At 67.3% G+C, this 57671-nt stretch carries 47 protein-coding genes and 3 pseudogenes (2 of these 50 cut by a window edge); 24 read left to right on the top strand and 26 right to left on the bottom strand.

Going from position 1 to position 57671, the window contains the following annotated elements; all coding sequences use genetic code 11:
- Positions 1-216, top strand: partial view of a hypothetical protein gene (locus AC1DN0_RS05030; protein WP_441626548.1) — the 3' portion only. The gene continues 105 nt to the left of window position 1, outside the view; 216 of the gene's 321 nt are visible here — the last part of the coding sequence; its start codon lies off the left edge, out of view; its stop codon occupies positions 214-216.
- 132 nt (positions 217-348) lie between these two features.
- Entirely contained in the window at positions 349-693 is a 345-nt protein-coding gene (gene fdxA, locus AC1DN0_RS05025; protein ID WP_441626546.1) for a ferredoxin FdxA, read from the top strand.
- On the opposite strand, the pseudogene AC1DN0_RS05020 reads toward fdxA, so the two are convergent.
- A pseudogene (locus AC1DN0_RS05020) lies at positions 690-1706 on the bottom strand (substrate-binding domain-containing protein); the annotation flags it as partial. The gene fdxA and the pseudogene AC1DN0_RS05020 overlap by 4 nt on opposite strands.
- Before the next feature lie 243 nt (positions 1707-1949).
- Between AC1DN0_RS05020 and AC1DN0_RS05015 the strand changes: the two are divergent.
- The 5 genes from AC1DN0_RS05015 to AC1DN0_RS04995 all read left to right on the top strand — a co-directional run bounded on the left by AC1DN0_RS05015 (position 1950) and on the right by AC1DN0_RS04995 (position 8043).
- Positions 1950-2459, top strand: coding sequence for a formate dehydrogenase subunit gamma (locus AC1DN0_RS05015; RefSeq protein ID WP_045236679.1), 510 nt, complete (start codon positions 1950-1952; stop codon positions 2457-2459).
- Entirely contained in the window at positions 2456-4009 is a 1554-nt protein-coding gene (locus AC1DN0_RS05010) for a formate dehydrogenase beta subunit (protein WP_441626542.1), read from the top strand. Before AC1DN0_RS05015 ends, AC1DN0_RS05010 begins: the two co-directional genes overlap by 4 nt.
- 88 nt (positions 4010-4097) lie before the next feature.
- Positions 4098-6953 carry a formate dehydrogenase subunit alpha gene (gene fdhF, locus AC1DN0_RS05005; RefSeq protein WP_477145578.1) on the top strand — a complete coding sequence of 952 codons (2856 nt, stop codon included), beginning with the start codon at positions 4098-4100 and terminating at the stop codon, positions 6951-6953.
- A complete protein-coding gene (fdhD, locus tag AC1DN0_RS05000; RefSeq protein ID WP_441626538.1) occupies positions 6950-7822 on the top strand; it encodes a formate dehydrogenase accessory sulfurtransferase FdhD in 873 nt (290 codons plus the stop codon). The genes fdhF and fdhD overlap by 4 nt, the downstream gene beginning before the upstream one ends.
- Complete coding sequence (locus tag AC1DN0_RS04995) at positions 7819-8043, top strand: formate dehydrogenase subunit delta (RefSeq protein WP_441626536.1); 225 nt, start codon at positions 7819-7821, stop codon at positions 8041-8043. Before fdhD ends, AC1DN0_RS04995 begins: the two co-directional genes overlap by 4 nt.
- Before the next feature lie 446 nt (positions 8044-8489).
- Here AC1DN0_RS04995 and AC1DN0_RS04990 read toward each other — a convergent pair.
- The 4 genes and pseudogenes from AC1DN0_RS04990 to AC1DN0_RS04975 all read right to left on the bottom strand — a co-directional run bounded on the left by AC1DN0_RS04990 (position 8490) and on the right by AC1DN0_RS04975 (position 13857).
- Positions 8490-9563 (bottom strand): annotated as a pseudogene (locus AC1DN0_RS04990) (IS110 family RNA-guided transposase).
- 958 nt (positions 9564-10521) lie between these two features.
- Complete coding sequence (locus tag AC1DN0_RS04985; RefSeq protein ID WP_477145577.1) at positions 10522-11217, bottom strand: transglycosylase domain-containing protein; 696 nt, start codon at positions 11215-11217, stop codon at positions 10522-10524.
- A gap of 47 nt (positions 11218-11264) precedes the next feature.
- Positions 11265-12317: an Ldh family oxidoreductase gene (locus AC1DN0_RS04980; RefSeq protein ID WP_035869668.1), complete on the bottom strand. Its 1053-nt coding sequence runs from the start codon at positions 12315-12317 to the stop codon at positions 11265-11267.
- 13 nt (positions 12318-12330) lie between these two features.
- Positions 12331-13857 (bottom strand): DASS family sodium-coupled anion symporter, encoded by a 1527-nt coding sequence (locus tag AC1DN0_RS04975; protein WP_035869618.1) that lies wholly within the window; start codon positions 13855-13857, stop codon positions 12331-12333.
- A gap of 379 nt (positions 13858-14236) precedes the next feature.
- Here AC1DN0_RS04975 and AC1DN0_RS04970 point away from each other — a divergent pair, with 379 nt between their 5' ends.
- Together AC1DN0_RS04970 and AC1DN0_RS04965 are read left to right on the top strand one after the other, a co-directional pair.
- Complete coding sequence (locus tag AC1DN0_RS04970; RefSeq protein ID WP_441626579.1) at positions 14237-14491, top strand: RNA-binding protein; 255 nt, start codon at positions 14237-14239, stop codon at positions 14489-14491.
- 34 nt (positions 14492-14525) lie between these two features.
- Positions 14526-15341, top strand: a complete 816-nt coding sequence (locus AC1DN0_RS04965) for a tyrosine-protein phosphatase (protein ID WP_441626531.1) — start codon at positions 14526-14528, stop codon at positions 15339-15341.
- Positions 15342-15362: 21 nt separating this feature from the next.
- Here AC1DN0_RS04965 and AC1DN0_RS04960 read toward each other — a convergent pair whose 3' ends face one another.
- Together AC1DN0_RS04960 and AC1DN0_RS04955 are read right to left on the bottom strand one after the other, a co-directional pair.
- Entirely contained in the window at positions 15363-16589 is a 1227-nt protein-coding gene (locus tag AC1DN0_RS04960) for an acetate/propionate family kinase (RefSeq protein ID WP_441626529.1), read from the bottom strand.
- 35 nt (positions 16590-16624) lie between these two features.
- A complete protein-coding gene (locus AC1DN0_RS04955; protein WP_441626527.1) occupies positions 16625-17566 on the bottom strand; it encodes a phosphate acetyltransferase in 942 nt (313 codons plus the stop codon).
- A gap of 270 nt (positions 17567-17836) precedes the next feature.
- Here AC1DN0_RS04955 and AC1DN0_RS04950 point away from each other — a divergent pair, with 270 nt between their 5' ends.
- From AC1DN0_RS04950 to AC1DN0_RS04935, 4 genes are all read left to right on the top strand, one after another.
- A complete protein-coding gene (locus AC1DN0_RS04950; RefSeq protein ID WP_477145576.1) occupies positions 17837-20281 on the top strand; it encodes a DUF3141 domain-containing protein in 2445 nt (814 codons plus the stop codon).
- A 42-nt stretch (positions 20282-20323) separates the two neighbouring features.
- Positions 20324-21103 carry an enoyl-ACP reductase FabI gene (fabI, locus tag AC1DN0_RS04945; protein WP_441626523.1) on the top strand — a complete coding sequence of 260 codons (780 nt, stop codon included), beginning with the start codon at positions 20324-20326 and terminating at the stop codon, positions 21101-21103.
- Between the two features lie 124 nt (positions 21104-21227).
- A complete protein-coding gene (locus AC1DN0_RS04940) occupies positions 21228-21470 on the top strand; it encodes an RNA recognition motif domain-containing protein (protein WP_441626521.1) in 243 nt (80 codons plus the stop codon).
- Positions 21471-21565: 95 nt separating this feature from the next.
- Positions 21566-22360 carry a TOBE domain-containing protein gene (locus AC1DN0_RS04935; RefSeq protein ID WP_441626519.1) on the top strand — a complete coding sequence of 265 codons (795 nt, stop codon included), beginning with the start codon at positions 21566-21568 and terminating at the stop codon, positions 22358-22360.
- 12 nt (positions 22361-22372) lie between these two features.
- Here AC1DN0_RS04935 and AC1DN0_RS04930 read toward each other — a convergent pair whose 3' ends face one another.
- The gene (locus AC1DN0_RS04930) at positions 22373-22864 is read right to left on the bottom strand and encodes an N-acetyltransferase family protein (RefSeq protein WP_477145575.1); all 492 of its coding nucleotides are present in this window, start codon (positions 22862-22864) and stop codon (positions 22373-22375) included.
- Positions 22865-22961: 97 nt separating this feature from the next.
- Here AC1DN0_RS04930 and AC1DN0_RS04925 point away from each other — a divergent pair.
- From AC1DN0_RS04925 to AC1DN0_RS04915, 3 genes and pseudogenes are all read left to right on the top strand, one after another.
- Positions 22962-23096, top strand: a pseudogene (locus tag AC1DN0_RS04925) (SAM-dependent methyltransferase); the annotation flags it as partial.
- A gap of 38 nt (positions 23097-23134) precedes the next feature.
- Positions 23135-23734, top strand: coding sequence for a LysE/ArgO family amino acid transporter (locus AC1DN0_RS04920; protein WP_441626515.1), 600 nt, complete (start codon positions 23135-23137; stop codon positions 23732-23734).
- A 32-nt stretch (positions 23735-23766) separates the two neighbouring features.
- On the top strand, positions 23767-24291 hold the full coding sequence (locus tag AC1DN0_RS04915) for a class IV adenylate cyclase (protein WP_441626513.1): 525 nt from the start codon (positions 23767-23769) through the stop codon (positions 24289-24291).
- A gap of 18 nt (positions 24292-24309) precedes the next feature.
- On the opposite strand, the gene AC1DN0_RS04910 is transcribed toward AC1DN0_RS04915, so the two are convergent.
- The 3 genes from AC1DN0_RS04910 to modA form a co-directional block, all read right to left on the bottom strand.
- The gene (locus tag AC1DN0_RS04910) at positions 24310-25032 is read right to left on the bottom strand and encodes an ATP-binding cassette domain-containing protein (protein WP_441626511.1); all 723 of its coding nucleotides are present in this window, start codon (positions 25030-25032) and stop codon (positions 24310-24312) included.
- Positions 25033-25039: 7 nt separating this feature from the next.
- Entirely contained in the window at positions 25040-25711 is a 672-nt protein-coding gene (gene modB, locus AC1DN0_RS04905) for a molybdate ABC transporter permease subunit (RefSeq protein ID WP_441626577.1), read from the bottom strand.
- Positions 25712-25799: 88 nt separating this feature from the next.
- Complete coding sequence (modA, locus tag AC1DN0_RS04900) at positions 25800-26615, bottom strand: molybdate ABC transporter substrate-binding protein (RefSeq protein ID WP_441626574.1); 816 nt, start codon at positions 26613-26615, stop codon at positions 25800-25802.
- 244 nt (positions 26616-26859) lie between these two features.
- On the opposite strand from modA, the gene AC1DN0_RS04895 reads away from it, so the two are divergent.
- Positions 26860-28974, top strand: coding sequence for a bifunctional 2',3'-cyclic-nucleotide 2'-phosphodiesterase/3'-nucleotidase (locus AC1DN0_RS04895; RefSeq protein WP_441626509.1), 2115 nt, complete (start codon positions 26860-26862; stop codon positions 28972-28974).
- Between the two features lie 7 nt (positions 28975-28981).
- Entirely contained in the window at positions 28982-29809 is an 828-nt protein-coding gene (locus tag AC1DN0_RS04890) for a tetratricopeptide repeat protein (protein ID WP_441626507.1), read from the top strand.
- An 88-nt stretch (positions 29810-29897) separates the two neighbouring features.
- Here the strand turns inward: AC1DN0_RS04890 and AC1DN0_RS04885 are convergent, their stop codons facing one another.
- From AC1DN0_RS04885 to AC1DN0_RS04875, 3 genes are all read right to left on the bottom strand, one after another.
- Positions 29898-30092 (bottom strand): DUF1059 domain-containing protein, encoded by a 195-nt coding sequence (locus tag AC1DN0_RS04885; RefSeq protein WP_441626505.1) that lies wholly within the window; start codon positions 30090-30092, stop codon positions 29898-29900.
- Positions 30093-30321: 229 nt separating this feature from the next.
- On the bottom strand, positions 30322-31263 hold the full coding sequence (locus AC1DN0_RS04880; RefSeq protein WP_441626503.1) for a 2-hydroxyacid dehydrogenase: 942 nt from the start codon (positions 31261-31263) through the stop codon (positions 30322-30324).
- A gap of 172 nt (positions 31264-31435) precedes the next feature.
- Positions 31436-32488 (bottom strand): LacI family DNA-binding transcriptional regulator, encoded by a 1053-nt coding sequence (locus AC1DN0_RS04875; RefSeq protein ID WP_441626501.1) that lies wholly within the window; start codon positions 32486-32488, stop codon positions 31436-31438.
- A gap of 261 nt (positions 32489-32749) precedes the next feature.
- Between AC1DN0_RS04875 and araD the strand changes: the two genes are divergently transcribed.
- From araD to AC1DN0_RS04860, 3 genes are all read left to right on the top strand, one after another.
- Positions 32750-34510, top strand: a complete 1761-nt coding sequence (gene araD / locus AC1DN0_RS04870) for an L-arabinonate dehydratase (RefSeq protein ID WP_441626499.1) — start codon at positions 32750-32752, stop codon at positions 34508-34510.
- Between the two features lie 68 nt (positions 34511-34578).
- Positions 34579-35562, top strand: coding sequence for a tripartite tricarboxylate transporter substrate binding protein (locus AC1DN0_RS04865; protein ID WP_441626497.1), 984 nt, complete (start codon positions 34579-34581; stop codon positions 35560-35562).
- Positions 35563-36576: 1014 nt separating this feature from the next.
- A complete protein-coding gene (locus AC1DN0_RS04860) occupies positions 36577-37116 on the top strand; it encodes a nucleoside 2-deoxyribosyltransferase (protein WP_441626495.1) in 540 nt (179 codons plus the stop codon).
- 48 nt (positions 37117-37164) lie between these two features.
- On the opposite strand, the gene AC1DN0_RS04855 is transcribed toward AC1DN0_RS04860, so the two are convergent.
- The 6 genes from AC1DN0_RS04855 to AC1DN0_RS04830 all read right to left on the bottom strand — a co-directional run bounded on the left by AC1DN0_RS04855 (position 37165) and on the right by AC1DN0_RS04830 (position 43519).
- The gene (locus tag AC1DN0_RS04855) at positions 37165-37794 is read right to left on the bottom strand and encodes a PqiC family protein (protein ID WP_441626493.1); all 630 of its coding nucleotides are present in this window, start codon (positions 37792-37794) and stop codon (positions 37165-37167) included.
- A gap of 2 nt (positions 37795-37796) precedes the next feature.
- On the bottom strand, positions 37797-39422 hold the full coding sequence (locus AC1DN0_RS04850; protein WP_477145574.1) for a PqiB family protein: 1626 nt from the start codon (positions 39420-39422) through the stop codon (positions 37797-37799).
- A complete protein-coding gene (locus AC1DN0_RS04845; RefSeq protein ID WP_441626489.1) occupies positions 39409-40155 on the bottom strand; it encodes a paraquat-inducible protein A in 747 nt (248 codons plus the stop codon). The genes AC1DN0_RS04850 and AC1DN0_RS04845 overlap by 14 nt, the downstream gene beginning before the upstream one ends.
- On the bottom strand, positions 40152-40814 hold the full coding sequence (locus AC1DN0_RS04840) for a paraquat-inducible protein A (RefSeq protein WP_441626487.1): 663 nt from the start codon (positions 40812-40814) through the stop codon (positions 40152-40154). Before AC1DN0_RS04840 ends, AC1DN0_RS04845 begins: the two co-directional genes overlap by 4 nt.
- Positions 40811-41935 (bottom strand): AI-2E family transporter, encoded by a 1125-nt coding sequence (locus AC1DN0_RS04835; RefSeq protein ID WP_441626485.1) that lies wholly within the window; start codon positions 41933-41935, stop codon positions 40811-40813. The genes AC1DN0_RS04840 and AC1DN0_RS04835 overlap by 4 nt, the downstream gene beginning before the upstream one ends.
- A gap of 435 nt (positions 41936-42370) precedes the next feature.
- On the bottom strand, positions 42371-43519 hold the full coding sequence (locus tag AC1DN0_RS04830; RefSeq protein WP_441626483.1) for an HPP family protein: 1149 nt from the start codon (positions 43517-43519) through the stop codon (positions 42371-42373).
- Positions 43520-43739: 220 nt separating this feature from the next.
- Between AC1DN0_RS04830 and AC1DN0_RS04825 the strand changes: the two genes are divergently transcribed.
- A complete protein-coding gene (locus tag AC1DN0_RS04825; protein ID WP_477145573.1) occupies positions 43740-45476 on the top strand; it encodes a chloride channel protein in 1737 nt (578 codons plus the stop codon).
- Positions 45477-45504: 28 nt separating this feature from the next.
- On the opposite strand, the gene AC1DN0_RS04820 is transcribed toward AC1DN0_RS04825, so the two are convergent.
- Entirely contained in the window at positions 45505-45927 is a 423-nt protein-coding gene (locus AC1DN0_RS04820) for an Lrp/AsnC family transcriptional regulator (RefSeq protein WP_174426231.1), read from the bottom strand.
- Between the two features lie 182 nt (positions 45928-46109).
- Between AC1DN0_RS04820 and AC1DN0_RS04815 the strand changes: the two genes are divergently transcribed.
- Together AC1DN0_RS04815 and AC1DN0_RS04810 are read left to right on the top strand one after the other, a co-directional pair.
- On the top strand, positions 46110-47018 hold the full coding sequence (locus AC1DN0_RS04815; RefSeq protein WP_441626479.1) for a dimethylarginine dimethylaminohydrolase family protein: 909 nt from the start codon (positions 46110-46112) through the stop codon (positions 47016-47018).
- 63 nt (positions 47019-47081) lie between these two features.
- Positions 47082-48158, top strand: coding sequence for an ornithine cyclodeaminase (locus tag AC1DN0_RS04810; RefSeq protein ID WP_441626477.1), 1077 nt, complete (start codon positions 47082-47084; stop codon positions 48156-48158).
- A 167-nt stretch (positions 48159-48325) separates the two neighbouring features.
- On the opposite strand, the gene AC1DN0_RS04805 is transcribed toward AC1DN0_RS04810, so the two are convergent.
- From AC1DN0_RS04805 to AC1DN0_RS04785, 5 genes are all read right to left on the bottom strand, one after another.
- A complete protein-coding gene (locus tag AC1DN0_RS04805; RefSeq protein WP_045239223.1) occupies positions 48326-48928 on the bottom strand; it encodes a helix-turn-helix domain-containing protein in 603 nt (200 codons plus the stop codon).
- An 878-nt stretch (positions 48929-49806) separates the two neighbouring features.
- Complete coding sequence (locus tag AC1DN0_RS04800) at positions 49807-51135, bottom strand: sigma-54-dependent transcriptional regulator (protein ID WP_477145572.1); 1329 nt, start codon at positions 51133-51135, stop codon at positions 49807-49809.
- Positions 51125-53065, bottom strand: coding sequence for a sensor histidine kinase (locus tag AC1DN0_RS04795; RefSeq protein ID WP_441626474.1), 1941 nt, complete (start codon positions 53063-53065; stop codon positions 51125-51127). Before AC1DN0_RS04795 ends, AC1DN0_RS04800 begins: the two co-directional genes overlap by 11 nt.
- Positions 53066-53306: 241 nt before the next feature.
- Positions 53307-54617 carry a dicarboxylate/amino acid:cation symporter gene (locus AC1DN0_RS04790; protein WP_441626472.1) on the bottom strand — a complete coding sequence of 437 codons (1311 nt, stop codon included), beginning with the start codon at positions 54615-54617 and terminating at the stop codon, positions 53307-53309.
- 546 nt (positions 54618-55163) lie between these two features.
- Positions 55164-57671 carry the 3' portion of a diguanylate cyclase gene (locus AC1DN0_RS04785; protein ID WP_477145571.1) on the bottom strand. It continues 876 nt past the right edge of the window, so only the last 2508 of its 3384 coding nucleotides appear in the window; the start codon falls outside the window, past its right edge — the gene reads right to left on this strand; the stop codon is at positions 55164-55166.

The raw sequence follows: 57671 nt of genomic DNA, 5'->3' as shown, positions 1-57671 counted from the left end.
GTCAAGGGCAGCGCGCTGTTCCAGCAGCCTATGCTGGTTACCGCCGACGGCGAGGCATGGGTTCTCGAAAAATTCCCCGTGGAACAGGCCCAGGCCCTGGGCAGCCAGCGGGTGACAGTAACCGGCGTGGTGCTGCGCGCAAACCAGCCAGGCACCTGGGCGCCGGCCATTCGCGTCGAACATGTGGACGCCGCGCCGGGCGCACCTTGGCGGTAGGCGGACGCCGGCAGGCTGCAAGATCCTGATGGCGCACATGAAGTCTTTTGACTGACTCGCACAAAGCACGTCTCCCCCGTGCGGGCGCGGCAACGCTATCCTTGCCGCTGTCTTTCCGCGCCTCCCAGCCTTATGACCTTCGTCGTTACGGATGCCTGCATCCAGTGCCGCTACACCGACTGCGTCGATGTCTGCCCTATGTCGTGCTTGCACGAAGGGCCGAATTTCCTTGTGATCAACCCCGACGAATGCATCGATTGCTCGATGTGCGTGCCCGAGTGTCCCGTGGGCGCGATTTACTCGGACGAGGATCTGCCAGCCGGCCAGCAGCATTTCCTGGCCCTCAACGCTGAACTCTCGCGCCAGGCTGGCTGGAAGCCGCTGCTCAAGGCCAAGGGCCCGCTGCCCGGGCACGAACAATGGGCCGGGCGGGACAACAAGCTGCCCATGCTGCTCAAGGATGCCGCGCAGTCCTAGCCCTGGCCGCGTCCCCCGGCGTCCTCGGGAAAGGCTTCGTCCAGCGTCAGTATCGTGCCGGTCAGGCTGCCGTCGTAGCCGGGCAGGGCATCCACCACCTGCCGGAAGCTGCCGCTCCTGAGCGCCGCCACGGCGCCGGCAAGCGCCGGGCTCTGCAGGCGCTCCCGCTCGATCGCAAAGAAATACCGCTCCTTGAGCACTGGCACGAAATCCAGCCCGAAGCGCCGCGCCGCCGTTTCCACGCCGAACCCCGCATCGGCCATGCCACTGCCGATATAGGCAGCCACCGCCGCATGGGTGAACTCGCCATTGCTATAGCCCTCGATCCGGCTGCTGTCGATGCCGCGTGCTTCCAGGATCAGGTCCAGCAACAGCCGCGTGCCGGAACCGGTCTGCCGGTTGACGAAGCGCACATCGGCGCGGCACAGGTCCTGCAGCGTGTTGACCTCCAGCGGATTGCCGGGGCGCACGAAGATGCCTTGCGAGCGCACCGCCAGGTGGATCAGCAGATGCGTCTCCGGGCGGATCCACGTGGCGAAGCGATCCAGCGTCTTTTGCTCGAACTCGCCGATCGGGACATGAAAGCCTGCTATATCGCAAGCGCCCTGCGCAAGTGCCGCAACCGCCTCAAGGCTGCCGCAATACTTCAGGTCGTGGCGAACCTGGTGCGCATCCAGGAAATCGTGCAACGCGGCCACCGCGAAACCATGACTGGCGTGCAGCCGCAGCGTGGGGCCTGACTGGTCGACCAGCTTCTTCAGCTCTATCTCCAGTTCCGACGCCAGGCTTTCCAGCGTGGGGGACAGCCGCGCGGCAATGCGTTTGCTGGCCCACACCAGTTGCTGGGCCAGTGGCGAGAGCGCCGTGCCGCGACCCCGTGTCTTGGCAATCAGCGCGCCGCCGAACAGCGCCTCCGCATCGCGCAGGATGCCCCAGGCGTAACGGTAGGACAGCCCGGTTGCCTGCGCCGACTGGCTGATGCTGCCGGTGCTTTCAATCAGACCCAGCAACGCTCAAAGAGGCAGATAAACCGAAAAAGGCCAGCTAAAACAGCAAGGCGACATGGCTTATGCCCGTTCAGTGCCCCCAAGATATGAAAAAAATAGCATATATAGTGGCAGCCGGAAACCGGTTTGCCGCGCCCCGCAGCAGTTCCTGGCCAGACGCGCAAGCCAATGCGCCACACCGTCTGCCCCCGGCCCCGGACTTTGGGTCCATTTTTAGCGCCGGGCCGTGCTGCGTCACCAGGAGACCCGATGTCCTCACCAGCTGCTGAAGCCCGGCGCGACCGGATCGCGCACATCGTAGCCACGCGCCGCGACATGCCGGGCGCCTTGTTGCCGATCCTCCACGAGATCCAGGACGCGGTAGGCTACGTGCCCGCCGACGCCCTGCCCGAGATCGCCCGCGCGCTCAACCTGTCGCGCGCCGAGGTACACGGCGTGGTCACCTTCTACCATCACTTCCGCGACAGCAAGCCGGGCCGGCATGTGATCCAGGTCTGCCGTGCCGAAGCGTGCCAGTCGGTCGGCAGCGAGGCGCTTGCCGCCCACGCCGAGCGCGTGCTGGGCTGCGGGTTTCATGAAACCACCGCCGATGGCGAGTTCACGCTGGAGCCGGTCTATTGCCTGGGCCAGTGCGCCTGCGGCCCGGCCGTGATGGTCGGCGAGCAACTGGTAGGCCGCGTGACGCCGCAGCGTTTCGATGCTTTGGTCAAGGCTTGCGCGGATGCGTCGCAGGATCGGGCAGCGGAGGTGCAGGCATGAGCGTGACCGTCTTCGTTCCCCGCGATTCCAGCGCGCTCGCCATGGGCGCCGACGACGTGGCGCGCGCCATCGCGCGCGAAGCCGCGGCGCGCGGCGCCACCGTGGAGCTGGTGCGCAACGGCTCGCGCGGCATGTTCTGGCTGGAACCGCTGGTCGAGGTGCAGACCGCCGCCGGACGCGTGGCCTATGGTCCGGTCACGCCGGACGATGTCGCCGCCTTGTTCGACGCCGGCTTCCTGGCGGGCGGGGCGCACGCGCTGGCGCTCGGCCCCACCGGGGAGATCCCTTTCCTCAAGGGGCAGGAGCGCCTGACCTTCGCCCGCATGGGCATTACCGATCCGCTCTCGCTGGATGACTACATCGCGCATGAGGGCTACGCCGGCCTGACCCGCGCGCTGGCGCTGGACGGTGCGCAGATCGTGCGCGAAGTGACCGATTCCGGACTGCGCGGCCGCGGCGGCGCAGCCTTTCCCACCGGCATCAAGTGGCAGACCGTGCTGAACGCGCAGTCACCCACCAAATACGTGGTCTGCAACGCCGACGAGGGCGACTCGGGCACCTTCTCAGACCGCATGGTGATGGAAGGCGATCCTTTCATGCTGATCGAGGGCATGACCATCGCCGGCCTCGCGGTGGGTGCGCAGCACGGCTATATCTACGTGCGCTCGGAATATCCGCACGCCATTGCCATGCTGGAAGCGGCCATCGGCATCGCCCATGCCGCCGGGTGGCTGGGCGACGATATCCGCGGCAGCGGCCGGCGCTTCCACCTGGAGGTGCGCAAGGGCGCGGGCGCCTATGTGTGCGGCGAGGAAACGGCGCTGCTGGAGAGCATCGAAGGCAAGCGCGGCGTGGTGCGCGCCAAGCCGCCGCTGCCGGCGATCGAAGGCCTGTTCGGCAAGCCCACCATCATCAACAACGTGATCTCGCTGGCCACCGTGCCGCTGATCCTCGCGCGCGGCGCGCAGTTCTACCGCGATTACGGCATGGGCCGCTCGCGCGGCACGCTGCCGTTCCAGATCGCTGGCAATGTGCGGCAGGGCGGGCTGGTGGAGAAAGCCTTCGGCGTGACCCTGCGCGAGCTGCTGGAGGACTATGGCCAGGGCACGCGCAGCGGGCGGGCGATCCGCGCGGTGCAGGTGGGCGGTCCGCTGGGCGCCTACTTGCCGGTTTCGCGGCTGGATACGCCGATGGACTACGAAGCGTTCGCGGCCTTCGGCGCGGTGCTGGGTCACGGCGGCATCGTGGTGTTCGACGACACCGTCGACATGGCGAAGCAGGCGCGCTACGCGATGGAGTTCTGCGCCATCGAATCCTGCGGCAAGTGCACGCCGTGCCGGATCGGCTCGACGCGCGGCGTCGAAGTGATCGACAAGATCATCGCGGGCGACCAGCCGGTCAGGCACGTGAAGCTGGTGCGCGACCTGTGCGACACCATGCTGGGCGGATCGCTGTGCGCCATGGGCGGCATGACGCCGTACCCGGTGCTGTCGGCGCTCGACGGATTCCCGGAAGACTTTGGCGTGGCCGTGCCAGCCAAGGCTGCGTGAACGCAGCGCTACGGCATACCGAACCGGCGCTGCCTCTGCGCCCTCTGAATCACCAGTACGCGGCCCGCGGCCGCAGCGGGAGTCCGCCTTGAATACACGAAACGAAATCGATTTCGGCACGCCGGCCAGCGATTCGCAACAGCAGGTCACCCTTGAGATCGACGGCGTCGACGTCACCGTGCCCGCCGGCACCTCGCTGATGCGGGCCGCCGTGCAGGCGGGCGTGAACGTGCCCAAGCTGTGCGCCACCGACAGCCTCAAGTCCTTCGGCTCGTGCCGCCTGTGCCTGCTCGAAATCGAAGGCCGTCGCGGATTCCCGGCCTCGTGCACGACCCCGGCCGAAGCCGGAATGAAAGTGAAGACGCAGACCGACAAGCTGGCCGACCTGCGCCGTGGCGTGATGGAGCTGTATATCTCCGATCACCCGCTCGACTGCCTGACCTGCCCCACCAACGGCAACTGCGAACTGCAGGACATGGCCGGCGTGGTGGGCCTGCGGGAAGTGCGCTACGGCTACGACGGCGCCAACCACCGTGCCGAGGCCAAGGACGAATCCAACCCGTACTTCACCTACGATCCCTCCAAGTGCATCGTGTGCAACCGCTGTGTGCGCGCCTGCGAGGAAACCCAGGGCACCTTCGCGCTCACCATCAGCGGCCGCGGCTTCGACTCGCGCGTGACGGCGGGGCAGGGCGACAGCTTCATGGATTCCGACTGCGTGTCGTGCGGTGCCTGCGTGCAGGCCTGCCCCACCGCCACGCTGGCCGAAACCTCCATCATCCGCATGGGGCAGCCCGAGCACAGCAAGGTCACCACCTGCGCCTACTGCGGCGTGGGCTGTGCCTTCAAGGCGGWGATGAAGGGCAATGAAGTGGTGCGCATGGTGCCGTACAAGAACGGCCAGGCCAACGAGGGCCACTCGTGCGTGAAGGGCCGTTTCGCCTTTGGCTACGCGACCCACAAGGACCGCATCCTGAACCCGATGATCCGWGCCAGGATCACCGACCCGTGGCGCGAAGTGTCGTGGGAAGAGGCGATCAGCCACGCGGCCTCCGAGTTCAAGCGCATCCAGGCCAGGCATGGCCGCGACTCCATCGGCGGCATCGTGTCCTCGCGCTGTACCAACGAGGAAGGCTACCTGGTGCAAAAGCTGGTGCGCGCCGCCTTCGGCAACAACAACGTCGATACCTGCGCGCGGGTTTGCCACTCGCCCACCGGCTACGGCCTCAAGCAGACGCTGGGCGAATCTGCCGGCACGCAGACCTTCCGCTCGGTGGAGAAGGCCGACGTCATCATGGTGATGGGCGCCAACCCCACCGATGGCCATCCGGTGTTTGCCTCGCGCATGAAAAAGCGCCTGCGCGCCGGCGCCAGGCTGATCGTGATCGATCCGCGCCGCATCGACCTGGTCGACTCGCCCCACGTGCGCGCCGACTTCCACCTGCAACTGCGCCCCGGCACCAATGTCGCCGTCGTGACCTCGATGGCGCACGTGATCGTGAGCGAAGGCCTGATGGCCGAATCGTTCATCGCCGAGCGCTGCGAGGACCGTGCGTTCCAGCAATGGCGCGATTTCGTCATGCTGCCGGAGAACTCGCCGGAAGCGATGGCCGAGATTACCGGCATCCCCGCCGAACAACTGCGCGGCGCGGCGCGCTTGTATGCCACCGGCGGCAACGCCGCGATCTATTACGGCCTGGGCGTGACCGAACACGCGCAGGGCTCCACCACCGTGATGGGCATCGCCAACCTGGCCATGTGCACCGGCAATATCGGCCGCGAAGGCGTGGGCGTGAATCCGCTGCGCGGCCAGAACAACGTGCAGGGCTCCTGCGATATCGGCTCCTTCCCGCACGAGCTGCCGGGCTATCGCCATGTATCGGACTCCACCACGCGCGGCCTGTTCGAGTCCGCCTGGAACGTGGAGATCAGCCCGGAGCCGGGCCTGCGCATTCCCAACATGTTCGAGGCCGCGCTGTCGGGCAGCTTCATGGGCCTGTACTGCCAGGGCGAGGACATCGTGCAGTCCGACCCGAATACGCAGCACGTGGCAGCCGCGCTGTCGTCGATGGAATGCATCGTGGTGCAGGACATCTTCCTCAACGAGACCGCCAAGTACGCGCACGTGTTCCTGCCGGGCTCGTCCTTCCTGGAAAAGGACGGCACCTTCACCAACGCCGAACGCCGCATCTCGCGCGTGCGCAAAGTGATGCCGCCCAAGGCGCGCTATGCCGACTGGGAAGCCACCGTGCTGCTGTCCATCGCGCTGGGCTATCCGATGGACTACAAGCATCCGTCCGAGATCATGGACGAGATCGCGCGGCTGACCCCCACCTTCAGTGGCGTCAGCTACCAGCGCCTGGAGGAACTCGGCAGCATCCAGTGGCCGTGCAACGACGCTGCGCCCGAGGGCACGCCCACCATGCATATCGACGCATTCGTGCGCGGCAAGGGCAAGTTCATCATCACGCGCTACGTGCCCACCGCCGAGCGGGTGAATCGCAAGTTCCCGCTGATCCTCACCACGGGCCGCATTCTGTCGCAGTACAACGTGGGCGCGCAGACGCGGCGCACCGACAACGTGAAGTGGCACGACGAAGACCGGCTGGAGATCCATCCGCACGACGCCGAGGAACGCGGCATCAAGGACGGGGACTGGGTTGGCGTGCAAAGCCGCGCGGGCGAAACGGTGCTGCGCGCCATCGTCAGCGAGCGCATGCAGCCGGGCGTGGTCTATACCACCTTCCACTTCCCCGAGTCCGGCGCCAACGTGATCACCACCGACAACTCGGACTGGGCCACAAACTGCCCCGAGTACAAGGTCACCGCGGTGCAGGTGATGCCGGTGGCGCAGCCGTCCGAATGGCAGCGGCAGTACCGCGACTTCCACGAGCAGCAGATGCAGTTGCTGCAGGCGGCCAGCGCCGAGGCGGGTTCGGCATGACGCTCTGCGAACTCGCCATGGCCAGGCCCGATGCGGTGGCGTCTTTCAGCGATGCCGAGCCGCCTACGCACAGCACCTTCGCCGTCAATCGCTGCCGCCTGGGCGAGCTGGCGCTGGAGGACGACGAGATCGCCGAGGAGGTGCCGGTCGCGCTCGAGTACAACGGCATCTCGCATGCGGTCATGCTGGCCTCGCCGGCCGATCTCGAAGACTTCGCGTTGGGCTTCAGCCTGAGCGAAGGGCTGGTGGCCAGCCCGCGCGACGTTTATGAGATTGAGACCGAGGTCCGTCCCGAGGGTATCGCGGTGCAGTTGCGCATTGCGGCGGAAGCCTTCGCCGCGCTCAAGGATCGGCGCCGCGCCATGGCGGGCCGCACCGGCTGCGGGCTGTGCGGCACGGAATCGCTGCAGGAAGTCATGCGCGCGCCGGCGCCGGTCAGCAGCAAGGCGAGCTTCAGCGATGCGGTGCTGTACGCCGCGTTCGGGCAGTTGCAGACGCGCCAGGAACTGCTGCGCCATACCGGCTCCACGCACGCCGCCGCCTGGCTGCGCGCTGACGGCCAGGTAGCATTGGTCCGCGAAGACGTGGGCCGCCACAACGCGCTTGATAAACTGATCGGCGCGCTGGCACGCACTGGCGAGGACCGCTCGCGCGGCGCCGTGCTGGTCACCAGCCGCGCCAGCTACGAAATGGTGCTGAAGACCGCCAGTGCCGGCGTTGGCGTGCTGGCCGCCGTCTCAGGCCCGACCGCGCTGGCGGTGCGTCTGGCGCTCGATGCCGGCGTTACGCTGGCCGGTTTTGTGCGCGCCGGGCGCCACGTGGTCTACTCTCATCCCCAACGTTTGCACAGCAGGACGGAACAGGCATGAACTCCGATAACCTTGTCAAGATGGCGAACCAGATTGGCACCTTCTTCGAGGCCATGCCGGACCGCGAGGAAGCGGTGGCGGATATCGCCAGCCATATCAAGCGTTTCTGGGAGCCGCGTATGCGGCGCGCGTTGCTGGCGCGGATGGACAGTGGTGAGGATGCCGGGCTGGACGAGATTGTCCTGTTGGCGGTGACTCGGCATCGGGGGGTGTTGGAGTGATGGGGGGAGGTTGTTGGGGGTGGTCGTTGTTTTTTTTGAGCGGTGGTGGTTATTGCACCCAACAGCCATACGACATTCGCCTGCTGGGGTGGTCGTTGTTTCTTTGAGCGGTGGTGGCATGTTGCACCCAAGAGCGTACGACATCCCCCTGCGGGGGACGCCGGTCACTTATATGAACGCGCCCCGGTTTGCTAGGTAAATGTCACGCGATGCTCGATCAGGGTTGGTTGCAGACTTATATCCGGCCTAGTGCAGGCCAAGCCTGCGGCCCCGATGGAATTCGCCAAGAGCGGCCCTTACCTCTTCAGCGTGCTCGAAGCACCAGTGACCGATCAGGGTCCAGCTCTTGCGGTCCAACCTGTCTTGCCATCTCGCTCATCTACCGTCGCAACCTTCTAGTCGAATTCAGTAACCTTGCTTGCAAGCCGCGGCTAGGCCAGCTCCGCCTACGGTCGTTGTAGGCGGAGCTGGCCTAGTGCGGAATTCGCCGTTTGCTTGGCCCTCTCGGCTTTCTTTAACTCATGGTTTCTTTCATACGGCTCATTGCCCATCAGCACGGCCCACGCAGTTCGCGCCGCCTTGTTGGCTAGCGCCACCACCGTCACGTTGGTGGGCCGTCGGCGTGCCAGTTGCTCGCACCACAAGCCTTTGTCCTTGGCTCGGAACAGGACTGCCCTGGCGCCATGGATCAGCAGCATGCGTAGATAGCGGTCACCGCGTTTGCTGATCGCGCCCAGGCGCACCTCGCCCCCAGTGCCGTGCTGACGCGGCACCAGCCCGAGTTAGGCCGACAGTTGCCGCCCCGATCGGAAGCCGCGCGCATCGCCGATAGTCGCGACCAGTGCTGTGGCCGTGAGCATGCCGATTCCCGGAATTGTCATCAGCCGTTGGCACTCTGGCTGCGTCTGGGATCAGGCCTTGATTTGTCCCTCCAGCCCCTCGATACCCTTGTCCAGGCGGCCGATCAAGTCGAACTGCTCGCGCAACGCTTCGAACATCCTCGCGGGCACGTCTTGCTCGACTTCGGCCAACCGCTCGCGCATTTCCGCCAAGCCCGCCTGACGCCCCTTTTTGAAGCTCAAGCCAAACTCATAGAGCGCCCCACGCAGGGCATTGATCATCATGGTCCGCATCTTGATGTGCTGCTCGCGCATCCGATGCAACACCAGCGTGGCCTGCTGCTCCACCGTCTTTGGCGTCACCGCAGGCATGTCCGGCTGTTGTGCCGCGGTCCAGATCGCTCGCGCGTCTGCGGCATCGGTCTTGTTGGTCTGCACGAATGGCCGAACGAATTTCGCGTGCAGCAGCTTCACCTCGTACCCGAGCGACATGAGCTTGCGGGCCCACCAGTGCCCGCTGCCGCATGCCTCCAACGCCACGCGTCCTWTGTGCTGAGCTAGAAACTCGATCAGCTTTTGACGCTGGAATCGCCGGTTGTGAATCTCGCCAGTCTCAGGGTCAACCCAGTACAGCTGGAACACATGCTTTGCAATATCCAGCCCAAATGTCATAGCATTCATTTCGGGTCCCTCCGTTCCTGTAGTGGTGGTGACATCTTCCACTCTGGCACATTGCGATGCCGTTCGGTCTGGAGGGACCCCCCTCTCATCAGACTCTTTTCTGCCCGACCCACACTACCGTCTCGCCACCTCGCGCTCCACTGCGGGGACGGGGCGCGTTCATACCATCTCTTCTTTGCTTCGGCAAAGAAGACTAACGAGAAGAAAGCCGACCCTGCCGGGGGCAGAGCAATCAGGCTCTCGGATATCGGTGGTTTCGTCGTGCGGCCCAGAGTGCCGGCGGGCTTCTGCCGGTACCGGCTTGACTGGCCACGATGCTGCCAGCTTCCGGGATTCGTGGTGGGGCCCCCGGTAGCAGACATCACAGACTTCGAGCCGTCTGTCGCTCGCGAAGTGGGCGGCCACGAAGTTGCAGGCGGTCCGGTTCCGTCGTGGGCGCGGTGGCACCGGGTGATATGCCCGAGGCCTTCACCACCGCGCCCGCCCCACCACGAAACCATGGGCATGTGATGTGTCGTGGTGGTCCGTGCCGGTAGCGGCAGATGTGGGAATGGTCACTGCGCACGAGGTCGGGGGCATCACCACGAAACCCATGGGTCGTGCCATTGCGATGCCCTGCAAGCTGGCAACGGCAGATGCCAGCAGAACTGTGGCCGTACGACGAAACCAGCGTCCCTCGCACTCGCGATTGCTCTGCTCCCGGCAGGGTCGGCTTTCTTCTCGTTAGTCTTCTTTGCCGAAGCAAAGAAGAGTGACCGGCGTCCCCCGCAGGGGGATGTCGTATTCCTTTGAGTGCAACATGCCACCACCGCTCAAAAAAACAGCGACCACCCCCAAGCGAGCAGAGAAATAGGCCTCCCGGAGACCGAGAGTTTCGTCGCACGCCCAGCGCGCAGGCGCGCTTCCGCCGGTACCGGTTCGACCAGCCACGAACCAACCCCAAACACCAATCCACCACCTACTTCAACCTCAACGGCTCCAACAACGCCGCATCATATTCCCCTCTCCCAATCCTCCCCAACTCCATCATCCGCAACAAGATATAAGCCTGCCGCTGCCGCGCCCGCCGGGGATTCACCACCGGATTATTCGCCGAAGGCGCCTTGGGCAACCCGGCCAGCATCGCACATTCGGCCAGCGTCAGCTCCGCCACCGGCTTGCCAAAGTAAGTCTCGGCCGCCTCGGCAAAACCATAAGCTCCCTGCCCAAGGTACACCTTGTTCATATAGACCTCGAGGATCTCGTCCTTGCTCAAGGCATGCCTCAAGGCATGCTCGTTGCGATACTCGTACAGCTTGCGCGTGTAGGTCTTCTCCCGCGAGAGAAAGAAATTGCGCGCCACCTGCATGGTGATTGTGGAAGCGCCCTGCGAAAGTTCATCCGACAAGTTGGCCACGCCGGCGCGTATCACGCCGACATAGTCGATGCCGTCATGCAGGTAGAAACGCTCGTCCTCGATGGCCACCACCGCCTGCGTGAGCTTGGGCGGTATCTCGCCGATGGGCACGTAGCCCGGCGACTGGCGGAAAGCGGTGAGCGCGTCCAGCGTGGGCAGCTGGCGCTGAGCGACGAGCACGGCGAGCGTGCCGAGCAGGGCTGTGCCCAGTGTCAGCAGCAGCACCAGCTTGAGAAAATTCGACCAGAGGCGTTCCATGGGCAGTATTGTGCCAGCACCGGCCCGGCACCAGCCCGGTGCCGGAATCAGCCCGCCGGCAGCGTCACGCCCAGTTCCTTCGCCAGCGTCTCCAGGTTGCGCCAGATCGCCGGGTTGACCTCCAGGTGCGTGGTGGTGAGCGCCCGGTTGGCGGCTTCGAACTCGCCGGGATATTGCACGCCGCCGAAGCCGGGAGCGGGCGGCGTGTCGTGCAGGTAATTGACGAACGCCTCCACCTCGGCGCTCTGCCAGCTCAGCCCCAGGTCCAGTTCCGGATTCATCAGCACCGCGAACATATTGTTGGTGGCCACGCCGCCGCGCGGGTTTTCCGGCTGGATGGTGCCGCCGCCGGAGAGTACGCCAGCGAGCAGCTCGGCCACCACGCCCAGCGCATAGCCCTTGTGTCCGCCGAAGGGCAGCAGCGCGCCCGGATGCTCGCCGAACATGGTGGAGGCATCGGTGGTGGGGTTGCCGTCGGCATCGATGATGCTGTTTTCCGGCGCGGGCTCGCCCTTCTCCGCCAGCACGCGCGCCTTGTTGATGGCGATCGCGCTGGTGGCGATATCTACCACCAGCGGCGGGCGGCCGTTGGGCATGGGCCCGGCGAAGCACAGCGGGTTGGTGGTCAGCCGCGCCGCGCGGCCGCCATAGGGCGCCACTGCCGGCGCGCGGTTGATCACGTTGGTGAAGCTCAGCAGCACGAAGCGTTCCTTCGCCACCATCTCGCCGAAGTGGCCCATGCGGCCGAGATGGTGCGAGCGGCGCAGCGTGACGATGCAGTGGCCGTGCTGGCGCACCCGTTCGATCGCGGTCTCGATGACGGTCTTGCCCACGTGCTGGCCGAAGCCGCCGTTGCCGTCGAACACCAGCAGGCTGCCACGGTCGAGCACGCATTCGGCGCGGCCGGCGGGGTTGACGTTGCCGCCTGCGAGCGAGCGCCGGTAGTTGGGCAGGATCGACAGGCCGTGGCTGGTATAGCCGCAGCGGTCGGCTTCGACCAGGTGTTCGGCCACGTCGTCGGCGATATCGGCCGGCACGCCCTGCGCTGCCAGCAGGTCGCGGGCGAGCTGGAGGGCGGATTGCAGTGTGATTTTCGTCATGCGTCCCGTCCCTTCAGATCCAGCCCAGCCAGCGCCAGTAGGTGGCGGCGAACAGCAGCATCATGGCGTAGCCGATCAGCGTGACGGGAATGCCGACCCTGGCGAACTGCTTGCCGTTGAAGGTGTCCGTGCCCAGGCACACCATGTTCTGCGGCGCGTTGATCGGGAGGATAAAGCCGAAGCTCACAGTGAAGCCGAGCAGCATTGTCAGCCCGATCTTGTTGATATCGCCTGGCAGCGTCTGCAGCACCGAGATCAGGATCGGCAGCAGCGCGGCGGTGAGCGCGGTGGCGCTGGCAAAGCCCAGGTGGATCAGGATCAGGAAGGCCGCAAGGATCGCGAACACCAGGATCGGCCCCTGCGTGGCGAGCCCGGAGTGCGTCACCACGAACTTGCCCAGCCATTGTCCGGCCTGCGTGGTGAGCAGCGCGGTGCCCAGGCTGATGCCCACGCCGAACACGATCAGCGTGCCCCACGGCGTGCGCTGCTGCATGGTCTTCCAGTCCATCACGCCGATGCGCGGCATCATCAGGATCACCAGGCCGACGAAGGTGACGGTGGCGGTGTCGAACTGATGCAGCTTGCCTTCCGTGGCCCAGAACAGGAGCAGCCCGATGGACACCGCGGCGAGCCGCTTCTGCGGGCCGGTCATCGGGCCCAGCCCGGCTAGTTCCTTTTGCACGGCTTCCTTGCCGCCGGGGATGGCTTCGGTCTCGGCAGGCAGCAGGAAGCGCACCAGGAAATACAGCACCACCGACATCGCGACGGCCCACGGCGCGCCGGCGATCAGCCATTGCAGCCAGGTGATGCGCTCGCCCAGCAGCTTGTCCATGAAGCCGACCGTCAGCAGGTTCTGCGCGGCGGCGGTCTGGATGCCGACGTTCCAGATGCTGGTGGCCATGGCCACCGTGATCATGATGCCGGCGGCGATGTTCGATTTCTTGTCGACCCCGAAGGCCGCGATGATGCCCATCATGATCGGCACCACGCAGGCGCTGCGCGCGGTGGCGCTCGGCACCACCAGCGACAGCAGGATGGTCACCGCGATGCTGCCGATCAGGATGCGCCGGGTGCTGGTGCCGATGGCCGACAGCGTCACCAGCGCGATGCGCCGGTCAAGCCCGGTCACGGTCATGGCCGCCGAGATGAACAGCGCGGCGGCAACCAGCGCCAGCGCGGTATTGGAGAAGCCGGCCAGCGCCATGCCGAGGGCGCGCGATGTGCCGTATTGCGTGGACGGGTCCGTCACCGTGGGCGCGAAGCCGATCAGCGCGGCCATCAGCGACGTGATCATGATGGCGCTGGCTTCGTAGGAGACCGCTTCGGTGATCCACACCACGATGGCGAAGGCGAGGATAGCCAGCATGCGATGGCCCGCCACCGGCAGGTCCGCGGGCAGCGGCAGGGCAAGGATGCCGATCAGCACCACGGCGGCGGCGTAGAGCCCCCATGGTGTCTGCTTCTTCGGCGTGGCTTGCGGCGTGGCGGGCACGCCGGGGGCGGAGGGGACGGTCTGGGTCGGAGTGCGAGAGTCTGTCATCGCTTTCCCTTGGGTTGTCTTGTTGATCGTTGGCTCAACACGGGATGGCGGACGTCACGCGCGGGCAAGAATGCTAGCCGGTGACTGGCTTGATGGCGGCGTCGTTCGTTCGGTCTTCCGTGAAGACTGGCGGATGCGCAGGCCGGCTTTTGGCCGGGTTGCAGCGTTCGACATGGGGAAATTATCGTGCCGGCCAACAGCGTATGTCGAGGCCGGATCACGGCTCGCATGATCAGGATCAAGGAGAGGGCTCGCGCCGGGAAATTACCGTGTGCGGTGGGGTCCTACTTTCAGATCGTTGCAGTACAAGGGCTGGCGGGCGGTGTCCCGCGGGCGTAACGCCCGCCTGCGCGGTGATCTGAAAAAAATGGAGCACATGATGAAGGTTTTGGTGAGAGGGCTACATGCCGGAGTCGACGCAGCCAGGCTGCGTGAAGCGCTGGCCGCTTACGTGAGCGTCAAGGACGTCGAGCTGATCTGTGAGGGCGATGGCTCACATCCCTGGGCCTGGGTCGACCTGGACCTGGACGATGTGGACCCGATGAGCGTGTGGAAACTGGTGGCAATGCTCGATCGCCGTTATATTGCTGGCTGCCATACGCGCTGGCATGTGCCGGCCTATCGCGCGCGATGAGACGCGCGCAACCCAACCACAGGGCAGGGAAACAATGCAGGGATTGTTCGCGTGGCGCCGCCACGCCATCATGGCGGACGCGCCATCACTAGGTACCGGCGTGCCCGGCACCGCACCGCTGGTGCTGGAAAACGTTGTCAATATCCGCGATCTCGGCGGCCTTCCCACGCGGGACGGCCACCGCGTGCGCGCCGGCAAGCTGTTTCGCAGCGGCAACCCGGGCCTGGCCAGCGCCGCCGACATGGAGCGGCTGCGCGCCTTGCAACTGGACGCGGTGATCGATTTCCGTTCGCCCGGAGAAAAGTCGGCGGCGGAGAGCCCCTTCGGCCAGGCCTTCCGCTGGGTAGCCACGCCGGTGCTGGAGGGCAGCATGTCGATGGCCGAACTGATGCCGCGCCTGCGCGAAGGCAGCGCGGCGCAGACGGAGGCCTTCATGCTGGAGGTCTACGGCGATTTTCCGCGCAAGTACCAGGCTGCCTTCGGCGGCTTCCTGAAGCTCGCGGAGCAGGGCGGCAACCTGCTGTACCACTGCACCGCGGGCAAGGACCGCACCGGCTTTGCCTCGCTGTTGTTGCTGGCGGGCCTGGGCGTGGAGCGCGATACCATCATGGCCAACTACCTGGAGTCGAATCACCGGAACCAGGGCTTCAACCAGAAGATGAGCGCCGGCGCGGCGCAGTTCGGCGTCGATCCCGCGGTGATGTGGCCGTTGCTGGAGGTGAAGGCGTCTTACCTGGAAGCTTCCATGCAGGCCATCGAGCAGGAATACGGCGGCATCGACGCGTACCTGGGCGAGGTGCTCAAAGTGGATGCGGAGCGGTTGCGCCGGGCGTACCTGGTGCGGGCGTAGCGCGTTCCCGGCGCGGAGGCGCTACGTCCCCACGCCTTGCTCCTTCATGATCCGCGCGGTATTCAGCGCGATCATGCCCTCCTCGTCGGTGGGCAGCACCAGCACCGGCACACGGCTGTTATCGCGGCTGATGCGTTGCCGGTTCTCGCCGTTCGCGCCGGCGTCCAGGCCGATGCCGAACAGGTCCGCCAGCCGCGCGCAGATCTTCTCGCGCACCGGCGGTGAGTTCGCGCCGATACCGGCGGTGAACACCAGCGCGTCGAGGCCGCCCAGCGTGGTGGCGAGCTTGCCGATCTCCTGCGCCGCACGGTACGCATAGAAATCGATGGCCAGGCGCGCGCGCGGCGTGTCGCTGTCCAGCAGTGCGCGCATATCGCTGCTGATGCCCGACAAGCCCTTGAGCCCCGATTCCTGGTACAGCATGGTCTCGATGTCCTTGGTGCTCATGCCTTGCTGCGACAGCCACAGGATGGCGCCGGCATCGATGGCGCCGCAGCGCGTGCCCATCGGCAGGCCGTCGAGCGCGGTCAGGCCCATGGTGGATTCCACGCTGCGCCCCTCGCGCATGGCGCACAGGCTGGCGCCGTTGCCCAGGTGCGCCACGATCACGCGGCCGGCGGCCAGGTCGGGCGCTACCTGCTGCAGGCGGCGCGCGATGTATTCGTAGGACAGGCCATGGAATCCGTAGCGGCGGATGCCGCGCTCGAAGTATTCGTAGGGCAGCGCCAGCAGTTGCGCCAGCGTATCGTGCCCGGCGTGGAAGGCGGTGTCGAAGCAGGCCACCTGCAGCAGCGACGGCGCGGCGGCGCGCACCGCGCGGATCGCCGTCAGGTTGTGCGGTTGATGCAGCGGCGCCAGCGGCACCAGCGCTTCGAGCTTGCCGATCACTTCGTCATCGATCTTCACCGCCGCGGAAAAATCCGCGCCGCCGTGGACCACGCGATGGCCGATCGCCACTGGCGGCGCGTCGCGCAGGCCGATGCTGAGCACCAGCCGGATCAGGCGGAAGGCCGCGTCGTGATCGGCGACCTGGTCCACCGGGAAGCGTTCGTCGGCTACCACGCGGCCGTCCGCCATCTTCGCGGTCAGGCGGGGCGAGACGCCGATGCCTTCGATCTGCCCGTGCGCGCTGAGCACCGGGTTGATGTCGGTGTTGGCGTGCGCGGCATCGGGCACCGCATAGACGGAGACCTTGACGCTCGACGAGCCGGCGTTGACGACCAGGATGGTGGGGTGGGTGACACTCACGCGGGCATCTCCTGTGCAAAGGAATGGTTGGACGCTCAGATCGCCGTGGGCGTCCCGACGGTGCGGCGCGCATGCGCCAGCAGCACGGCAATCGCGCAACTGGCGATGCGCGCGCGCACGGTGTCGGCGCGGCTGGTGAGGATGATCGGCACGCGCGCGCCCAGCACGATGCCGGCCGCCTCGGCGCCGGCCAGGAAGGTGAGCTGCTTGGCCAGCATATTGCCGGCTTCGAGATCGGGCACCAGCAGGATGTCGGGGTCGCCCGCCACCTCGGAGACGATGCCCTTGGTAACGGCGGCTTCGCGGCTGATGGCATTGTCGAAGGCCAGCGGGCCATCGAGGATGCCGCCTTCGATCTGGCCGCGCCGGCTCATCATGCACAGCGCGGCAGCGTCGATGGTGGAGGGGATCTTGTCGGTCACGGTTTCCACCGCCGACAGGATCGCCACCTTGGGCCGCTCGATGTCCAGCACGCGCAGCAGGTCGATCGCGTTGCGGCAGATATCGGCCTTGTCGTTGAGGTTGGGAAAGATATTGACCGCGGCGTCGGTGATGAACAGCGGCTTGTGATAGGTCGGCACGTCCATCGCAAAGACATGCGAGAGGCGGCGGCCGGTCCGCAGCCCCGTTGCCGCGGCGGTGACTTCCTGCAGCAGTTCGTCGGTGTGCAGGCTGCCCTTCATCAGCAGCTCCGCCTCGCCGGCGCGTATTGCCGCGACGGCGCGCGCGGCGGCGGCGTGGCTGTGTGGCGCGTCGATCAGCACGGCGTCGCCCAGGTCCAGCGCGTTGGCGTCAGCTACCTGGCGGATGCGGGCCTGGGGCCCGACCAGCAGCGGCACGATCAGGCCGAGGCGCGCGGCCTCCAGCGCGCCGCCGAGCGACGAGGCGTCGCAGGGATGCGCCACCGCGGTGGGAATGGCTGGCAGGTCTTGGCAGCGGGACAGCAGGACGGCGTACTTGTCGAGAGTCTGGGTCATCGGCTTTCCAGTGCGTCGGGTTGCGGTGCAGCGGCGCGGCGGACATGCTGCGTCGCGCAAAAACAAAGCCAAGTATAGGCCATGTTTCCGGCAGCACGGTGACAGCTGCGTCGCGGCTTGTGTTGGGTCATGGCACTACCGATCCGCCCATGCAGCGGGTTGTCAAGCTGGGTGAGGACTGGTAGATTGCGTCGTGCTGCATGGCAGCAATTCCATGCCGCCGCGCTGGAATTGCCTGCCTCCAACGCCACACCGAAGAGGGGAAGCCGAGTGAACGCACGTGTACCCGCCACCCAATCCGGCACCGCTGCCGCCGGCCAGTTGCCGTCCGCCAGCGACATGCCGCCGCTCTTGTCCGATGCGTTTTCCTACACGCTCGATGCCTGGCAGCGCGCCATCCTGTTGCTCGATATCCTGCGCGAGCGCGGCAACCAGACTTTCGAGCACGAACGCGAAGGCATGCCGCCGGTGCTGGTCTTCGAGCACGAGGTGGTGATCGACGGGCGCACGCTGGAGCAGCCCGCCAACTACGCCTTGCTGCGCATCCTGCCGCCGCCGGGCATGGCCACCGACGACACCAAGCGGCCCTTCGTGGTGATCGACCCGCGCGCCGGACATGGTCCCGGCATCGGTGGCTTCAAGATCGACAGCGAGATCGGCATCGCGCTGCGCAGCGGCCATCCCTGCTACTTTGTCACCTTTTTCCCCGTGCCATGCCCCGGCCAGACCATCGAATGCGTGGCGCGCGCGGAGGCCCTGTTCCTGCTCACCGTGGCCGAGCGCCACCCGCGGGCGCAGGGCAAGCCGTTCGTGATCGGCAACTGCCAGGGCGGCTGGGCACTGATGATGCTCGCGGCCGCCGCGCCSGAMCTGGTCGGCCCSATCCTGCTGGCGGGCTCGCCGCTGGCCTACTGGTCCGGCGTGCGCGGGCGCAACCCGATGCGCTATAGCGGTGGCCTGCTGGGCGGTTCGTGGCTGTCGTCCTTTACCGCCGATCTGGGCAACGGCCGTTTCGACGGGGCGTGGCTGGTACAGAATTTCGAGCAGCTCAATCCGTCCAACACCTACTGGAAAAAGCTCTACGACGTCTACGCGCGGGTCGATACCGAGCGCGAGCGCTTCCTGGAGTTCGAGCGCTGGTGGGGCGGCCACTTCCTGCTCAACCGCGCCGAGATCGACTGGATCGTGCAGAACCTGTTCGTCGGCAATCATCTCACCGCCGGCGAGGTGCGCAGCGCGGACGGCAGCGTCGCGGTGGACCTGCGCAATGTGCGCTCGCCCATCGTGGTCTTTGCCTCCTGGGGAGACAACATCACGCCGCCGCAGCAGGCGCTGAACTGGATTCCCGATCTCTACGCCAGCGTCGACGAGATCGTCGCCAACGACCAGGTCATCGTCTACTGCCTGCACGAGAAGGTCGGGCATCTCGGCATCTTCGTCTCGGCCGGCGTGGCCAACCGCGAGCACACGGAGCTGTTCTCCGCGCTCGACCTGATCGATGTGCTGCCGCCCGGCCTGTACGAAGCGCGCATCGAGGACATCGCGCCCGGCACCTCGCACCTGGATCTGATCGAAGGGCGCTACCTGATGCGCTTCGAGCGCCGTACCATCGACGATATCCTGGCGCTGGACGATGGGCGCGACGACGAGCGCCCCTTCGAGGTGGTGCGGCGCGTGGCCGAGATCAACCAGCGCCTCTACGACACGTTCGCCTCGCCGGCGATGCAGGCCATGTCCAACGAACTGGGCGCGTACACCATGCGGCAGATGCATCCGGCCCGTCTCGAGCGCTCGCTGGTGTCGGACGCGAATCCGTGGATGGCGTGGCTCGCCGCCTTCGCCCCGGCGGTGCGCGAGGCTCGGCAGCCGGTGGCGCCGGACAATCCCTTCGTCACGCTGGAGCGTGCGGTCTCCGACACCATCGTGCGCACGCTCGACGCCTGGCGCGACCAGCGCGATGCCCTTTACGAGCAGACCTTCGAAGCGCTCTACCAGTCGCCGTGGCTCTCCGCGCTGGTCGGCTTCTCGCCGGGCGCCGAAAAGCGCGGCCCGCCGCCGCTGAGCGCGGCGCTGCGACAGGAACTGGCCGCGCGGCGCATCCATGAGGCGGAAGCCGGGATTGCGCAGGGCACTGCGCTGGACGCCTTCATGCGCATCCTGGCCTATGTGGCGGACGAAAACGCCAGTATCGAGGAGCGTCCGTTCAACCTCATGCGGCAGATGGCGCGCGAGCACCTGCAGCAGCAACCGGACATTGCCACGGTCAAGGCCGCGGTCAGGCGGCAGAGCTTTATCGTCGGCCTCGATGCCGGGCGCGCGGTGGCCGCGTTGCCGCTCCTGGTGCCGGACAGCACGCAGCGCCATCGCATCATGATGGCGATCCACCGCATCCTTACCGTAGCCGGACCGCTCGATGGCGGCCGCCTGGCACGCTATCGCGAGGTGGCGAGCGTGATGGGCACCGACCATACGCTGCGGCAGGCGGCGGCGGAGGCCGCGCCCGCCGTGGCGCCCGTTGCTTCCCCGGTTTCTCCGGCTTTGCCGCTTGCGCCGGAGGATCCGGCAGCAGTCGCAGCCCCGCGCGCGGTGCGCAAGCCGGCATCGCCCGAGGCCGCGGCACGTGCGCGCAAGGCAAGCGCCGGCGCGGCCGGCGCCGCCAGGCCGGCAAGAACCGTCAAGGCCTTGCCGCGGCGCGGCGGCAAAAAGGGAAGTTAAGCCAGCGCCGGTGGCGCGCATTGACTGAGAGCGAGGGACATCATGGTGCAAGTACCCAATCCTCCATTGCTGGGCGCGCGCGTGCTGGTGGTCGGCGTGGCCAATGCCGAGTCCATCGCGTGGGGCTGCGCGCGGGCTTTTCGCGAACTGGGCGCCGAACTGGCGATCACCTATCTCAACGACAAGGCCTATCCGCATGTGGCGCCGCTTGCCGAAGCGGTGGGCGCGACGATCCTGATGCCGCTCGACGTGGAGGTCGCCGCGCAGGAGCAGGCACTGTTCGAGCGCATCGCGCAGCAATGGGGCCGGCTTGACGCGATGGTGCACTCGATCGCCTTCGCGCCCAAGGCCGACCTGCAGGGCGGATTGCTGAACTCGTCCGCAGACGGCTTCGCGCGCGCCATGGATGTGTCCTGCCATTCCTTCGTGCGCCTGGCCCGGCGCGCGGCGCCGCTGATGAGCGCGGGCGGCAGCCTGTTCGCGATGAGCTACGAGGGCGCCAACCGGGTGGTGCCCAACTACAACCTGATGGGGCCGGTCAAGGCCGCGCTAGAGGCTTCGTGCCGCTACCTGGCGCACGAACTGGGTCCGCGCGGCATTCGCGTGCACGCCATCTCGCCGGGACCGCTAAAGACCCGCGCTGCATCCGGTCTCAAGGATTTCGGGCAATTGCTGGCGGACGCCGCGGGCCGGGCCCCGGTGGGCGAGCTGGTCGACATCATGGATGTGGGCTTTGCCACCGCCTACCTCGCCACGCCCTACGCGCGGCGGATTTCCGGCAACACGGTCTACGTCGACGGCGGCGTGCACATCATGGGCTGAGGCGCCGGCCGGACCAATGCCCCGTGGGCTGGCCACGACCTGCCACGGGCCGCCTACAATGAGCTAAACAACGGAGGCCTGTGCCGCCCGCCACGTGCGCGCTGCCTCATATCTGGAGCCAGACATGAAGGTACTCATCCGGGGCCTCCACCGCGATGTGACCGAACAGATGCTGCGCGACAAGCTGGCGCCCTACGCGCCGGTCAAGTCCGTGGAGCTGGTGCGCGAGGGCGATCCGGATCATCCGTGGGCCTGGGTCAACCTGGATGTCGATCCCTTTACCGCGTGGCGCCTGCTGCGCCAGCTCGATCGCCAGTATTTCGCCGGCAGCATGATGCGCTGGTACATCCCCGCCCACCAGGGCTGACGCAGAACGCCGCCTGGCGCCGCCCGCGGGCCTTTGCATTAAGATTAGCGGCTTCTGCCACTCTGCTGCGCTCCCACGGGGTAGCGCTCTCCCGCATGCTCGAACTCGACGGTGCGATCTGGTTCCGCTCAGGCTCCCAGGACTGGGGTGGCCGCGAGCGTATCGCCCTGCTGGCCGCGATCGGCGAGCATGGCTCGATCACGGCGGCGGCCAAGGCGGTCGGCCTGAGCTACAAGGCCGCCTGGGACGCCATCGACGCGATGAACAACAGCGCCGGCGAGCCGCTGGTGGTGCGCGCAGCCGGTGGCAAGGGCGGTGGCGGCACGGTGCTCACGGAGCGCGCCGCCAGCCTGATCCGCACCTACCGCGCGCTGGAGCAGGAGCACCAGCGCTTTATCGCCCACCTTGGCCACCTCGGCGAGACCGCGCAGGATGACCTGCACCTGATGCGGCGCTTCATGGTCAGGACGAGTGCCCGCAACAAGCTGTTCGGCACCGTCGCGGCGATCCGCGGCGGTGCCGTCAACGACGAGGTCACGCTGGCGCTCGCGGGCGGCCAGCAGGTGGTTGCCACCATCACCCATGAGAGCGTGGAGACGCTGGGCCTCGCGCCAGGCATCGAAGCCTTTGCCCTGATCAAGGCTTCATCGGTCCTGCTCGGGCTGCCCGACCCCACGCTGCGGCTGTCGGCGCGCAACCAGTTGCCGGGCGCGGTGAGCCGGGTGCTGCCTGGCGCCGTCAATGCCGAGGTGGCGCTTGAACTGGACGGCGGCGGCACCGTGGTGGCCGTCGTCACCAACGAGAGCGTTAGCGCGCTGGGGCTGTCCGATGGCAGCCGCGCGCTTGCCATCTTCAAGGCGTCGAGCGTGATTCTCGGCATCATGGGCTGAGCCCTGCGCGCGTCAGGCGGGATCCAGCGGCTTGCTCAGCAGTACTGTGGTGAAGCCGCTGTGCCAGCTTTCGTCGGGGTAGAATTCCACCTCGGCATAGCCGTGGCGCTGGTAGAAGGCACGGCTCCCCACGTTGAATGCATCCGTCTCGAGCCTGGCCTGCCGATGACCCGCCGCTGCCATCGCGGCTTCCGCGTGCGCCAGCAGCGCGCTGCCCAGTCCGCGTGCCTGCCAGCGTGGCGACACATGCAGCGCCCAGACGAAGTCGTTCTCCCAGTCCACCATGCCGGCCACCGTGCCGTCCACGCAGGCGAGGTGGAACCCTGCCAGCCGGCTACGGACATAATCGCCGATCTTGTCGCCCTGGGCGAAGCCCATTGCCGCCTCGGGCGTGAGCTGCGGCTGCCACGTGGTGAGATAGGTTTCGGTGAGGATGGTGGCGACGGCCAGGGCATCGGACGGGCCGGCGCGCCGGATCTGCGGGCTTGAGGATGGTGTGTGCATGCCCGCAAGGATAGCCGGGCTGCCGCGTGAAGACCACGCGGCAGCCAGCCGACGCAAGAAAACCAGAAACATCAAAAGCACAATAAACAAACCAACGATGCACAGGAATCTGCACGAAGCAAACCGGTTGCCGTGGAATACCTCCTCGGTAGCCCACAACAGCCACAAGGGCGCCCAGGCGGCCTTCTTCCGCGCCGGCGGATGCACGCAGTTCCCGGAGGAAATGACGCTGCCGATGTCGGGCCTGGTGGCCGCTGCGAGGGGTTGAGCATGGACGCTGCCATTGCGGGGTTTAGCCTCGGCCTGTCGCTGATCCTTGCCATCGGTTCGCAGAATGCCTTCGTGCTGCGCCAGGGCCTGCGCCGCGAGCATGTATTCTGGGTTTGCCTGGTGTGCGCCATGTCCGATGCCGCGCTGATCCTGATGGGCGTGTCGGGGTTTTCGGTGCTGATGCGCAAGCTGCCCTGGCTGGGCGACGCCATGCGCTACGGCGGCGCGGCTTTCCTGCTGTGGTACGGCGCGCGCAGTTTCTGGACGGCGTGGCGTACGTCCGGCGTACTCGCGCCCAGCGAAGCCGAGCCCAGGCCGCTGGCTGCCACGCTGGCGGTATGCCTGGCGCTGACCTGGCTCAACCCCCATGTCTACCTCGACACGGTGATGCTGATCGGTTCCGTATCGACCCAGTTCGCGGGCCACACGCAAGCCTTCGCGGCGGGCGCCGTGGTGGCCTCCTTCCTCTTCTTCTTCGCGCTCGGCTATGGCGCGGCCTTGCTCCGGCCGGTGTTCGCCAGACCATCCGCATGGCGCGTGCTGGAGATTGTCATCGGCATTACCATGTGGGTGATTGCCGCCAGGCTGCTGTTGTCCTGAGCGGCATACAGCGCCCGTACCGGAAATACCGCATGCCGAGAAACATAGAGATCAAAGCGCATATCGCCAGCCTGGAGGCGCTGGTGCCCCTGGTGGCGCCGCTGGCCGACCATGGCCCCGAGCTGATCTTGCAGGACGATACCTTTTTTGCCTGTCCCAACGGCCGGCTCAAGCTGCGTGCCTTCCCGTCCGGCGAGGGCCAGCTGATCTTCTACGCGCGTGCCGACCAGGCCGGGCCGAAGGAGAGCCACTACATCATTTCGCCGGCCGCCGAGCCTGACACCCTGCGCGCGGCGCTGGCCGCGGCCTGGGGCGAGAACGGGCGCGTGCGCAAGGCCCGCGCCTTGTTCCTGGTGGGCCGCACGCGGGTGCATCTGGACCGCGTGGAGGGGCTGGGGGATTTTCTGGAACTGGAGGTGGTGCTGGCGGACGGGGAACCCGCCGAAGCCGGCGTGGCCGAGGCACATGCGCTGCTGGGCAAGCTGGGCGTCGCACAAGGGCAATTGATCGAGACGGCCTACGTGGATCTGCTGCGCGCGGCCGCCGCGGGGAACTAGCCGCGCGCGCCGGCGCGTTCAGACGACGTGCGCGGAAGCCGGCGCGTACACCTGCGGATGCCCCTTGACCGGGGCCGCACCGAAGATCCGGCCTTCGCGCACTTCCAGCACGTGGTCGCCGAGCGCTTCCACGTCGTCGGGGTCGTGCGAGATCACCAGCATCGGTACTTCCAGGTTGGCCTGCAGCGCGCGCAGCTCGGCGCGCATGCGCACGCGCAGCGCCGGGTCCAGCGCGGAGAAGGGTTCATCCAGCAGCACGATATCCGGCTGCGCCACCAGCGCGCGCGCCAGCGCGGCACGCTGCTTCTGGCCACCGGAGATTTCGCCGGGGTAGTTGTCCGTAATCGCGCCCAGGCCGAAGGCATCGATCCAGCGCCGGGCTTCCGGGTGGCTGGCACCGCGGCGCGGGTTGCGCCAGCCGCGCGCCAGCCCGAAGGCGATGTTCTGCGCGACAGTCAGATGCGGGAACAGGGCGTAGTCCTGGAACAGATAGGCCACGCGCCGCTCCTGCGGGCGCACATTGATGCGTGCCTCGCTGTCGAACAGCGTGCGGCCGTTCAGTACGATGCGGCCGCTGTCCGGTGTCAGCAACCCGGCGATGGCCCGCAGCGTCAGGCTCTTGCCGGCGCCCGAGGGCCCGAACAGGGCGATGCGCCGGCTGTCCGAGTCAAACGCGATATCCAGCGCGAAATGGCGGTCCGCTGAACCGAGCTGCTTGCGTACGGTGACTTGCATGGTCATGGCGGATCTACCGGAACGCCTTGCGCGTGGGCGGCACCAGCCGGCCGGCAGCCACCAGCAGCACCACGCAGGTGACAGAGGTGACCAGCACCAGCAGGTTGGCGGTGTTGTCGTCGCCGGCCTGCACGGCCTCGTAGATGGCAACGGACAAGGTCTGCGTGCGGCCGGGCAGGTTGCCCGCCACCATCAGCGTCGCGCCGAATTCTCCCAGCGCGCGGGCGAAGGCCAGCAGCACCCCGGCAATGATGCCGCGCGATGCCAGCGGCAAGGTCACGCGAAAGAAGATGCCGGCCTCCGGCGTGCCGAGCACGCGCGCGGCGTCTTCAAGCTGGGCGTCCACGCCTTCGAAGGCGGCGCGCGCCGACTTCAGCACCAGCGGGAACGCCACGATGGTGGAGGCCACCACCGCGCCTTGCCAGGTAAAGACCAGTTCGATGCCGAGCCGTCCGAGCCATTCGCCGAAGACGCCACGGCGCCCGACCAGCACCAGCAGGTAGTAGCCGAGCACGGTGGGCGGCAGCACCAGCGGCAGCGTCAGCAGGGCGTCCACCACGTCGCGCGCGGCCGATTGCCAGCGCGACAGCGCAAACGCCGCGCCCACGCCGAGCACGGCATTGAGCACCGTCGCCCAGCCTGCCACCTTCAGCGACAGCGAGAGCGGTACCCAGACAGCTTCCAGGGTGGTCATCGGGATTGACGCCCGCCGGCGAGGCCGGGCAGGCGGTGCAGTGAGTTCGGGTTGACGGCGGCGCGCGAGGGTTCAGGGTTCAAGGCTTGAGGAATCCGTACTTGGCCAGCACCGCCTGGCCTTCCGGCGACAGCACATAGCTGAGGAACGCCGCGGCTTCCGCTGGCTGCTTCGAATTCGCAGTGACGGCGATCGGATAGGTCACCGGCTGGCGCGTCGCCACCCGCAGCGCCACCTTGACCTTCTCCGGCATGATGGCCGCATCGGTGGCGAACACGAAGCCGGCATCCACCTCGCCGCGCGCCACGTAGTCCAGGCTCTGGCGCACGTTCTGCGCCATCACGCCCTTGGCCGACACGGCATCCCACACGCCGGCCGCTTCCAGTGCGCCCTTGGTATAGCGGCCCACCGGCACCGATGCCGGGTTGCCGAAAGCCACCCGCTTGAATTCGGGGCGGCCCAGGTCCTGCAGCTTGCTGACTTCCAGCTTGCTGTCCGCCGGCAGGATCAGCGCGAGCTGGTTGGCGGCGAAATCGCGGCGCGAGGCGGGCTGCACCACGCGCTCGGTCACGGCCTTGTTCATCGCGTCCTGGTCGGCCGAGGCAAACACGTCGGCCGGCGCGCCATTGACGATCTGCTGCATCAATACGTCGGAAGCGCCGAAATTGAGCACCACCTTGGTCTGCGGGTGGGCGCGTTCGTAGGATTCCGCGAGCGACTTGAAGGCATTGGTCAGGCTGGCCGCGGCGGATACCACCAGGTCGGCGCCGAAGGCGGCGGGCGCGGACAGCGCCAGCGTGGCGGACAGCAGCAGGCCGGCCGCCAGCGAGGCGGTGCGGCGGGCGCCGCGCGGGAGGCGGGACTGGGCAGGCAGCGGGGTGGCGGGCAGTTGCATGGGCATGGTGGTGGCGACGGTTGGATAGCAGGCCAGGCAGGCAAATGCCGCCTGCCAAAAGCGCAATATATGACGGTATATAACGCGGCGTCAATGACACGTTCTGTCAGGACTGGGCATCGTGAATGGTTCGCTCCGGTCCGCGCCCGCCGTCACAGCGGCGTAATGCGCGCGTCACTCTGCTGCCATTTGCGCTCGGGACAATGTCCGGCTCCAGGCACAACAAGAAAGAAGGGAGCCACAAATGACCAGCAGTCCGACCGTCGCCACGCGAGCGTGTGCCGTCATCGCTTCGTCCCGGATCTCCGGTGTCTCCAGGCTTTCCGCCATAGCCGCCGCCGTGGCCGCCACCGCGCTGCTGGCCGCCTGCGGCTCCGACGATAGCCCCGCCGGCACGGGCGCCACGCCGCAGGGCGGCAGCGTCACGGCTGGCACCAAGGCCACGCTGGCCCTGCTGGAAACCACCGACCTGCACACCAATGTGCGCAGCTACGACTACTTCAAGCTGGCCGAGGACAAATCTTTCGGCTTCGAGCGCGTGGCGACCCTGATCAAGCAGGCCCGCACCGAATTTCCCAACACGCTGCTGCTGGACAATGGCGACACCATCCAGGGCACGGCGCTGGCGGACTACCAGGCCCAGGTCAACCCGCTCAAGTGCGGCGACACGCTGGCCATGTACAAGGTGATGAACGCCGCGAAGTTCGACGGCGGCGGCATCGGCAACCACGAATTCAACTACGGGCTGGGCTACCTGAACCAGGTCACGGGCAACCGCTTCAACGTCGACGGCTTGCCGGACCCGACCGTGCAGACGCCGTGCGCCGGCCCGGCCTTCCCGCAGGTGCTGGCCAACGTGTACAGCGTGCGCACGCGCGCGCCGCTGTTCCAGCCTTACACCATCATCACCCGCCAGATCACCGCCACGGGCCCCGACGGCAAGGCCGTCACGGTGCCGGTCAAGGTCGGCATCATCGGCTTCGCGCCGCCGGCCATCATGAGCTGGGACAAGCGCTGGCTCGACGGCAAGGTCTACACCGAAGGCGTGAAGGAAACCGCCGAGAAGTTCGTGCCCGAGATGCGCGCCAAGGGCGCCGACCTGGTGGTGGTGATCTCCCACGGCGGGCTCGATGCCTCCGCCTACTCACCCGCGATGGAGAACGGCAGCTGGCATCTTGCCAGGGTAGCCGGCGTAGACGCCATGCTGATCGGCCACTCGCACCAGGTCTTCCCGGACGCCACCAGCACGGTGGCGCAGTTCAACCTGCCCGGCGTGGACAAGGTGCGCGGCACCGTCAACGGCGTGCCCACCGTGATGGCCGACTACTGGGGCCGCCGCCTTGGCGTGATCAAGCTGCAGCTGGCGCATGACGGCACCCGCTGGGTGGTCGACAAGAGCGCCACCACGGCGGAGGCGCGCTCGATCCAGAACGCCGACAAGAGCTATGTGGCGCCCGATGCCACCGTGGCGGCGGCGGTCGAGGCCGAGCACCAGGCCACCATCGCCTACGTGAAGACGCCGATCGGCACCACCGACTACCGCATGAGCACGTACTTCGCCGACGTGGGCGATCCCGGCGCGATCCAGATCGTCAACCAGGCGCAGGCCGCCTACGTGAAGGACTATATCGCCGCCAACCTGCCGGCGCTGGCCTCGCTGCCGGTGCTGTCGGTGTCGGCGCCGTTCAAGAGCGGCTTCGGCGGCGGCAATGACTTCACGGACGTGCAGTCCGGCAACCTCGCCATCAACAATGCCGCGGATCTCTACCTCTACCCCAACACCATCTACGCGGTGAAGGTCAGCGGCACCGGTGTCAAGGCCTGGCTGGAGACGGCTGCCAAGCGCTTCAACCAGATCGACCCGGCGAAGACGGCGGACCAGCCGCTGATCAGCAGCTTCCCCGGCTACAACTTCGACATGTTCACCTCGCCCGATCTGCAATACGAGATCGACGTGACGCAGCCCGAAGGCAGCCGCATCAAGAACCTCGCCTACAAGGGCGTGCCGCTGGATGCCAGCCAGCAGTTCATCGTCGCCACCAACAACTACCGCGCCAGCGGCGGCGGCAACTTTCCCGGCCTGGACGGCAGCAAGACGGTCTATGGCTCGCCCGACGCCAGCCGCGACGTGCTGATCGCGTATATCAAGAAGGCTGGCGCGATCACGCGCGCCGCCAACGGCGCCGCGCGCAGCTGGCGCTTCACCAAGGTAGCCACGGCCGGCAAGGTGGTGTTCGCTTCCGCCGCCAACCAGCTTGCGCAGGCGCAGGCAGCCGGGCTGGCCAATATCGCGCTGGAGCAGGCGGGCTACGACACCAACAAGAATCTGTCGCTGTACAGCGTTGACCTCAACCAGTAAGGCAACGATGACCACGATAGCGAACGGAACGATCACGCCGGCGCGCCCCGCGCCCCGGCGCCGTCAGCGCCGCGTGCATCCGGTGATCGCCGCCGCGCTGGTGGCGGTGACGGTGGCGGCAGGTTGCGTGGGCGGGGCGTCGGCGTGGCGCGAGCACGCCAGCGCGCGGCGCCTGGAACTGGCCCAGTGGCAGACGCTGGCCGGCCCGGCCGGCGACGCGCAGGCGCTGGCGGCGTTGCGCCGCGCCGCGGCAGGCAAGGAGGCGGCGGCACAGACCGCGCTGGGAGAGGCACTGCTGGCGCGAGCGGATGCGGCGCTGCGGGGGGAGGGCGTCGGCTGGTTGCGGCAAGCGGCAGCGGCCGGGGACGCGCGCGCGCATTTCCTGCTGGGCAAGGCGGCCTTCCTGGGGGACGGCGGTGGTGCCGGTGGCATGCCTGATGCCGCGGCTGCGTGGCAGCATTTCGCGTTCGCCGCCGCCGCTGGCAATGCCGGGGCCGCGTATTACCTGGGCCTGCTGCACCGCGGCGGCTACGGCCGCACGCCCGATGCGGCCGCGGCTGCCCGCTGGTTCGAGGTGGCTGCCGATGCCGGCGTGGCGCAGGCCATGTTCATGCTAGCCAATGCCTATCGCGAAGGGGCGGGCGTACCGCGTGACGAGGGGCGCGCGGTGGCATGGTATGAATCTGCCGCCGAGCGGGAACATCCCGAGTCGATCCAGGCGCTGGCCATGGCCTATCGGTATGGGGAGCTGGGGTTGAAGCGGGATGAGGGGAGTTTTCTCGCTCACTTGGGGGAGACTGCGCATGCGCTGAAGCATCCGGCGTTGAAGCCGTGAGTGGTCGTGGGGTGGGTACGCGGAGGGCTGTCGCGGTATGCCGGTGTCGCATTCCTGGCCGCGAACGCACCGCAACCCCACCCCGATCTCACGCCGGGGGCGCCCCATCCTTAAACGCGCTCTTCAGCATCTGCCGCAACTCAGGTCCGTCCTCATGCTTATGCACCTGCACCGCATGCTGGGCAGCGACTTCAAGCAGTTCTTCCTCGCTGTCCGCACTGATAGCCACCGTGCACTTCGACTCACTCGGAAACTCGCGGCAATCGATATATTTGCGTCCCATGCTTTGCCTCCTGACGCGTATGTCAATCAGGTCAATCAGGTCAATCAGGTCAATCGGGCAGGGTGCTTCTGGCACCCCGTGCAGGCGCTTACCCCGTGCGGCGCCCTGGCGCGGCGTTGTCCTCGATAAGCGGGGAAGAGTGGCGCCGCCGGGGTGGCAGGCGCCTGATTCAGTATAGGGCGCGCGCCGCGCCACGGAATGTCCGCGGCGCGCCAGCCGGATCGGTCCGTCAGAGTACCGGCGTGATCACCTTGCCGGTGCCGAGAAAGGCATCGAGATTCTCGAACACCAGCCCGGACATGGCGGCGCGGGTCTCGTGCGTGCCACTGGCCATGTGCGGCGCCAGCACGACATTGTCCAGCGCGAACAGCGCCTGCGGCGCCCGCGGCTCGTCGCGGAACACATCCAGCCCGGCGCCGCCCAGGCGGCCATCGCGCAATGCCGCCACCAGGGCGTCTTCGTCCACCACGCTGCCGCGCGCGACATTGACGAGAATGCCCTTGGGCCCCAGCGCTTCGATGATGCCGGCCGATACCAGCCCTTCGGTTTCCGGCCCGCCCACGCAGGTCACGGCCAGGAAATCGGCCCAGCCGGCCAGCGCCTTCAGGTCCGGCTCGTGGCGCCACGGCGCGCCCGCGCGCGGGCGGCGGTTGTGGTACGCGATGTCCATGCCGAAGCCGGCGGCGCGCTGCGCCACTTTTTCGCCGATGCGGCCCAGGCCCAGGATGCCCAGCTTCTTGCCTGACACGCGCGTGGTCAGCGGGAAGTTCTCTTGGCCCCACTTGCCGGCGCGCACGTAGCGGTCGCCGTGGGCAATGCCACGCGCGGCGTCGAGCAGCAGGCCGAAGGCGAGGTCGGCCACGCAGTCGTTGAGCACGTCGGGCGTGTTGCTGACCTGGATGCCGCGCGCGCGGGCCGCGTCCAGCGCGATCGAGTCATAGCCCACGCCGAAGCTGACGATGGCTTCGAGCCCGGGCATCGCGGCGATGGCATCGGCCGTCAGGCCGTGGCGGGCGGACGTCACCGCCACGCGCGCCTGCTGCGCATGTTCGCGCAGCCATGCCAGCGGGTCGGCCTGTTCCCACAGCGGGACGGCCTGGTACTGCTCCCGCAGGCGGGAGTTGATCTGCGGCGCAAGGGGGCCGATCTGGACGAGCGAGACTTGGGACATGGGAGGCTAGGCGAAGGAAAGGGTGCGGGATCCGGGAAGAGTGCGCGGAGCAGGGCGCAAGGCCGGTCGGCCGGGGGCGGTGCCTGTCCCCGCTCGTTGCGGCGTTCGATGCTAGCGCAATCATAACGTCTCCGGCAAGGCACTGCAGCGCCGGGCGCGGAGCGAGCCGGCTTCAGGCGCTGTCGCGCCGGATCACTTCGAAGCCGAGGTCGATGATGCGTTCGCCCACCTCGCGCCCGTCGATGCGCGCGAGCAGGCACTCGGCAGCGGTGCGGCCGATGGCCGGGCCGTCGATGCGCACCGTGGACAGCGCCGGGTAGGTGTGCGCGGCAAAGTTCAGATCGCCGAAGCCCATCACGGCGAGCTGGCCCGGCACCTGCAGCCCGCGCGCGCGGGCTTCCGACAGCGCGCCCTGCGCCAGCGTGTCGGAACTGCAGAACACCACATCGGGCTGCGCGCCGCCGTCGAGCAGCCGCGCCAGTCCCTCGCGGCCCAGCCCCAGGCTGGACGGCGCCGGCACGATGCTGCTCGGCACCTCGGTGATGCCGTGGCGGGCCAGCGCATCGATAAAGCCAAGCCGGCGCGACTCGGCGCGCTGGTCGCTGGCGGACAGGATGGCGGGCCGCCGGTAGCCGCGCGCATAAAGGAATTCGGCCACGGTCTGCCCCACCTTCTCGTGCGAGAAACCCACCAGCATGTCGATCGGCGTGGGCGTGATGTCCCAGGTCTCCACTACCGGCACGCGCGCGGCCAGCAGGCGGCGGCGCGTATCGGCGGTGTGCGCGATGCCGGTCAGCACGATGCCGTCGGGGCGGCGCGAGAGGATGGCGGCCAGCAGGTCCTGCTCGCGCGTGGCGGCGTACCCCGACAGGCCCAGCATCATCTGGTAGCCCGCTTGCGAGAAACGGTCGGTGAGCGCCTGGATGGTATCGGCGAAGATCGAGTTGGCGATGGTCGGCACGATGGCCGCGATCAGGCGGCTGCGCCGCGAGGCGAGGCCGCCGGCCAGCAGGTTGGGCACATAGCCGGTGCGCTGGATGGCTTCCTGCACGCGCGCTACCGTGCGCGCCGAGACCAGCCCGGGCTGGTTGACCACGCGCGACACGGTGATCGGCGAGACGCCGGCGATCTTGGCCACGTCGGCCAATGTGACGCTGCCGGTGGCGCGGCCGGCAGCGGGGGCGGGCGCGGTGCGAGGGGTGGTTGGCTTGCGAGGCGGGGCCATTGAGCTCGAAGAGGGATGCGGGAATTGCCGGTCCGCCGCGCGGTGCGGCGGCGTGGGCGCCATGATAGCGCCGTCGCCCCTCGGCGGGCACCGGTGCCCGCCTGCGCGACGGGTTTACCCCGAGCACGCATGCGTTGTGAGGGACAAATGACAGCGCTATCATCTGTCTTCTCCGGGGACCGCGGGCACCGCTGCCGCACGCTCACGCAAAACAAAAAAGACAGACGCCGCAACGGCGCCACCGATCAGAGGAGACAACCCATGCCCACCGCCACCCCCGCACCGGATGCGCGGCCCCGCAAGCGCCCCGAGGAACTGCGCAGCCACCGCTGGTACGGCGCCCACGACCTGCGCGCCTTCGGCCACCGTTCGCGCACCGCGCAGATGGGCTACAACCGCGCCGACTATGCCGGCAAGCCGGTCATCGCCATCATCAATACGTGGAGCGACATCAACCCCTGCCACAGCCATTTCCGCCAGCGCGCCGAAGAGGTCAAGCGCGGCATCTGGCAGGCCGGCGGCTTCCCGGTGGAGATGCCGGCGATGAGCCTGTCCGAACCGTTCCAGAAGCCCACCACCATGCTCTACCGCAACCTGCTGGCGATGGAGACCGAGGAGTTGCTGCGCTCCTACCCGGCCGATGGCTGCGTGCTGCTGGGCGGCTGCGACAAGACCACGCCCGCCTTGCTGATGGGCGCGCTGGCGATGGACCTGCCTGCGATCTTCGTGCCGGCGGGGCCGATGCTGCGCGGCAACTGGAACGGCGTCACGCTGGGCTCCGGCTCGGATACGTGGAAGTACTGGGCTGAGTTGCGCGCGGGCAATATCACCGAGCAGGACTGGCAGGGCATCGAAGACGGCATCGCGCGATCGCCCGGCCACTGCATGACCATGGGCACGGCGTCGACCATGACGGCGGTGGTGGAAGCCATCGGCATGAGCTTGTCCGGCGCCTCGTCGATTCCCGCGCCCGATTCGCGCCACGCGCAGATGGCTTCGCTGTCGGGCCGGCGCATCGTCGAGATGGTGTGGCAGGACCTGAAGCCCTCCGAGATCGTCACGCCCGCCGCCATCGACAACGGCGTGCGCACCGCGCTGGCGCTGTCGGGCTCCACCAACGCCATCGTCCACCTGATCGCGCTGGCGCGCCGCGCCGGCTATGCGCTCTCGCTGGACCGCTATGACGAACTGGCGCGCTGCACGCCGGTGCTGGCCAATGTGCGTCCCTCGGGCCAGTACCTGATGGAAGATTTCTACTATGCCGGCGGCCTGCGCGCGATGCTCGCGCAGATGGGCGATCTGCTCGATACCGGCACGCTTACCGTCGACGGCCGCACCCTTGGCGAGAACCTTGAAGGCGCCCGCGTCTTCAACGACGACGTGATCCGCCCGCGCGCCAATCCGCTGGTGGCTGGCGACGGCCTTGCCGTGCTGCGCGGCAATCTTGCCCCGGACGGCGCGGTCATCAAGCCGCCTGCCGCGCGGCAGGACCTGCTGCGGCACACCGGCCGCGCGGTGGTATTCCGCGACTACAACGACATGGCGGCGCGCATCGACGACCCGCGGCTCGACATCGACGCCAACTGCGTGATCGTGCTGCAGAACGCCGGCCCGCAAGGCGCGCCCGGCATGCCGGAATGGGGCCAGTTGCCGATTCCGCAAAAGCTGCTCAAGCAAGGCGTGCGCGACATGGTGCGCATTTCCGACGCCCGCATGAGCGGCACCAGCTATGGTGCCTGCGTGCTGCACGTAACGCCGGAATCGTATGTGGGTGGCCCGCTCGCCTTCGTGCGCGACGGCGACCTGATCGAGCTCGATGTCCCTGCCCGCAAACTCAACCTGCTGATCGGCGACGACGAAATGGCCCGCCGCCGCGCCGCGTGGGTGGCGCTAGTGCCGAAATTCGAGCGCGGCTACGGCAAGCTTTACCTGCGCCACGTCAGCCAGGCGGACAAGGGTTGCGATTTCGATTTCCTGGAGCCGGTCGATGCCGCGGAGGGCGGCGAGCCGGAGATCCATTGAAGCACCGCGCCCGTCTCGCAGCCGGGTGGACCCATCATCATAAGAACGACCGAGGAGACAACGACCCCATGAAACGCCAAGCCCTTGCGCTGCTGGCCGCCGCTGCCACCATAGCCGCCGCCGTACTCCCGCTGACCGCTTCCGCCCAGGCCAACTGGCCCAGCAAGCCGATCACCTACGTGGTGCCATTCCCGCCCGGCGGCACCACCGACACGCTGGCACGCCTGATCGGCCAGCGGCTCGGGCAGGCGCTTGGCACTACCGTGGTGGTGGAGAACCGCCCCGGCGCCGGCGGCAACATCGGCTCCGATTTCGCGGCCAAGGCGGCGCCCGATGGCTACACCATCCTCGGTGGCACCATCAGTTCGCACGCGATCAATGCCAGCCTGTACCCGAAGATGCCGTACGACGTGGTCAAGTCCTTCGCGCCCATCACGCTGATCGGCACCAATGCCAATGTGCTGGTGGTCAGTGCCGGCAGCCCGTTCATGACGGTGAAGGACATCGTGGCGGAAGCCAGGGCCAGGCCGGATACGCTGGCGTTTGCCTCGGCCGGGAACGGGACTTCGCAGCATCTTGCCGGGGAATTGTTCAAGAGCCTGGCGGGCATCAAGCTGACCCACATTCCGTACAAGGGGAGCGGCCCGGCGATCCAGGATGTGATGGCGGGGCAGGTGCCGATGATGTTCGATACCACGGTGGTGGCTGCGCAGCATATCGATTCGGGCAAGCTGCGGGCGCTGGCCGTGACTTCGGCGAAGCGGATCAAGAGCATGCCGAATGTGCCGACGATGGCGGAAGCCGGGGTGGCTGGATATGAGCTGGAATCGTGGCAGGCGATCTTTGCGCCGGCTAATACGCCGAAGCCGATCGTGGATCGGTTGTATCGGGAGATTTCGGCGATCATCAAGACGCCGGATATGCAGGCTCGGTTGGAGAAGTTGGGGATGGAGCCTTCGGGGATGGCGCCGGAGCAGTTTGCGGGGTTTCAGCGTAGTGAGATTGGGAAGTGGGCGAGGGTGGTGAAAGCGGCGGATATCAGGATTGATTGACGTGGCGTGCGACGAAACTCCTGGTCTCCGGGAGGCCTATTGCTCTGCTCGCTTGGGGGTGGTCGCTGTTTGTTTGAGAGGTGGTGGCATGTTGCACTCAAAGGAATACGACATCCCCCTGCGGGGGACGCCGGTCACTCTTCTTTGCCTCGGCAAAGAAGACTAACGAGAAGAAAGCCGACCCTGCCGGGAGCAGAGCAATCGCGAGTGCGAGGGGCGCTGGTTTCGTCGTACGGCCGCAGTTCTGCTGGCAGCTGCCGTTACCAGTTTGCAGGGCTTCGCAATGGCACGACCCATGGGTTTCGTGGTGATGCCCCCGACCTCGTGCACAGTGACCATTCCCACATCTGCCGTTACCGGCACGAACCACCACGACACACCACATGCCCATGGTTTCGTGGTGGGGCGGGCGCGGTGGTGAAGGCCTCGGGCATATCACCCGGTGCCACCGCGCCCACGACGGAACCGGACCGCCTGCAACTTCGTGGCCGCCCACTTCGCGAGCGACAGACGGCTCGAAGTCAGTGATGTCCGCTACCGGGGGCCCCACCACGAATCCCGGAGGCTGGCAGATCCGTGGCCGCTCAAGCCGGTACCGGCAGAAGCCCGCCGGCACTTTGGGCCGTACGACGAAACCACCGATATCTGAAAGCCTTATTGCTCTGCCCCCGGCAGGGTCGGCTTTCTTCTCGTTAGTCTTCTTTGCCGAAGCAAAGAAGAGTGACCGGCGTCCCCCGCAGGGGGATGTCGTATTCCTTTGAGTGCAACATACCACCACCGCTCAAAGAAACTACGCCCACCCCAGCAGGCGGATGTCGTATGGCTGTTGGGTGCAATAACCATCGCCGCACAAAAAAAACAGCGCCCCCCCCACCAGGGCGATGTCAGTTCCACACAGCTACGCCTAATCGTTGCTCAAGCCGTTCACATTGATCCCGAATCTTCGACTTAACCTCAAACCTTAACCTCGAACGGATAAGCTATGCGCCGCCAGCCACCAATCTCCGCCTGAAAATGAAAACCATTTACCTCGCCGGTTTCGACGTGTTTCGCAAGGACGCCATCGCCTATGGCGAGACGCTGAAGGCGCTTTGCGCGCGGCACGGCTTCCAAGGTTTGTATCCCCTCGACAAATCCGCTCCGGCCGGCTTGTCCGGCCCCGACACTGCCCGCTGGATCTACGAAGCCAACATCAACCTGATCCGCCGCGCCGACATGGTGATGGCTAACCTCGACGATTTCCGCGGGCCGGGTGAGCCGGATTCCGGCACGGCGTTTGAAGCGGGATTTGCCATCGCGCTGCAAAAGCCGGTCTGGGGCTACAGCAGCGATCCCGGTACCTTGCTCGACCGCGCCGCGGTGGCGACAGGCGACAAGGGCGAGCGGCTCGATGCGCGCGGTTTCGTGGTGGAGGATTTCGGCCTGGGCAAGAACCTGATGCTGGCCTGTTCGGTGAAGCTGGTGGCAGGCGATGCCGAGGCTTGCCTGGCGGCAATGGCGGAAGCGGAGCGGCGGCGCAGTTGCCGGGGGAACGGCGCGCCGGCCGAGGACTGAGGTCGGCAAGGGCGGGACTGGCGTCCCGCCGCATCGCCTCGCGGCCGTTCAGCGGCGCAGCGATTCCACGCCGGCGGCGATGTCCGTCGCCGTGTTTGCCACGATCTGGCGATATGCCGCCACGACGCCGTCGACCGCGCCCGGCGCGGGCAGCTCGGCCTGCGTGCGGCCGGCGTTGACCTTGCCGTCTGGCAGGCGCCGCACGGTCCAGTTGATGACGGCGCCGGCGCGCTGGCCGACTTCGGCGTCCAGGCGGACCACTTCGGTGGTGATGCGGTACACGGGTTCCACTTCCGACAAGCCTTGCTGGTAGGTATCGACCGCGCCCAGCCTGGCTTGCAGTTGCTGCGACAGTGCGTCGCGCAGTTCGTCGGGCAGGGGCGCGGACCAGCGCGACAGGTCCAGCAGCTTCAGTTCGCCGCCGTCCTTGCCGTCACGCACGACCAGTTGCGGGCGGTTCAGGCGCTCGGGCACGCGCACCGGCGCGACTTCGATCCACACCGGTTGTGCCTGGGCCGCACGCGCCGGCGTGGCGGCCTGTCCGGCGGCGGGCACGGTGGCGTCGGGGCCCTGGGCCAGCGTGTAGTAGCGCGGATCGGGCGAGGCGCAGCCGGTCAGCAGCGCGGCGGCCAGGGCGAGCGGCGGCAACAGGGGCAGCATCAGGTTCGAGCGGGTCATGATTATTTCTCCGGCTTGCCGCGCACCAGCGCTTCGGGATGGCGTTCGAGGTATTCGGTCAGTGTGCGCAGCGACACCGCGGTGCGTGTCAGCTCCTGCATCATGCGGCGCGTGTCTTGCTGCAGCGGCGCATCGGAGGCGAGCGTGCCGTTGGCGGCGCTCAGCGTCTTGCGCGCGTCCTGCAGCGCCGCCAGCACCTGCGGCGCCACATCGCCATTGAGCTGCGCCACCAGCTTGTCGGCGCTGGTCATCATGGCGTTGAGCGTCGCCATCGACGTGCGCAGGTCCTGGCCGATCTGTTCGAACGGCACCTTGTCGATCTTGTTGACGATGTCGCCAAGCTTGGCTTGCAATTCGTCGAAGGCACCTGGCGTGGTGGCCAGTTCAGGCAGCGCGCCATCCAGGTTGACGCTGGCCGGCGGCGCCTTGGGGAAGAAGTCGAGCGCCACGTAGAGCTGGCCCGTCAGCAGGTTGCCGGTGCGCAACTGCGCGCGCATGCCGCGCTTGATCAGGGTCTGGACGATGTTGCGGGCCCGGTTGATGTCCTCGATGTCCTGCGGCCGGAAGCCCATGCGCGCGGGATACAGTTCCACCACCACCGGCAGGCGGAATGCCTTCTTCGCACTCTGGTATTCGATGCCGATCGAGCGCACCTGGCCCACCACCACCCCGCGGAAGTCCACCGGCGCGCCGGGCGACAAACCGCGCACCGACTGATCGARGTTGAGCACGGCGAGCGAGGGCACGAGTTCCTCGGGCTCCTTCATGGCCTCGGTCTGGTCGCTGGCCAGCAGGAACTGGGTGTTCTCGTTGGCGGCGTCGGTCGCCTTGGAATCGTCCGGCGCCTGGAAGGCAACCCCCCCCAGCATCACCGTGACCATCGATTGCGTATTGATCTTGAGGCCGCCGGCATCGAGCTTGATGTCCACGCCGCTGGCATGCCAGAAGCGGGAGTCGGCGGTGACCAGCTTGTCGTAAGGCTTGTTGACGAACACGCGCAGCGAGAGATCGCGTCCGTTGGGTTCAAGCTGGTAGGCCACCACCTGGCCCACTTGCACGCGGCGGTAGTAGACCGGCGAGCCGATATCGAGCGAGCCGAGGTCGGCGGCGCGCAGCACGAACTGCTTGCCGGAGGCATCGGTAGTGACCGCGGGCGGTACTTCCAGGCCCGTGAACACGCGCACGCGCTCTTCCGACTTGCCGGCGTCAACGCCGATATAGGCACCGGACAGCAGCGTCTCCAGCCCGGAGATGCCGCTGGTGGCAAAGCGCGGGCGTACCACCCAGAAGCGCGTGTCCTTGGTGGAGAAGCTCTCCGCATCCTGGGTCAGGTCGATCTTGGCGATCACGTGCGAGCGGTCCGGCGCCAGCCGGACCGACTTCACCAGGCCGATGTCCACGTCCTTGTAGCGCACGGCCGTCTTGCCCGGGACCAGGCCCTCGGCGGTGYGGAATGTGACCGTGATTTCGGGGCCGCGCTCGGAGAGCGTGCGGATCAGCAGCGACAGGCCAACCACCGCCGCCACGATCGGAATCAGCCATACCAGCGAGGGCAGCCAGCGCGCGCGGCGCCGCCGCTCGGGCGTGGGCGGTGGGGAGGAGGGGGAGGACTGATCAAGGTCGGGCATCTTTTGTATCCAGCGAATCCCACAGCAGGCGGGGGTCGAAACTTAGCGAGGCCATCATGGTGAGCACCACCACGGAGCCGAAGGCGACGGCGCCGGCTCCGGGGATGATGGTGGCGAGCGCCCCGGCACGCACCAGCGAAGCCAGCAGCGCCACCACGAAAATATCGAGCATCGACCAGCGGCCGATCACTTCCACCAGTCCGTACAGCCTGGTCTGCTGGCGGATCCGCCAGGTCGAGCGGAAGTGCACCGAGAGCAGCAGCATGGTGAGGATCATCATCTTCAGCAGCGGCACCACGATGCTGGCGATCAGGACCACGATGGCCAGCAGGTTGGAGCCGGACAGCCACAGGTAGATCACGCCGGACAGGATGGTGTCCCGCTGCGTGCCGAGGATGGACTGCGTCACCATCACCGGCAGCAGGTTGGCGGGGATATACAGGATGTAGGCTGCCAGCAGGAAGGCCCAGGTGCGGGTCAGGCTTTGCGGCTTGCGGTGATGCAGGGTGGCGCCGCAGCGCGGGCAGGGCTCGCCCTCCAGCGTGCGCGGGCTGAGCGCATCGCAGGCGTGGCACGACAGCAGGCCCATCGCGGTGGCCGTGGGCACCTGCGCCAGCGGCTTGCTTTCGTCGTCGTCGGTCAGTTCCGCCACCACGTTGGCCGCGAGCCGGCGCGAGCGGGCCAGGCGGGAGTCCCTGAGGCCGGCGCTCTTGTCGTTCGGCGGGACGCTCATCTGGGCGGCTCCTCGTCCAGGTATTGCCAGAGCTCGCGCGGGTCGAACGACAGCATCGCGGCCAGCACGATGACCAGCGCGGCGAACGACCACAGCGCGACACCAGGCAGCACCTGGGCCATGGTCGAGAGCTTCACCAGCGTCACCAGCACGCCGATCATGAAGACTTCGATCATGCCCCACGGCCGGGTTTGCCGGATACCGCGCACGATGCGCTCGAAGCCGGGCGGCATGCGGCGCCGCGCCATCGGTACCAGCAGGTAAAGCATCATCAGCATCTCGGACAGGGGAAACAGGATGGTGGTGGCGAACACCAGGACCGCCACCAGCGTCATATGGTCCGCGTAGAGCGCCTGCACCGCGCCCCACAGCGTGGTTTGGGTGCGCACGCCCTTGAGATCCATCTGGACAATGGGATAGGCGTTGGACACCAGGAACAGGATCAGCGCGGTCATCACTAGCGGCAGCAGCCGGGTATAGGCGCGCGAGCTTTCGCGGTAGAGCTGGCCGCCGCAGCGCAGGCACAGCGCGCGCTCGCCCGGGTCCAGTTCTGCGCGCTGGTAGACCGCGTCGCAATATTCGCAGGCCACCAGCCGGCTGAGGTCGGCCGGCGGGGCGGGCTCTGCGTGGTGCGGGTCGGAACGGCAGGCGTCGCTCATGCCTTGCCGGAACCCGCCACGTCTTCGGCGGTAGTGAGGGGCTTGCCCTGGGCCAGCGCGGGCGGCGGGTTGAGCAGGTTCTCCGAGCCGATGGTCCAGTCGCGCAGCAGCGCGTAGGCCACCGCCAGCAGGGTCGGGCCGATAAATACACCGAGGAAGCCAAACGCCAGCGCACCGCCGAACACGCCCAGCATCACCCAGATCAATGGCATGTTGGTGCCCTTGCTGATCAGCAGGGGCTTGATGACGTTGTCGGCCATGCTGACCACGCCCACGCCCCACACCACCATGAAAATGGCCCAACCCAGCGAGCCGGTGTGATACAGCCACAGTGCGGCGGGAATCCATACCAGCGGCGGCCCGACCGGGATCACGGACAGGAAGAAGGTGACGAAGCCGAGGATGGCGGCGCCGGGCACGCCGGCGATCCAGAAACCGATGCCGGCCAGCACGGCCTGCACGAAGGCCGTGCCCAGCACGCCGTAGACCACGCCCTTGACCGTGTTGCCGGCCAGCGCCAGCAGGTAGTCGGCGCGCTCGCCCGCAATGCGGCGCATGCCGGCGCGCAGCCAGGCCACCGCGAATTCGCCGCCGGTATAGAAGAAGAACGCCAGCACGATGGACAGCGCCAGCTGGCCCAGCCCGGCGCCGATCGACAGCCCCGCGCCGAGTATTACATGGCCCACGGGCGCGATCAGCTTGCGCAGGTTGGCCACCATTTCCGAGTCGGCGTGGATCAGCTTGTCCCAGGAGTTTTGCAGGTAGCTGCCCACGTAAGGCAGGCCGGTGATCCATTCCGGCAACGGCGGCAGGCCATGATCCATGACGCGGTCGGCCAGGCCGGACAGCTCGTCGATATGCGCGGAGATGCTGGCGCCGGCATAGACAAAGGGGCCCAGCACGATCACGGCGGCCAGCAGCACGCAGATCACGGCGGCCAGGCTGCGCCGGTTGCCCAGCCAGCGCGCCAGCACGGTATAGGGGTACCACGAGCTGAAGGCCAGGATGGAGCTCCACAGCAGCGCGGTGGTGAAGGGCGCGAGCACCAGCAGTGAGCCACCGATCAGGACGATCAGCGCGAAAATCGCAGCGAGTTTTTCAATCAGTTGGCCGGAATTCATCGGGTGCATCTCCTGGACTGCCGTGTGACGTGAACGCCGACAATATATAGGAAAACGCACGGGGTGCCGGAGGCGGGCAGCCAGGCAAGGCGGGAAAATGTTGCGTTGCGGCACACAAGCGGCCGCTACCGTGGCCGCGGGCCCTCGCCGAACGCCGCACGATGCCATGCCGCGGACACATCTTCCAGCGGGGCCAGAAAGCGGTCCGGCGCTGGCAGGCCGTGGCCGCGGCAGTGCGCGCACGCCCAAGTCCGCGCCGACCAGGCTCAGCACCGTTCCATTCCACCGCCGGGTTACGGGTCTGGAATAGCTGCATGGTGCAGGGGGGAAGGGGAGCCGAATATCACGGCATCGACGACGCCGAAGCGCAGATAGCCCTCCAGCCCTCCAGCCCTCCAGCCCTCCAGCCCGTCGGCCACGCTGCCGCGTGCCAGCTTACCCCGCTACCTGCTCCGGTCCACGCTCCAGCAACGCAGCGATCAGGTCCGATTGCGTGACGATGCCCAATAGCCGCTGCTGCGCATCCACCACCGGCATCTGATGCAGCCCGCCATCCGAAAACGCTCGCGCCAGCTCCACCATGGGCTGCTCGGGCCGGGCCGTAGCCATGCCGGTGTGCATCAGGTCGTCGGCGGAGCCGGCGCGCAACTGGCCCGCTGCCCCGGCGCGCGCGGCCAGCAGATCCGCCAGGCCGAGCATCCCAAGCAAGCGTCGCTGCCCATCCACCACCGGCAATGCCTGGATGCCGTGCCTGAGCAGCAAGGCCCGCGCTTCGCTCCCACTCTGTCCCGGCAGCACGGTCACCATGTCGCGCGACATGATATCCGCGCAACGCACGTCGCCAAAGCGCCGCCGATAGGCCCGCAATTGCGCGGCCACCAGGATTTCCTCCAGATCGTCTTCCTCGATGTCGAGGAATTCGCCGCGTGCCTTCAGTACTTCGTCAAGGTCGCTCCGGTTGAAACCCACGCGCTCGCTCGGCAGCGGATCGGCGGTGCGGTGCGGGTTGGCGTGCTCGGCCGGCCGGTGCGGATAGCGCCGCCGCAGCAGGTTGTTGAACAGCAGCGCCACCAGCAGCAACAGCATCGAGTTGACCGCCACCGGCACCACCACGAAGCCAAAGCCAAGCTGCGTCACCGCGGGGCCGCCAAACACCGCGGTGATCGCCACCGCGCCGCTGGGCGGGTGCACGCAATGCAGCTGGAACATGACGACGATGGCCAGTGCTACCGCCACGGCGGCGGCCAGCCCCTGTCCGGGAATCCAGCGGGCGCAGGCTACGCCGATCAGCGCCGCCACCAGGTTGCCGCCGATGATGGACCACGGCTGCGCCAGCGGGCTCGCCGGCACCGCGAACAGGAGCACGGCGGAGGCGCCCATCGGTGCGACGAACCAGGGGTTGAAGCCGCCAAGCAGGTGATGGCTGATCCATTCCGTCATCAACAGGCCAAGCAGGGCGCCAAGACAGCTTTTGACGCGCTCGCGCTTGCCTGCGGCGATCGGCGTGGGAACAAACGCGCGCAGCCACGCGCGTGCGCGCTCCGGCTGGAAGCCGGCTGGGGAATGGGCCTGGGATGGGGGCATCGGTTCTGGGCCTGATGTTGGTGGGGGCGGAAATGCGGAAAGGCGGAAAGCGGAGAAGGGCAAAGCAGGAAAAGGAGGCCAAAGTGCAGCCTTCCCGTCTTGCGATCACATCCCGTCATCCAGCGCGCAAATATATCATGACGTGATACATTTCGTTTCCGGCGGAAAACGGTCCACAGCCGATCCGCGCTGCACCCCCGCCCTTTGCACGAGCCTCACCATGCACTTTGAAAAACGCGATTATTCGGTCAGCCGCCGTCTGCTCTTGCTAKCTGCGCTGGCACCCGTCATCGGCGCCATCAGCACGGCGGCGGCGGTGCTCCTGCTGAACCTGATCCGGTTCTTCACCAATCTGTTTTTCTACCAGACGCTGTCGCTGGCGGACCGCTCGCCGGCGCAGCATGCGCTGGGGCCGTGGGTGATCGCGGTGCCGGTGATCGGCGGTTTGCTGGTCGGGCTGATGGCACGCTACGGCAGCGACAAGATCCGCGGCCATGGCATTCCGGAGGCCATCGAGGCGGTGCTGTTCGGCAAGAGCAAGATGTCGCCGCGGGTGGCCGTGCTCAAGCCGCTGTCCTCGGGTATCGTGATCGGCAGCGGCGGGCCGTTCGGCGCGGAAGGGCCGATCATCATGACCGGCGGCTCGATCGCTTCGCTGCTGGCGCAGTATCTCCATCTCACGGCGGCCGAGCGCAAGACGCTGCTGGTGGCGGGTGCGTGCGCAGGGATGACGGCGATCTTCGGCACGCCGGTGGCGGCGGTGCTGCTGGCGGTGGAGTTGTTGCTGTTCGAACTGCGCCCGCGCAGCCTGCTGCCGGTCGCACTGGCGTGCGCGGTGGCGGGCTTCCTGCGCCCGTGGGTGTTCGAACCCGGCCCCTTGTTCGCCCTGCATACCCAGCCGGCCACAACGACGGCGCTGGGCTCATGCGTGATCGCGGGTCTGCTTTGCGGCGTGCTGGGCGCCTTGCTGACGCTGGCGCTGTACCGCACCGAGGACCAGTTCTCGAAGCTCAGGCTGCACTGGATGTGGTGGCCGGCGATCGGCGGGCTGGCGGTAGGCATCGGTGGCTTTTTCGAGCCGCGCGCGCTGGGTGTGGGCTATGACGTGATTGCCGACCTGCTGCATAACAGGATGGCGATCGGCGTGGTGGTGGCGTTGCTGACGGTCAAGGCGATCATCTGGGTCGCCGCGCTGGGCTCGGGCACCTCCGGCGGCGTGCTGGCACCGCTGCTGATGTTGGGCGCGGGCCTCGGTGTGGCGCTGGCGCCGCTGCTGCCCGGCGGCTCGCCCGAGCTATGGGCGCTGGTGTGCATGGCGGGCGTGCTGGGCAGCGTGCTTGGCGCGCCGCTGACCGCCATCGTCTTTGCCTTTGGCCTGACCCATGACAGCAATGCCTTGCTGCCGCTGTTGCTGACCACGGCCGTGGCGCACGGATTCACGGTGCTGACCATGAAGCGCTCGATCATGACGGAAAAGATCGCGCGCCGCGGCCTGCATATCTACCGCGAGTACGGCGTCGATCCGCTGGAGCGCCAGCACGTTGCCGACCTGATGACCACTGCCGTGCTGAGCGTGGATGGCGAGCAGCCGGTCGGCGCGCTGTGGCGGCAGCATTTCGGCGAGCACGCGCCGCATCGCGGCTATCCCGTGGTGTGCGGGGGGCGTGTGGTCGGCATGCTGGAGCGCAATGCCCTGCGCGGGCGCGAGGCATCCATGCAGACAGGGCGCACGCTGATGGCGCCGCTGCAGCCGCACCAGGTGCTGCTGCCGGCGCAGACCGCGCGCATTGCGGCCGGGCGCATGGCTGAACTCGGCGTCAGCCGCCTGCCTGTGGTGGCGGACCCGGAGTCCATGCGGCTGGTCGGCGTGGTCTCGCTGCGCGACCTGCTGCGCCCCAGCGGCCAGGTGCTGCATGAGGAGACCCGGCGCGAGCGCCTGCGCGGTGCCGCGGCATGACGGCGCTGAAGACGCTGAAGGCGCACCTTCACAACTTGTAACTGGACAGCAGGATGCTGGTCTCCGTCGCGGCGATGCCGTCAATCAGGCGGATGCGGTCCAGCGTGCGGTCGAACGCTTCCAGCGAATCCGCGCGCAGCTCGGCAATGATGTCCCAGCGCCCGTTGGTGGTGTGCATGGCCTGCACGTTCGGTTCGCCGCGCAGCGCCTGCAGCACCGCGCGGGCTTTGTTGCCTTCCACGGCGATGGTCATCCAGGCACGGATGCGGTGCGCCTCGGCTTCCGGCTTCAGCCGCACCGTATAGCCAACAATCAGCCCTTCCTTTTCCAGTTTGTCGATGCGGTTCTGCACGGTGGCGCGCGAGACGCGCAGCGCCTTGGCGAGCGCGGTAGCCGGCATGCGGGCGTTGTCGCGCAGCAGGGCGAGCAACTGGCGGTCGGTGTCGTCCATGGGGTTCCTGTGCGTCGCTTTGACGAGGCACGCTTCGTGGTTGGCGATTCGCTAATTTTAGCTGGCGATTTGAGAAGCGCGGCAAGCAAATTGCACAATTTGCTGGCTTTTAGTTAGCGCCGCACTGCACCAGAATGCAGTCATTCACTGACCCCGCAACCAACCATCCCAAAGGAGCCAGCGTGACCAACCAGCCCACCATCCTGCTTGTCGAGCCCACCTACTACGATGTGTCCTACAGCATCAACCCGTGGATGGACCCCGGCCTCTGGGCGCGCGACCCGCGTGGCATGCACCGCGACGCGGTGCGCTCCTTCGCGTCCTTGCACGCGGCCCTGCAGGCGGCTGGCTTCGCGGTGGAGACCGCGCCCGGCGCGCCCGGCCTGCCCGACATGGTGTTTCCCGCCAATGCGGCCGTGGTGCTGGATGGCCGCGCCGTGCTGGCGCGCTTTCGCTATCCGCAACGCGCCGGCGAGGAAGCGCCCTTTGCCCGCATCTTCGAAGGGCTGCGCGAGCGCGGCCTGATCGACTCCATCAGCCTGCTGCCCGAGGGCTGCTACCAGGAAGGCGCCGGCGACTGTATCTGGGATGCGGTGCGTGGCCACTTCTGGGCCGGCTTCGGCCCGCGCTCGTCGCGCGCTGCGGCCGATGTGATGGCCAGCGAGTTCGGGCGCGAAGTGGTGGCGCTGGAACTGGCCACCGAGCAAAGCTATCACCTCGACGTGTGTTTCTGCCCGCTGTCCGGCGGGGAGATTCTCTACTATCCGCCTGCCTTTACCCAGGATGCGCTGCGCACGCTGCGCGAGCGCGTGCCGGCCAGCCTGCGCATCGAGGCGAGCGAGGACGACCTGCGCCATTTCAGCGTCAATGCGGTCAACCTGCACGACCAGGTGGTGATGACGCGCACCACACCGCACCTGCGCGCCGAGCTGGGGCAGCGCGGCTATCAGTTGCGCGAGGTGGACCTGTCGCCGTACATGCTCTCCGGCGGCGGCGCCTACTGCATGACGCTGCGACTCGATCGCACCAGTACGGCGGTCCAGGCGGGCGGTGTGGCCGACGGCGCCGCGCAGGCCGCGGTCGCCGCATGAGGCATGAGGCCTGGTGCCCGGCAAGAAGAACGGAACAGGACCGAACCACACAGGGAGAACACCATGAAGGAGATCGCCATGACCCGCTTTCTGGACGCCGCCGATGTCGCGGCGCTGGTGCGCGAGACGGGCGTTGCCAACGCCATCGCGCAGATGGCGCACCATATCCGCCAGGACTTCGCGCGCTGGGACGCATTCGATAAATCCGCGCGCCTGGCTTCGCACTCGGTCGACGGCGTGATCGAGCTGATGCCGGTGAGCGACGGCGTGCAGTATGCGTTCAAGTACGTCAACGGCCATCCGCGCAACGCGCAGAACGCCATGCCAACGGTAATGGCCTTCGGCGTGCTGGCCGAGGTGGCGAGCGGCTTTCCCTTGCTGTTGTGCGACATGACCCTGGCGACCGCGCTGCGCACCGCCGCCACCTCCGCGCTGGCAGCGCAGGCGATGGCGCGGCCGGGCGCCGCCACGCTGGCGCTGATCGGCAATGGCGCGCAGGCGGAGTTCCAGGCACTGGCCTTCCACGGCATGGTGGGTATCCGCGAGATTCGCGCCTACGACATCGACCCTGCCGCGACAGCGCGGCTGGCGCGCAACCTGGCCGGCGTGCACGGGCTGAAGGTAGTGCCGGTGGACTCCGTGCGTGCGGCGGTGCAGGGCGCGGATATCGTCAGCACGGTGACCGCCGACAAGACGCGCGCCACCATCCTCACCCCCGACCTGGTCCCGGCAGGCGCGCATATCAACGCGGTGGGCGGCGATTGCCCGGGCAAGACCGAACTGCACCCGGACATCCTGCGCCAGGCGCGCATCGTGGTGGAGTACGCGCCGCAGACCCGCATCGAAGGCGAGATCCAGCAGCTTCCGCCGGATACGCCGGTGACGGAGCTATGGGAGATCCTGTCGGGCCGCGCGCCGGGGCGCACCGAGATGGGGCAGGTGACGGTGTTTGACTCGGTGGGGTTTGCGCTGGAGGACTACGCTGCGCTGCGCTGGCTATACGCCGCGGCGCACGCACATCACCGGGGCGGCCATGTCGAACTGGTGGCGATGCCGCCGGATCCTCGTAATCTCTACGGCTGGATGATGGATGCGGCGGCGCAGCAACCCGAACGGGAACCGCTCGTGGCGCTGGCCTGAGAGCGCACACGCAAAAACGCCGCAGTCGTTCGGTCACGAAACTGCGGCGTAAAAGCGTGCGGCATGGGGCGGGGCCACGCCCGCGGGTAGCGGGCCAGGCAAGCCGGGCGGCCGGATGATGGCCGGGCCACTGCGCCGGGCAGCGGCCTGCGCGATGCCTGGGAGGATCAGCCTGCGGCGCCGCGGGTCATCATCAGCTGGGCGCGCAGGAAGCCTTTGACTTCTTCCAGCGAGGGCGTCTTCAGGAAAACCATGATGCCCCATTGCTGCAGTGCGTCGGCCACGCCGTCATAGGCTTGCCGGTTGGTGATCACGGCAAAGATGACATTCTGGCGGGCAAAGAAATTCTGCAGCTTCTCGATGGTGGCCGACTCGGCATCGCTGAGTTCTTCCACGTAGTACAGCACCACGCGCGGATGCTGGCTGACCGAAGTAATGATGGTATCCACCACGTCCTCCACCACCACGCTTTTGAGGGGCAGGCCCCATTTGCCGAGTTGCGCGTGGATGCGCTGCGCTTCCTGGTGATTCGGGTGGAACACCACCAGGTCGAGTTCATGCACCGATGGCAGTTCCTGCCCCACGCGCGTGGCCAGCAGGCGATGCACCGTCTCCTTGTGTATGCGGCGGTGGCCGCCGTTGGTCTTCCAGGCTCCGAGTTCGCCGCGTTCCACCATCTTCTGCACCGTGCCCAATGACACATTGAGCAGCTTCGCGGCGGTACGCGTGCTGTAGTAAGGCTTCTCAGCCAGTTCTGAATCCAGTTTCATCCGTTCACCCGTTAACTAATAACACCGCACTGCAAGATAAACACGCAGCGACGGCGCGAACCTCCCGCGCCGGTTTGGACCCTGGCTATGAGACAACGCATGCAACGACGACAGTTGTCTGCCGGCACCATTCAGCCTCTAGCTTGGCTTGGCCCGGTAAATCGGGCGGCGGGAGCGCAGGCGCTCCTCGACCTTGCAATGGCGTGATCTGTGTCACAGGTGCCATCTTCTCCCAACGGAAGAGCCGGGGTCCAATCATATGCGCTAACGAACATAAGCTGCCAGACGGCTTGGCAAATATTTCGAAATCGCCTCGAACGCTCCCACTTCTGGCTTTAAACGCATATCGAAGCGTTTTGGCAGACACGTGCGCCGCGGAATTCATCGCAAACATTGCAGACATCTGAGGCGCAGCCGCCTGGCAGACAGGATCGCCAGCGGCGCGCGGCGTTTCCTGGCAAGCGGCGGGAAAGGCGAGATCGCCAGATGCAACACGAATGCTAGAAATGACTCCTCCGGCAACTACGCGCAGCCCGGGATTTGCCGCCGCCGCACCGGGGACGTTTTCTCCGGTGCGGCGGGGCCCGCGTGCAAAAAGGAGGCGACTGCGGTACGGGCCTGCACCGCGGCCGCCTGTCCCGGCAGCAAGCCAGGCGTCGCCCCGCACCGGCCGCGCCAGCCGTCGCGAGGACAAGAAGGCGCGCGGGAAGGGGTGAGCCTATGTTGGCGCGGCGCACGCGCCGCTTCGGTGCGGCAAATCACATAGCGGAGTGACGGGAACACCGAGGGAGCGCGGCGAAGAGCAGAGAGGCCAGGGGAGATGCAATTGCAGGTGCAGGTGCAGGTGCAGTTCAGTCGCCCCCGAGGCTGGCCAGCCTTCAGAGCTTGTACTTTCGCACCTTATCGAACAAGGTGGTCTTGGCAATCCCCAGCGCATCGCTGGCCCGGCTCAGATTCCCCTCGTGCCGGCGCATGGCCTCGGCAATCATGGCCCGCTCGAACTGCTCCACCGCTTGCGCCAGCGGCAGCGCCGCAGGCTCCGCCGTCCCCTGGTTCGGGTTGCATCCCAGCCCCAGCACATGCCGCTCGGCCAGGTTGCGCAGTTCCCGCACATTGCCCGGCCACGGATAGGCCATCAGCGCGGCCAGCTCCGTCGGAGTGGCGGGCAGGGCCTCGCGCTCGAACCGCAGCGCCGCCTGTGCGACGAAATGCTCGAACAGCGGCGGCACATCCTCGCGCCGCTCGCGCAGCGGCGGCAGTTCCAGCGTCACCACATTGAGGCGGTAATAAAGGTCGGCACGAAACTGCCCGGCCTGGGACAGCGCCTTCAGGTCCGCCTTGGTGGCCGCCACCACGCGGGTATTGACCGGCACCGGCGTGTTGGACCCGAGCCGCTCCACCACGCGCTCCTGCAGCACGCGCAGCAGCTTGATCTGCATCTGCATCGGCATGCTCTCGATCTCGTCGAGGAAGAGCGTGCCGCCTTCGGCGTGTTCGATCTTGCCGATGCGGCGCCGCGCCGCGCCCGTAAACGACCCGGCTTCGTGGCCGAAGATCTCGCTCTCGAACAACTGCTCGGGCAGCCCGCCGCAATTGATGGCGACGAAGTGGCGCGCGCGGCGCGAGCTGGCTTCGTGCAGGCAACGCGCCACCAGTTCCTTGCCGGTGCCGGTTTCGCCGTKGATCAGCACGTTGGCGGCGGTATCGGCCAGGTCGGCGATCAGCTTGCGCAGGCGTTCGATGGATGGCGAATGCCCGATCAGGCGCGCATCCAGCGTATCGCGCCCGGCCAGCTTGCGGCGCAGTTCGGCAACTTCCAGCACCAGCCGGCGCTTTTCCAGGGCACGCTGCGCGACTTCGACCAGCCGCTCCGGCGAGAACGGTTTCTCGAGAAAATGGTAGGCGCCCGCCTTCATCGCCTGCACGGCCAGGTTCACATCGCCGTGGCCCGTCACCATGACCACCGGCAACTCGTCGTCGCGCGCCCGGAGCGCGTTGAGCAGCGCCATGCCGTCGATGCCGGGCAGGCGGATATCGCTGATCACCACGCCGGGAAAACCGTCGCCGACTTCGCGCAGCGCGGCTTCGGCGCTGGCCACGGCGCGCGTGGGGATGCCTTCAAGGCGCAGGGCCTGCTCGCAGCCCAGGCGCACATCGGGATCGTCCTCGACGATCAGTACGGTCAGGCCCGTCGGGCTAGCCGCCATGGCTACTCTCCTTGTTCGTATGCGGCGTCTGCGGCGTTTGCGGCGTTTGCGGCCTGGCCAGCGGCAGCACCAGCGTGAAGCAGGCGCCGCCGTCGGGGTGATTGCTGGCGTCGAGGCTGCCGCCAAACTCGTCCAGGATGCCGGCCGACAGCGTCAGGCCCAGGCCCAGTCCCTGTCCTGCCGGCTTGGTGGTGAAGAACGGYTCGAACAGGCGTGCGAAGGCTTCCTCGGACAGCCCGGGGCCGTTGTCGCGAATGGTCAGGCGCAGCTTGCCGCCGGCCAGGTGGCTGCGCAGTTCCAGGCGCGGAGCGGCGTTGCCGGCAAGCGCATCGAGCGCATTGCCGATCAGGTTGACCAGCACCTGCTCCAGCCGGTTGGGGTCGCACGCCACCACCAGGCCCGGCTCGATCTGCCGGACCAGCTCGGGATGCACTGCCTGCAGGCGCGTATCGAGCAGGAACAGGGCGTTGTCGACGGCGTCGTCCAGCTGCGCCGCGCGCCCGCCGTTGCCGGGCTTGCGCGCGAACGACTTGAGCGCGCCGGTGATGCGCCCCATGCGTTCCACCAGGCCGATGATGGTGCCGAGGTTGGCCTGCGCGGTGGCGGTGTCGCCGCGCTCCAGGAATTTCTGGGTATTGCCCGACAGTGTGCGCAGGGCCGCCAGCGGCTGGTTGAGTTCGTGGGCGATGCCGGTCGACATCTGCCCCACGGCGGCCAGCTTGCCGGCCTGCAGCAGCCCGTCCTGGGCCTGGCGCAGGGTTGCCTCGGCGCGGATGCGCTCGCCGACTTCCGCCTGCAACTGCTGGTTGGCGGCGGACAGGTCGGCCGTGCGTTCCGCCACCTTGCGTTCGAGTTCGCCGTTGGCGGCCTCCAGCGCGGCGCGTGCGGCCAGCCGCTCGCCGGCGATGCGCCGGCGCACATTCCACGCCGCGCCCAGCAGCAGTACGAAGGCAGTCAGCACGCCCGCCAGCGCGGCCGTGTTGAGCGCGGCAACGCGCGCCTGGGAGGTATTCGATAGCAGCGTCAGGTGCCAGTCGGTGCCTACCAGTTCGGCCTCCTGCGAGAGCATGGGCGGGCCGCGCCGCAGGCGCACCAGGGCGTCGCTGTCGGACAGCTTGCGCACCGGCGTCAGCTCCAGCGGGGGCAGCGTGGCGCGGTTGTATTGCAGGTTGCGCAGCAGCCGCTCGCGCAGTTCGGGCGCGAGCGGTTTGATCGTGGTTAGTTTCAGGGAGGGGTCGGAAGCCAGGATCACCACGCCGTTCTCGTCGGTCAGCAGCATCTGGGTATCGGCGCCTTGCCAGCGGTTCTCCAGGGGCTCCAGGCCGACCTTGACCACCGCCACGCCAATCGGGCGGCTACGGTCGCCCAGTGGCGCGGACAGGTAGTAGCCGGACTCGCTGCGGGTGGTGCCGACCCCGTAGAAACGGCCGAGCTGGCCATCGACAGCGTCGCGGAAGTAGGGCCGGAAGCTCAGGTCTTCGCCGAGGTAGCTGTCGGGACGCTGCCAGTTGCTGGTGGCGAGCACGCGGCCGCGCGCATCGAGCACGAACACCGCGCGGGTGCCGGCGCGGGCGTTGATGGCGGCCAGGTAATGGTTGGCTGCATCGACCCGCGCCGCGTCGCCGGGGCGGGCCAGCAGGGCGTCGATCTTGTCGTCCAGCGAGAGCAGGCTGGGCACGTAGTCGTAGCGTGCCAGCTCGCTCGTCAAGGCCTGGCCGTACAGGCGCAATTGCACCTGGCCGCGTTCGCTCTGGCGAGCCAGCGCGTTGTCGTAGCTGTAGCGGTAGCCCAGCGAGCCGGCCAGCCCGACCAGCGCCGCCAGGGCCAGCATCGCCAACAGCGGTATCCACTGACGCAGGCGGCCGGCGCGGGGCGGGGTGGCTTGCTGGGCACCTTGCGGTGGTGCGTGCGAGGGGAGTGGGCCGGTCATGGGGCGGGCGGAATGCGCAAAGCGAAGGCGAAGAATCTCGGGCGCGGATAAGCGGGCGATGAATCGCGGGCAATGAACCCGACGGGTTAAGACGAGGCGCGGGAAAAAGCGCACGCGTGCAAAAGTGCAGTGGCGGCGCCCGCGGCAACCCCGTCTTTTACCACACCGCGCAATCCGGGCGCCTGAAAGCAAAAAGGCCCGGCCACCTGATCGGTGGCCGGGCCTTGGCGCGCTGGCAGTGTTACTTGCCGGCCAGGACCTGAACGGGTGTCAGGCCGCGGTTGCCGTCGGCAGCGGGTTCATCCGCTTCTTCGGGCACCGGCGCGCCGATGGCGCCTTCGCTTTTGGCGACGACGGTTGTGGCAATGGCATTGCCAAGCACATTGGTAACGGTGCGGCCCATGTCCAGCACATGGTCGATGCCCAGCACCAGCAGGATGCCCGCTTCAGGCAGGCCGAACATCGGCAGCACGGCGGCGACCACCACCAGCGAGGCGCGCGGCACGCCGGCGATGCCCTTGCTGGTGACCAGCAGCACCAGCAGCATGGTGATCTGTTGCGAGAGCGACAGGTGGATGCCGTACACCTGCGCCACGAACAGCGCGGCGAAGGAGGTGTACATGATCGAGCCGTCCAGGTTGAACGAGTAGCCCAGCGGCAGCACGAAGCCGGTGATGCGCTCCTTGACGCCAAAGCGGCCCAGTTGCTCGATCACCTTCGGGTAGGCCGATTCGCTGCTGGCGGTGGCGAAACCGATCATCAGCGGCGCGCGCACCATCTTGAGCAGGCGGAACACATCGCGGCCCAGGAAGTAGTAGCCCCCGGCGATCAGCGCCACCCACAGGAGCGCCAGCGACAGGTAGACCGCGCCCAGCAGCTTGGCGTACACGACCAGCACGCCCAGGCCTTCGGCGGTGATCACCGCCGCGACCGCGCCGAATACGCCGACCGGGGCGAAGGCCATCACGTAGTTGGTGATCTTCAGCATCACGTGCGAGAGGCCCTCGATGCCGGCCAGCACGGGTTTGCCCACGCCGTCCTTGAGCGTGCCGAGCGCAAAGCCGAAGAACAGCGAGAACACCACGATCTGCAGGATCTCATTGGTGGCCATGGCCTCGACGAAGCTCTTGGGGAACATGTGCGAGATGAAATCGCGCAGGTTGAGCGCCCCGGTCTTCAGGTTGGAGGCGGCATCGGCCGCCGGCAGCGCCAGGTTCATCCCGTCGCCCGGCCGCAGCACATTGGCCATCAACAGGCCCAGCAGCAGCGAGGTGATGGAGGCGGCGATAAACCATGCCATCGCCTTCATGCCGATGCGTCCGACAGCCCTGCCGTCGCCCATGCTGGCGATGCCGCTGACCAGGGTGGCGAACACCAGCGGCCCGATGATCATCTTGATCATGCGCAGGAATACATCGGTGAGGATGGACAGGTTGTTGGCGATGGATTTGGCCGCGGCAGGGTCAGGAGCCAGGTTGTGGGCCGCCGTGCCGGCCAGCACGCCGAGCAGCATCGCAATGAAAATCAGGGTGGGCAGTCGGTTCAGTTTCATCAGAATTCAGGCCGATGCGTCCAGCCAGTGGCCGGACGGCTATTTTGCGGGGGGTGGCTGGCAGCCTTCTGGCATGGCGCCGCGGTCCTTGGGGGGGGGCGCCATACGGCCTCAGCCGGGAAAATCAGCGAATCGGGGCGTCCGGGAATCCAGGCGAGCCTGGCATCCGGGGGCCAGCCGATCAGCGGGGCAGTGCGTGCCCGGTGCCCGCCGCGCTGGCGGGCAAGATTGGCAAGGCGGGGTCTGACAATGTTTCCTCCATTGTTTTTGGCTCGGGGCGGCGCGGGGGAGCCGACCGTCAACCTGTATCGCCACTTGGGGCGGGCGCATACCTCGCACGAGGCGTGCCAGGCCAGCGGCGCCGCCGGCACCGGCTAAGCCACTGAAAAACAAGGGGAAATTAATGTGATCCCGGCGCGCGGTTCGGTTTTCCGTGCGTGCTGGCGCAAATCGCGTTCGGAAATCCGAACGCGATCACGGGTGACAAGTGGTGAAGGGGGCATGTGGCGGCGTGTGAGCCGCCGGCAACCCATCCGCGCGAGTGATCTAGCCGTTATTCACCGGCTGGGTCGGGCAGCTTTCCAGGAACTGTTCCAGCGGCATCGGCCGCCCGATCACATAGCCCTGGGCGTAATCCACGCCGATGGCGCGCAAAGCCTGCAGGGTCAGTTCGTCCTCCACGGATTCGGCCACCGTGAGCATGCCCAGGCGATGRCCGATGTCGTTGATGGAGCTGACGATCTCGCGGTCCACCGCGCTGCCGGCGAGATGCCGGATGAAGCTGCCGTCGATCTTGAGGTAGTCGACCGGGAACTGCTTGAGATAGGAGAACGAGGACAGGCCCGCGCCGAAGTCGTCCAGCGCGACGGTGCAGCCGGCGGTGCGCATTTCGGTCACCAGGCGATTGGCCGCCGCCATGTTGTTGATCAGCGCGGTCTCGGTGATCTCCAGCTGGATCCGGGTGGCCGGCAGCACCGATTCGTGCAGCTCCGCATGCAGGAACGGCAGCAGGAAGGGCTCGCCCAGCGAGTTGGCGGACAGGTTGATGGCCACCGTGAGCGAGGGCACCGCGGCCAGGCGCTCGCCGAATTCGCTTAGCACGTGGTGGATCACCCAGCGGTCCACGTGGCCCATCAGGTCGTAGCGCTCGGCGGCGGGGATGAACGCCCCCGGCATGACCAGCTTGCCCTGTTCGTCGACCATCCGCACCAGTATCTCGATATGGCTGCCTGGCGCGCTGTCATCCTGCAGCGCGCGGATCTCCTGCGCGAACAGGCGGAAACGGTTGGCATCCAGCGCGGAGTGGATGCCGGCCGCGACCTGCAGTTCCTGGTGGTGGCGCTGGGCATCGCTTTCGTCGCGGCGGTACACCGAGACGCGGTTGCGCCCGGCCGCCTTGGCGGCGTAGCAGGCCACGTCGGCGCGGCTCATCAGTTCGCCCATCGGTGGCGTCTCGTCGTCGATGGCGGTGATGCCGATGCTGGCCCCCACATCGTAGACGCGCCCTTCCCAGGGGAAGCGCTGGCTGCGGACGGCATCGATGATCTTCTGGCACACGTGCTCGGCCTGGTCCACGCTGCAGTCCTTGAGCAGCAGCGCGAACTCGTCGCCGCCCAGGCGCGCGAGCAGGTCGTCGGGCCGCACATGGTGGCGGATCACATGGCCAAGCTCGCGCAGCAGCACGTCGCCGGCGGCGTGGCCGGCGGTGTCGTTGACGATCTTGAAGCGGTCCAGGTCGATAAAGCACAGCGCGTGATGGCGTTGCTGCATGCGCGCGGCCTCGCAGGCCTCGCGCAGCCGCTTCTCGAACCAGATTCGGTTGGGCAGGYCGGTCAGCGCATCGTGCGAGGCCGAATGGGCCAGCTCGCGCTGCAGCGCGCGGGCGCTGGTGATGTCCTGGAACACCAGCACCGCGCCGATGACCTCGCCGGACGCGGTGCGCACGGGCGCGGCCGAGTCCTGCACGTCGTGGCGGTCGCCGGTCAGGCTTTGCAGCACCGCGCCGTCCTGCAGGTAGACCGGGCGCAAGGTCTGCAGGCACTGCGCCACCGGGCTCGGGATCGGCAGGTTGCTGTGCTCGTCGACGATGCGGAAGATGGATTCGAGCGGCTGGCCGGCGGCGGACTGCATGGTCCAGCCGGTAAGCTGCTCGGCGATGGGGTTCATGAACGTCACGCCCATGGCGGCGTCGGTGCAGATCACCGCGTCGCCGATCGAGCGCAGCGTGATATGCAGGCGCTCCTTCTCCTCGAACAGCGCGTCGGTGAGCCGGTGCTGTTCGGTGATGTCCCAGTTGGTGCCGATCATGGTCAGCGCGGTGCCGTCGTCCTCGCGCAATACCATCGCCATGGCGCGGATATGCCGCACCTCGCCGTCGGGGAGCAGGATGCGGTATTCGGTATCGAAGGAGCGCACGCCACGCACGGCGTCGCGCATTTCGCTGCGCGCCTGCTCGACGTCCTCCGGATGCACCATGGCGATCCAGCGCTTGATGTCCGGCGTGCCGCGCGCGGGATCGACGCAGTGCAACGCGTGCATGCGCGCATCCCACTCGATGGCGCCGCTGGCGATGTCCCACTCCCAGATCCCCACGCCACCCGCTTCCACGGCCAGCTGGGTCCGGCGCGACAGCGCCTCGAGCTTTTCCTGCGCGGTCTTGCGTTCGTCGATGTCCTCCACCTGCGAGATGAAATGCAGCGGCTTGCCGCTGACCTCGTCATGCACCAGGGATACCGCCAGCAAGGTCCAGCGGTAGCTGCCGTCCTTGTGGCGGAAGCGCTTTTCTATCCGGTAGGACTCGATTTCGCCGGCCAGCAGCCGTTCGACCTGGTGCATGTCGGGGGCGAGATCGTCCGGGTGGGTGATCATCGGGAAGGGCAGTTCGGCGAGTTCGCCGGCCTCGTAGCCGAACAGGTCGCAGATGGCGCGGTTGACCTGCAGCCAGCGGCCGTCCAGCCCTACCAGCGCCATGCCGATGGCCGAGTGCTCCATGGCCTGGCGAAAGCGCCGTTCGCTGCCGCGCAGCTCGCTGCGGTCGCGCCGGTTCTGCTCCAG

Source organism: Cupriavidus sp. 05N39, from assembly GCF_056397325.1.
The sequence above is the reverse complement of the archived record's forward strand: the minus strand, read 5'-3'. Positions and strand labels throughout refer to the sequence as shown.

What these genes read in the sequence shown, in the direction of transcription:
- araD (WP_441626499.1), top strand. Translation starts at nt 32,750, where the DNA reads ATGCCCACCGCCACCCCCGCACCGGATGCGCGGCCCCGCAAGCGCCCC.
- fdxA (WP_441626546.1), top strand. Translation starts at nt 349, where the DNA reads ATGACCTTCGTCGTTACGGATGCCTGCATCCAGTGCCGCTACACCGAC.
- modA (WP_441626574.1), bottom strand. Translation starts at nt 26,615, where the DNA reads ATGCAACTGCCCGCCACCCCGCTGCCTGCCCAGTCCCGCCTCCCGCGC.
- AC1DN0_RS04835 (WP_441626485.1), bottom strand. Translation starts at nt 41,935, where the DNA reads ATGAATTCCGGCCAACTGATTGAAAAACTCGCTGCGATTTTCGCGCTG.
- AC1DN0_RS04940 (WP_441626521.1), top strand. Translation starts at nt 21,228, where the DNA reads ATGAAGGTACTCATCCGGGGCCTCCACCGCGATGTGACCGAACAGATG.
- AC1DN0_RS04845 (WP_441626489.1), bottom strand. Translation starts at nt 40,155, where the DNA reads ATGAGCGTCCCGCCGAACGACAAGAGCGCCGGCCTCAGGGACTCCCGC.
- AC1DN0_RS04885 (WP_441626505.1), bottom strand. Translation starts at nt 30,092, where the DNA reads ATGGGACGCAAATATATCGATTGCCGCGAGTTTCCGAGTGAGTCGAAG.
- AC1DN0_RS04805 (WP_045239223.1), bottom strand. Translation starts at nt 48,928, where the DNA reads ATGAAACTGGATTCAGAACTGGCTGAGAAGCCTTACTACAGCACGCGT.
- AC1DN0_RS04865 (WP_441626497.1), top strand. Translation starts at nt 34,579, where the DNA reads ATGAAACGCCAAGCCCTTGCGCTGCTGGCCGCCGCTGCCACCATAGCC.
- AC1DN0_RS04875 (WP_441626501.1), bottom strand. Translation starts at nt 32,488, where the DNA reads ATGGCCCCGCCTCGCAAGCCAACCACCCCTCGCACCGCGCCCGCCCCC.
- AC1DN0_RS04920 (WP_441626515.1), top strand. Translation starts at nt 23,135, where the DNA reads ATGGACGCTGCCATTGCGGGGTTTAGCCTCGGCCTGTCGCTGATCCTT.
- AC1DN0_RS04830 (WP_441626483.1), bottom strand. Translation starts at nt 43,519, where the DNA reads ATGCCCCCATCCCAGGCCCATTCCCCAGCCGGCTTCCAGCCGGAGCGC.
- fabI (WP_441626523.1), top strand. Translation starts at nt 20,324, where the DNA reads ATGGTGCAAGTACCCAATCCTCCATTGCTGGGCGCGCGCGTGCTGGTG.
- AC1DN0_RS04820 (WP_174426231.1), bottom strand. Translation starts at nt 45,927, where the DNA reads ATGGACGACACCGACCGCCAGTTGCTCGCCCTGCTGCGCGACAACGCC.
- fdhD (WP_441626538.1), top strand. Translation starts at nt 6,950, where the DNA reads ATGACGCTCTGCGAACTCGCCATGGCCAGGCCCGATGCGGTGGCGTCT.
- AC1DN0_RS04895 (WP_441626509.1), top strand. Translation starts at nt 26,860, where the DNA reads ATGACCAGCAGTCCGACCGTCGCCACGCGAGCGTGTGCCGTCATCGCT.
- AC1DN0_RS04915 (WP_441626513.1), top strand. Translation starts at nt 23,767, where the DNA reads ATGCCGAGAAACATAGAGATCAAAGCGCATATCGCCAGCCTGGAGGCG.
- AC1DN0_RS04985 (WP_477145577.1), bottom strand. Translation starts at nt 11,217, where the DNA reads ATGGAACGCCTCTGGTCGAATTTTCTCAAGCTGGTGCTGCTGCTGACA.
- AC1DN0_RS04790 (WP_441626472.1), bottom strand. Translation starts at nt 54,617, where the DNA reads ATGAAACTGAACCGACTGCCCACCCTGATTTTCATTGCGATGCTGCTC.
- AC1DN0_RS04975 (WP_035869618.1), bottom strand. Translation starts at nt 13,857, where the DNA reads ATGACAGACTCTCGCACTCCGACCCAGACCGTCCCCTCCGCCCCCGGC.
- AC1DN0_RS04890 (WP_441626507.1), top strand. Translation starts at nt 28,982, where the DNA reads ATGACCACGATAGCGAACGGAACGATCACGCCGGCGCGCCCCGCGCCC.
- AC1DN0_RS04955 (WP_441626527.1), bottom strand. Translation starts at nt 17,566, where the DNA reads ATGACCCAGACTCTCGACAAGTACGCCGTCCTGCTGTCCCGCTGCCAA.
- AC1DN0_RS04970 (WP_441626579.1), top strand. Translation starts at nt 14,237, where the DNA reads ATGAAGGTTTTGGTGAGAGGGCTACATGCCGGAGTCGACGCAGCCAGG.
- AC1DN0_RS04840 (WP_441626487.1), bottom strand. Translation starts at nt 40,814, where the DNA reads ATGAGCGACGCCTGCCGTTCCGACCCGCACCACGCAGAGCCCGCCCCG.
- AC1DN0_RS04810 (WP_441626477.1), top strand. Translation starts at nt 47,082, where the DNA reads ATGAAGGAGATCGCCATGACCCGCTTTCTGGACGCCGCCGATGTCGCG.
- AC1DN0_RS04910 (WP_441626511.1), bottom strand. Translation starts at nt 25,032, where the DNA reads ATGACCATGCAAGTCACCGTACGCAAGCAGCTCGGTTCAGCGGACCGC.
- AC1DN0_RS05015 (WP_045236679.1), top strand. Translation starts at nt 1,950, where the DNA reads ATGTCCTCACCAGCTGCTGAAGCCCGGCGCGACCGGATCGCGCACATC.
- AC1DN0_RS04930 (WP_477145575.1), bottom strand. Translation starts at nt 22,864, where the DNA reads ATGCACACACCATCCTCAAGCCCGCAGATCCGGCGCGCCGGCCCGTCC.
- AC1DN0_RS04880 (WP_441626503.1), bottom strand. Translation starts at nt 31,263, where the DNA reads ATGTCCCAAGTCTCGCTCGTCCAGATCGGCCCCCTTGCGCCGCAGATC.
- AC1DN0_RS04995 (WP_441626536.1), top strand. Translation starts at nt 7,819, where the DNA reads ATGAACTCCGATAACCTTGTCAAGATGGCGAACCAGATTGGCACCTTC.
- AC1DN0_RS05010 (WP_441626542.1), top strand. Translation starts at nt 2,456, where the DNA reads ATGAGCGTGACCGTCTTCGTTCCCCGCGATTCCAGCGCGCTCGCCATG.
- AC1DN0_RS04935 (WP_441626519.1), top strand. Translation starts at nt 21,566, where the DNA reads ATGCTCGAACTCGACGGTGCGATCTGGTTCCGCTCAGGCTCCCAGGAC.
- AC1DN0_RS04855 (WP_441626493.1), bottom strand. Translation starts at nt 37,794, where the DNA reads ATGACCCGCTCGAACCTGATGCTGCCCCTGTTGCCGCCGCTCGCCCTG.
- AC1DN0_RS04860 (WP_441626495.1), top strand. Translation starts at nt 36,577, where the DNA reads ATGAAAACCATTTACCTCGCCGGTTTCGACGTGTTTCGCAAGGACGCC.
- AC1DN0_RS04965 (WP_441626531.1), top strand. Translation starts at nt 14,526, where the DNA reads ATGCAGGGATTGTTCGCGTGGCGCCGCCACGCCATCATGGCGGACGCG.
- AC1DN0_RS04980 (WP_035869668.1), bottom strand. Translation starts at nt 12,317, where the DNA reads ATGACGAAAATCACACTGCAATCCGCCCTCCAGCTCGCCCGCGACCTG.